At 40.2% G+C, this 56,585-nt stretch carries 63 protein-coding genes (2 of these 63 cut by a window edge); 43 read left to right on the forward strand and 20 right to left on the reverse strand.

Annotated features, from left to right (window positions below):
• The 8 genes from JN11_RS03670 to JN11_RS03705 form a co-directional block, all read left to right on the forward strand.
• A protein-coding gene (locus tag JN11_RS03670; RefSeq protein ID WP_144909754.1) for a potassium channel family protein crosses the window boundary here: on the forward strand, window positions 1-102 show its 3' end. 555 nt of this gene lie to the left of the window's left edge; 102 of the gene's 657 nt are visible here — the last part of the coding sequence; its start codon lies off the left edge, out of view; it ends in the stop codon at window positions 100-102.
• A gap of 138 nt (window positions 103-240) precedes the next feature.
• On the forward strand, window positions 241-1,128 hold the full coding sequence (locus JN11_RS03675) for a dienelactone hydrolase family protein (RefSeq protein ID WP_144909756.1): 888 nt from the start codon (window positions 241-243) through the stop codon (window positions 1,126-1,128).
• A 111-nt stretch (window positions 1,129-1,239) separates the two neighbouring features.
• Complete coding sequence (locus JN11_RS03680) at window positions 1,240-1,689, forward strand: SRPBCC family protein (protein ID WP_144909757.1); 450 nt, start codon at window positions 1,240-1,242, stop codon at window positions 1,687-1,689.
• Window positions 1,670-1,996 (forward strand): ArsR/SmtB family transcription factor, encoded by a 327-nt coding sequence (locus tag JN11_RS03685; protein ID WP_144909759.1) that lies wholly within the window; start codon window positions 1,670-1,672, stop codon window positions 1,994-1,996. The genes JN11_RS03680 and JN11_RS03685 overlap by 20 nt, the downstream gene beginning before the upstream one ends.
• A gap of 4 nt (window positions 1,997-2,000) precedes the next feature.
• Window positions 2,001-2,474, forward strand: a complete 474-nt coding sequence (locus tag JN11_RS03690) for an SRPBCC family protein (protein WP_144909761.1) — start codon at window positions 2,001-2,003, stop codon at window positions 2,472-2,474.
• An 18-nt stretch (window positions 2,475-2,492) separates the two neighbouring features.
• Window positions 2,493-2,984 carry an SRPBCC family protein gene (locus tag JN11_RS03695; RefSeq protein ID WP_144909763.1) on the forward strand — a complete coding sequence of 164 codons (492 nt, stop codon included), beginning with the start codon at window positions 2,493-2,495 and terminating at the stop codon, window positions 2,982-2,984.
• An 87-nt stretch (window positions 2,985-3,071) separates the two neighbouring features.
• Window positions 3,072-3,344, forward strand: coding sequence for a hypothetical protein (locus JN11_RS03700; protein WP_144909765.1), 273 nt, complete (start codon window positions 3,072-3,074; stop codon window positions 3,342-3,344).
• Window positions 3,345-3,467: 123 nt separating this feature from the next.
• Complete coding sequence (locus JN11_RS03705) at window positions 3,468-3,776, forward strand: hypothetical protein (protein ID WP_144909766.1); 309 nt, start codon at window positions 3,468-3,470, stop codon at window positions 3,774-3,776.
• 16 nt (window positions 3,777-3,792) lie between these two features.
• On the opposite strand, the gene JN11_RS03710 is transcribed toward JN11_RS03705, so the two are convergent.
• A complete protein-coding gene (locus JN11_RS03710; protein WP_144909768.1) occupies window positions 3,793-4,299 on the reverse strand; it encodes a DUF2165 family protein in 507 nt (168 codons plus the stop codon).
• Between the two features lie 129 nt (window positions 4,300-4,428).
• On the opposite strand from JN11_RS03710, the gene JN11_RS03715 reads away from it, so the two are divergent.
• Window positions 4,429-5,289: a methylated-DNA--[protein]-cysteine S-methyltransferase gene (locus JN11_RS03715; RefSeq protein ID WP_144909770.1), complete on the forward strand. Its 861-nt coding sequence runs from the start codon at window positions 4,429-4,431 to the stop codon at window positions 5,287-5,289.
• 174 nt (window positions 5,290-5,463) lie between these two features.
• Here the strand turns inward: JN11_RS03715 and JN11_RS03720 are convergent, their stop codons facing one another.
• Window positions 5,464-6,996: a pseudouridine synthase gene (locus JN11_RS03720; protein WP_144909772.1), complete on the reverse strand. Its 1,533-nt coding sequence runs from the start codon at window positions 6,994-6,996 to the stop codon at window positions 5,464-5,466.
• Between the two features lie 221 nt (window positions 6,997-7,217).
• Between JN11_RS03720 and JN11_RS03725 the strand changes: the two genes are divergently transcribed.
• The 3 genes from JN11_RS03725 to JN11_RS03735 all read left to right on the forward strand — a co-directional run bounded on the left by JN11_RS03725 (window position 7,218) and on the right by JN11_RS03735 (window position 12,091).
• Window positions 7,218-8,027, forward strand: coding sequence for a lytic transglycosylase domain-containing protein (locus JN11_RS03725; RefSeq protein WP_246138936.1), 810 nt, complete (start codon window positions 7,218-7,220; stop codon window positions 8,025-8,027).
• 210 nt (window positions 8,028-8,237) lie between these two features.
• A complete protein-coding gene (gene uvrA / locus JN11_RS03730; RefSeq protein ID WP_144909774.1) occupies window positions 8,238-11,096 on the forward strand; it encodes an excinuclease ABC subunit UvrA in 2,859 nt (952 codons plus the stop codon).
• Between the two features lie 53 nt (window positions 11,097-11,149).
• Window positions 11,150-12,091 (forward strand): DUF6624 domain-containing protein, encoded by a 942-nt coding sequence (locus JN11_RS03735; RefSeq protein ID WP_144909776.1) that lies wholly within the window; start codon window positions 11,150-11,152, stop codon window positions 12,089-12,091.
• 90 nt (window positions 12,092-12,181) lie between these two features.
• Here JN11_RS03735 and JN11_RS03740 read toward each other — a convergent pair whose 3' ends face one another.
• Complete coding sequence (locus JN11_RS03740) at window positions 12,182-13,210, reverse strand: hypothetical protein (protein ID WP_144909777.1); 1,029 nt, start codon at window positions 13,208-13,210, stop codon at window positions 12,182-12,184.
• Window positions 13,211-13,311: 101 nt separating this feature from the next.
• Window positions 13,312-13,470, reverse strand: coding sequence for a hypothetical protein (locus JN11_RS24360; RefSeq protein WP_170227683.1), 159 nt, complete (start codon window positions 13,468-13,470; stop codon window positions 13,312-13,314).
• A gap of 119 nt (window positions 13,471-13,589) precedes the next feature.
• Between JN11_RS24360 and JN11_RS03745 the strand changes: the two genes are divergently transcribed.
• Window positions 13,590-14,033, forward strand: a complete 444-nt coding sequence (locus tag JN11_RS03745; RefSeq protein WP_144909779.1) for a hypothetical protein — start codon at window positions 13,590-13,592, stop codon at window positions 14,031-14,033.
• Between the two features lie 136 nt (window positions 14,034-14,169).
• Here the strand turns inward: JN11_RS03745 and JN11_RS03750 are convergent, their stop codons facing one another.
• The 3 genes from JN11_RS03750 to JN11_RS03760 are packed head-to-tail and all read right to left on the reverse strand — an operon-like array spanning window position 14,170 to window position 16,590.
• Window positions 14,170-15,471, reverse strand: a complete 1,302-nt coding sequence (locus JN11_RS03750; protein WP_144909781.1) for a DUF4097 family beta strand repeat-containing protein — start codon at window positions 15,469-15,471, stop codon at window positions 14,170-14,172.
• Window positions 15,452-16,015, reverse strand: a complete 564-nt coding sequence (locus tag JN11_RS03755) for a hypothetical protein (RefSeq protein WP_144909783.1) — start codon at window positions 16,013-16,015, stop codon at window positions 15,452-15,454. Before JN11_RS03755 ends, JN11_RS03750 begins: the two co-directional genes overlap by 20 nt.
• On the reverse strand, window positions 16,012-16,590 hold the full coding sequence (locus JN11_RS03760; RefSeq protein ID WP_170227684.1) for an RNA polymerase sigma factor: 579 nt from the start codon (window positions 16,588-16,590) through the stop codon (window positions 16,012-16,014). The genes JN11_RS03755 and JN11_RS03760 overlap by 4 nt, the downstream gene beginning before the upstream one ends.
• 155 nt (window positions 16,591-16,745) lie before the next feature.
• Here JN11_RS03760 and JN11_RS03765 point away from each other — a divergent pair, with 155 nt between their 5' ends.
• Window positions 16,746-19,076, forward strand: coding sequence for a tetratricopeptide repeat protein (locus JN11_RS03765; RefSeq protein WP_144909785.1), 2,331 nt, complete (start codon window positions 16,746-16,748; stop codon window positions 19,074-19,076).
• On the opposite strand, the gene JN11_RS03770 is transcribed toward JN11_RS03765, so the two are convergent.
• The 4 genes from JN11_RS03770 to JN11_RS03785 form a co-directional block, all read right to left on the reverse strand.
• Entirely contained in the window at window positions 19,058-19,918 is an 861-nt protein-coding gene (locus JN11_RS03770) for a class I SAM-dependent methyltransferase (RefSeq protein ID WP_144909787.1), read from the reverse strand. The genes JN11_RS03765 and JN11_RS03770 overlap by 19 nt on opposite strands.
• Window positions 19,919-19,940: 22 nt before the next feature.
• Complete coding sequence (locus tag JN11_RS03775; RefSeq protein ID WP_144909788.1) at window positions 19,941-20,303, reverse strand: DUF2304 domain-containing protein; 363 nt, start codon at window positions 20,301-20,303, stop codon at window positions 19,941-19,943.
• A gap of 1 nt (window position 20,304) precedes the next feature.
• Window positions 20,305-21,018, reverse strand: a complete 714-nt coding sequence (locus tag JN11_RS03780) for a glycosyltransferase family 2 protein (RefSeq protein WP_144909790.1) — start codon at window positions 21,016-21,018, stop codon at window positions 20,305-20,307.
• Window positions 21,019-21,122: 104 nt separating this feature from the next.
• Entirely contained in the window at window positions 21,123-21,839 is a 717-nt protein-coding gene (locus JN11_RS03785) for a hypothetical protein (protein ID WP_144909792.1), read from the reverse strand.
• A gap of 55 nt (window positions 21,840-21,894) precedes the next feature.
• On the opposite strand from JN11_RS03785, the gene JN11_RS03790 reads away from it, so the two are divergent.
• On the forward strand, window positions 21,895-22,605 hold the full coding sequence (locus JN11_RS03790; RefSeq protein ID WP_144909794.1) for an SAM-dependent methyltransferase: 711 nt from the start codon (window positions 21,895-21,897) through the stop codon (window positions 22,603-22,605).
• 6 nt (window positions 22,606-22,611) lie between these two features.
• A complete protein-coding gene (locus tag JN11_RS03795; protein ID WP_144909795.1) occupies window positions 22,612-24,210 on the forward strand; it encodes an FAD-dependent monooxygenase in 1,599 nt (532 codons plus the stop codon).
• A 2-nt stretch (window positions 24,211-24,212) separates the two neighbouring features.
• Here the strand turns inward: JN11_RS03795 and JN11_RS03800 are convergent, their stop codons facing one another.
• The gene (locus tag JN11_RS03800) at window positions 24,213-26,135 is read right to left on the reverse strand and encodes a gliding motility-associated C-terminal domain-containing protein (protein WP_144909797.1); all 1,923 of its coding nucleotides are present in this window, start codon (window positions 26,133-26,135) and stop codon (window positions 24,213-24,215) included.
• Between the two features lie 439 nt (window positions 26,136-26,574).
• The gene (gene miaE, locus JN11_RS03805) at window positions 26,575-27,174 is read right to left on the reverse strand and encodes a tRNA-(ms[2]io[6]A)-hydroxylase (protein WP_211360639.1); all 600 of its coding nucleotides are present in this window, start codon (window positions 27,172-27,174) and stop codon (window positions 26,575-26,577) included.
• Between the two features lie 484 nt (window positions 27,175-27,658).
• Here miaE and JN11_RS03810 point away from each other — a divergent pair, with 484 nt between their 5' ends.
• From JN11_RS03810 to JN11_RS03820, 3 genes are all read left to right on the forward strand, one after another.
• Window positions 27,659-28,096, forward strand: coding sequence for a hypothetical protein (locus tag JN11_RS03810; protein WP_144909799.1), 438 nt, complete (start codon window positions 27,659-27,661; stop codon window positions 28,094-28,096).
• 68 nt (window positions 28,097-28,164) lie between these two features.
• On the forward strand, window positions 28,165-29,517 hold the full coding sequence (locus tag JN11_RS03815) for a Dyp-type peroxidase (protein ID WP_144909801.1): 1,353 nt from the start codon (window positions 28,165-28,167) through the stop codon (window positions 29,515-29,517).
• A gap of 257 nt (window positions 29,518-29,774) precedes the next feature.
• Window positions 29,775-32,492 carry a glycoside hydrolase family 78 protein gene (locus JN11_RS03820; RefSeq protein ID WP_144909803.1) on the forward strand — a complete coding sequence of 906 codons (2,718 nt, stop codon included), beginning with the start codon at window positions 29,775-29,777 and terminating at the stop codon, window positions 32,490-32,492.
• A 143-nt stretch (window positions 32,493-32,635) separates the two neighbouring features.
• Here JN11_RS03820 and JN11_RS24365 read toward each other — a convergent pair whose 3' ends face one another.
• Window positions 32,636-32,797 carry a hypothetical protein gene (locus JN11_RS24365; RefSeq protein WP_170227685.1) on the reverse strand — a complete coding sequence of 54 codons (162 nt, stop codon included), beginning with the start codon at window positions 32,795-32,797 and terminating at the stop codon, window positions 32,636-32,638.
• 144 nt (window positions 32,798-32,941) lie between these two features.
• Here JN11_RS24365 and JN11_RS03825 point away from each other — a divergent pair, with 144 nt between their 5' ends.
• From JN11_RS03825 to JN11_RS03890, 14 genes are all read left to right on the forward strand, one after another.
• A complete protein-coding gene (locus tag JN11_RS03825; RefSeq protein ID WP_144909805.1) occupies window positions 32,942-33,361 on the forward strand; it encodes a cobalamin B12-binding domain-containing protein in 420 nt (139 codons plus the stop codon).
• An 11-nt stretch (window positions 33,362-33,372) separates the two neighbouring features.
• Complete coding sequence (locus JN11_RS03830) at window positions 33,373-34,155, forward strand: enoyl-CoA hydratase/isomerase family protein (protein WP_144909807.1); 783 nt, start codon at window positions 33,373-33,375, stop codon at window positions 34,153-34,155.
• A gap of 170 nt (window positions 34,156-34,325) precedes the next feature.
• Window positions 34,326-34,925 (forward strand): hypothetical protein, encoded by a 600-nt coding sequence (locus JN11_RS03835; RefSeq protein WP_144909809.1) that lies wholly within the window; start codon window positions 34,326-34,328, stop codon window positions 34,923-34,925.
• 250 nt (window positions 34,926-35,175) lie between these two features.
• Window positions 35,176-36,585, forward strand: coding sequence for a sigma-54-dependent transcriptional regulator (locus JN11_RS03840; protein ID WP_144909810.1), 1,410 nt, complete (start codon window positions 35,176-35,178; stop codon window positions 36,583-36,585).
• Window positions 36,586-36,590: 5 nt separating this feature from the next.
• Window positions 36,591-36,815: a hypothetical protein gene (locus JN11_RS03845; protein WP_144909812.1), complete on the forward strand. Its 225-nt coding sequence runs from the start codon at window positions 36,591-36,593 to the stop codon at window positions 36,813-36,815.
• 118 nt (window positions 36,816-36,933) lie between these two features.
• A complete protein-coding gene (locus JN11_RS03850; RefSeq protein ID WP_144909814.1) occupies window positions 36,934-37,983 on the forward strand; it encodes an AI-2E family transporter in 1,050 nt (349 codons plus the stop codon).
• 144 nt (window positions 37,984-38,127) lie between these two features.
• Window positions 38,128-38,394, forward strand: a complete 267-nt coding sequence (locus JN11_RS03855; protein ID WP_144909816.1) for a YtxH domain-containing protein — start codon at window positions 38,128-38,130, stop codon at window positions 38,392-38,394.
• A gap of 79 nt (window positions 38,395-38,473) precedes the next feature.
• Window positions 38,474-38,809 (forward strand): phage holin family protein, encoded by a 336-nt coding sequence (locus tag JN11_RS03860; RefSeq protein WP_144909818.1) that lies wholly within the window; start codon window positions 38,474-38,476, stop codon window positions 38,807-38,809.
• A 5-nt stretch (window positions 38,810-38,814) separates the two neighbouring features.
• Window positions 38,815-39,246 carry a hypothetical protein gene (locus tag JN11_RS03865; protein WP_144909820.1) on the forward strand — a complete coding sequence of 144 codons (432 nt, stop codon included), beginning with the start codon at window positions 38,815-38,817 and terminating at the stop codon, window positions 39,244-39,246.
• Between the two features lie 115 nt (window positions 39,247-39,361).
• Window positions 39,362-39,805 carry a cytochrome B gene (locus tag JN11_RS03870; protein WP_144909822.1) on the forward strand — a complete coding sequence of 148 codons (444 nt, stop codon included), beginning with the start codon at window positions 39,362-39,364 and terminating at the stop codon, window positions 39,803-39,805.
• 216 nt (window positions 39,806-40,021) lie between these two features.
• Window positions 40,022-41,431 (forward strand): anthranilate synthase component I family protein, encoded by a 1,410-nt coding sequence (locus JN11_RS03875; RefSeq protein ID WP_144909823.1) that lies wholly within the window; start codon window positions 40,022-40,024, stop codon window positions 41,429-41,431.
• A 71-nt stretch (window positions 41,432-41,502) separates the two neighbouring features.
• Complete coding sequence (locus tag JN11_RS03880) at window positions 41,503-42,084, forward strand: anthranilate synthase component II (protein WP_144909825.1); 582 nt, start codon at window positions 41,503-41,505, stop codon at window positions 42,082-42,084.
• Window positions 42,085-42,175: 91 nt separating this feature from the next.
• Window positions 42,176-42,961, forward strand: coding sequence for an indole-3-glycerol phosphate synthase TrpC (gene trpC, locus JN11_RS03885; RefSeq protein WP_144909827.1), 786 nt, complete (start codon window positions 42,176-42,178; stop codon window positions 42,959-42,961).
• A 68-nt stretch (window positions 42,962-43,029) separates the two neighbouring features.
• A complete protein-coding gene (locus tag JN11_RS03890) occupies window positions 43,030-43,548 on the forward strand; it encodes a thioredoxin family protein (RefSeq protein ID WP_144909829.1) in 519 nt (172 codons plus the stop codon).
• 333 nt (window positions 43,549-43,881) lie between these two features.
• Here JN11_RS03890 and pyk read toward each other — a convergent pair whose 3' ends face one another.
• Complete coding sequence (gene pyk, locus JN11_RS03895; protein WP_144909831.1) at window positions 43,882-45,318, reverse strand: pyruvate kinase; 1,437 nt, start codon at window positions 45,316-45,318, stop codon at window positions 43,882-43,884.
• Between the two features lie 67 nt (window positions 45,319-45,385).
• A complete protein-coding gene (locus tag JN11_RS03900; RefSeq protein WP_246138937.1) occupies window positions 45,386-45,811 on the reverse strand; it encodes an IPExxxVDY family protein in 426 nt (141 codons plus the stop codon).
• Window positions 45,812-45,955: 144 nt separating this feature from the next.
• On the opposite strand from JN11_RS03900, the gene JN11_RS03905 reads away from it, so the two are divergent.
• From JN11_RS03905 to rnc, 3 genes are read left to right on the forward strand one after another with little or no spacing between them, the layout of a single operon-like run.
• Window positions 45,956-46,192 (forward strand): acyl carrier protein, encoded by a 237-nt coding sequence (locus JN11_RS03905; RefSeq protein ID WP_031266521.1) that lies wholly within the window; start codon window positions 45,956-45,958, stop codon window positions 46,190-46,192.
• A gap of 20 nt (window positions 46,193-46,212) precedes the next feature.
• Window positions 46,213-47,466, forward strand: coding sequence for a beta-ketoacyl-ACP synthase II (gene fabF, locus JN11_RS03910; protein WP_144909833.1), 1,254 nt, complete (start codon window positions 46,213-46,215; stop codon window positions 47,464-47,466).
• A gap of 8 nt (window positions 47,467-47,474) precedes the next feature.
• Window positions 47,475-48,200 (forward strand): ribonuclease III, encoded by a 726-nt coding sequence (gene rnc, locus JN11_RS03915; protein ID WP_144909835.1) that lies wholly within the window; start codon window positions 47,475-47,477, stop codon window positions 48,198-48,200.
• Here the strand turns inward: rnc and JN11_RS03920 are convergent, their stop codons facing one another.
• A complete protein-coding gene (locus tag JN11_RS03920; protein ID WP_144909837.1) occupies window positions 48,201-48,983 on the reverse strand; it encodes a hypothetical protein in 783 nt (260 codons plus the stop codon).
• A gap of 204 nt (window positions 48,984-49,187) precedes the next feature.
• Between JN11_RS03920 and JN11_RS03925 the strand changes: the two genes are divergently transcribed.
• From JN11_RS03925 to nadD, 3 genes are all read left to right on the forward strand, one after another.
• A complete protein-coding gene (locus JN11_RS03925; protein ID WP_246138938.1) occupies window positions 49,188-50,063 on the forward strand; it encodes a YicC/YloC family endoribonuclease in 876 nt (291 codons plus the stop codon).
• A 90-nt stretch (window positions 50,064-50,153) separates the two neighbouring features.
• Window positions 50,154-50,735, forward strand: coding sequence for a guanylate kinase (gene gmk, locus JN11_RS03930; protein WP_144909839.1), 582 nt, complete (start codon window positions 50,154-50,156; stop codon window positions 50,733-50,735).
• 56 nt (window positions 50,736-50,791) lie between these two features.
• Window positions 50,792-51,364 (forward strand): nicotinate (nicotinamide) nucleotide adenylyltransferase, encoded by a 573-nt coding sequence (gene nadD / locus JN11_RS03935; RefSeq protein ID WP_144909841.1) that lies wholly within the window; start codon window positions 50,792-50,794, stop codon window positions 51,362-51,364.
• 170 nt (window positions 51,365-51,534) lie between these two features.
• Here nadD and JN11_RS03940 read toward each other — a convergent pair whose 3' ends face one another.
• On the reverse strand, window positions 51,535-51,822 hold the full coding sequence (locus JN11_RS03940) for a hypothetical protein (protein ID WP_144909843.1): 288 nt from the start codon (window positions 51,820-51,822) through the stop codon (window positions 51,535-51,537).
• Between the two features lie 94 nt (window positions 51,823-51,916).
• Between JN11_RS03940 and JN11_RS24825 the strand changes: the two genes are divergently transcribed.
• The gene (locus JN11_RS24825; protein WP_262713255.1) at window positions 51,917-52,042 is read left to right on the forward strand and encodes a hypothetical protein; all 126 of its coding nucleotides are present in this window, start codon (window positions 51,917-51,919) and stop codon (window positions 52,040-52,042) included.
• A 114-nt stretch (window positions 52,043-52,156) separates the two neighbouring features.
• On the opposite strand, the gene gltX is transcribed toward JN11_RS24825, so the two are convergent.
• On the reverse strand, window positions 52,157-53,674 hold the full coding sequence (gene gltX, locus JN11_RS03950; protein ID WP_144909845.1) for a glutamate--tRNA ligase: 1,518 nt from the start codon (window positions 53,672-53,674) through the stop codon (window positions 52,157-52,159).
• A 264-nt stretch (window positions 53,675-53,938) separates the two neighbouring features.
• On the opposite strand from gltX, the gene JN11_RS03955 reads away from it, so the two are divergent.
• Both JN11_RS03955 and JN11_RS03960 read left to right on the forward strand, forming a co-directional pair.
• Window positions 53,939-55,156, forward strand: coding sequence for a sensor histidine kinase (locus JN11_RS03955; RefSeq protein WP_144909846.1), 1,218 nt, complete (start codon window positions 53,939-53,941; stop codon window positions 55,154-55,156).
• A complete protein-coding gene (locus JN11_RS03960; protein ID WP_144909848.1) occupies window positions 55,131-55,640 on the forward strand; it encodes a DinB family protein in 510 nt (169 codons plus the stop codon). Before JN11_RS03955 ends, JN11_RS03960 begins: the two co-directional genes overlap by 26 nt.
• A 60-nt stretch (window positions 55,641-55,700) precedes the next feature.
• Here JN11_RS03960 and JN11_RS03965 read toward each other — a convergent pair whose 3' ends face one another.
• Entirely contained in the window at window positions 55,701-56,075 is a 375-nt protein-coding gene (locus JN11_RS03965) for a DUF6249 domain-containing protein (protein ID WP_144909850.1), read from the reverse strand.
• A 316-nt stretch (window positions 56,076-56,391) separates the two neighbouring features.
• Here JN11_RS03965 and JN11_RS03970 point away from each other — a divergent pair, with 316 nt between their 5' ends.
• Window positions 56,392-56,585, forward strand: partial view of an RNA polymerase sigma factor gene (locus tag JN11_RS03970; protein WP_144909852.1) — the 5' end (the start) only. It continues 388 nt past the right edge of the window; 194 of the gene's 582 nt are visible here — the first part of the coding sequence; it begins with the start codon at window positions 56,392-56,394; the stop codon falls past the right edge of the window.

The raw sequence follows: 56,585 nt of genomic DNA on the forward strand, positions 1-56,585 counted from the left end.
GTAATACTGGCCGGTTTAACCGGTCATTTGTATACCGTATTAGTAACCGGAATAATTATTGGCAAATATCTGCAGGATAAAAGGGAGCGACCGGTTCCCTGATAAGAATATTAAAGACTTAGCATATGGAGGTTTGTGATATTCGGCCAGGTGCAAATGCATTTAAAACCATTGTGGTAACCAAACTGTTACAACGCTGATAACTGGCAATGATTAAATTTGATTTAAGCCTCAAACAATATGAAACCAATTAATAAAGAAGACATTAAGCAGGAAGTTTTTGATCTGTATGATGATTATGCCCATAGCCGTATTAACAGGCGTGCGTTTGTAGAAAAACTGTCTCTGTACGCAGTGGGTGGCTTAACAGTCCCCGCACTGATGAGCTTCCTGATGCCTGACTATAAAGGGAACATCCAGATTAAAGCGGACGATCCGCGCTTAAAATCGGTATATATCAATTACTCATCTCCAAAAGGCGGCGGAACAATAAAGGCATTGCTCTCCGAACCTGCCGACAATAAAGGGAAACTCGGCGGCATAGTAGTGGTTCATGAGAACCGTGGCCTGAACCCATATATTGAGGATGTTGCCAGAAGGACTGCCCTTGCCGGATTCATCACCCTTGCACCCGATGCACTAACGCCACTTGGCGGCTACCCCGGCAACGATGATCAAGGACGTGAAATGCAGGCCAAACGTGATAAGGGCGAAATGGAGCAGGATTTTATTGACGCATTTTGGCAACTGAAAAACCATCCGGATTGCAATGGCAAAGTTGGTGTTGTTGGATTTTGTTACGGCGGCGGTATTGCCAACATGATGGCCGTGAGGATACCGGAGCTTGCGGCAGCCGTACCTTTTTATGGAAGTCAGCCAGACGTTGCAGACGTACCTAAGATTAAAGCTCCCCTGCTGTTGCATTATGCCGGACTGGATACCAGGATCACATCTGGCTGGCCTGCGTATGAGGCGGCTTTAAAAGCTAATGGGAAAAAATACCAGGTTTACATTTATGAAAACGTAAATCATGGCTTTCATAATGATACCACGCCCCGCTACGACAAAGCCGCGGCAGATCTGGCCTGGAAACGCACTATTGACTTTTTTGATGAATATTTAAAATAATCAATAAAAGCCGCTTAAACCCACATCGAATACAGATCTAATAAAATTTGAAATAAATTTGCGTAACTCATAAGTTACATATATATTTGAGTAACTTAAAAGTTACTCATTATGGCAAAAATTATTCAACACCAATTATTTTACCCAAACCCGCCTCAGGATGTTTGGGATTATTTGACCAATGCCGAATTAATGGCTCAGTGGCTGATGCCAAACGATTTTATTCCTGTTTTGGGTCATGAGTTTCAATTCAAAACCAAAGCCATGCCTGATATTGATTTCGATGGCATTATTTATTGTAAAATTTTGGAAATAGACCCTCCCCAAACGCTTTCTTACTCCTGGAAATTCGGACCTGGCGATGGTACACTAACCGACTCTGTTGTAAGCTGGACATTAAATGAGAAAGATAATGGCACCGAGCTTCAGTTGATCCATCGCGGATTCGCCGGTTCAGAAACCATGACCATATTTACAATGATGGACGAAGGCTGGTTAAAGAACATACAGAAAATTTTAAAATTGCTAAACACAACAACCAATGGAACAACACAGGCTTGATGCCTTCCAGGTAATTGCCGACCCAAGCAGGAGGCAAATATTACACCTGCTTTCAAAAGACAGCTTGACCATTAATTCGCTGGCCGAAAATTTTGACATGAGCAGGCCTGCCGTTTCCAAGCATATTAAAGTGCTTTACAATGCCGGGTTTATATCTATTCAGGATATTGGCCGGGAACGACACTGTATACTTAAACAAGATGGCTTTAAAGAGCTGCAACAATGGCTGGAGTATTTTGATGCTTTCTGGGGCAGCAAACTGAAAAAGCTGGAAGTGTTACTAAACGAAAAATCAACCAAAAAATAAAACCATGGATAATCAGGATTTCACCACTACCATTTTGGTAGATCAAACACCAAAGGAAGCCTTCGATGCCATTAACAATGTTAAAGGATGGTGGACGGAAAATTTAGAAGGCAGTTCACAAAAGCTTAATGATGAATTTTCAGTCCGTTTTGGAACGGTACATTATTCCAAACAAAAACTGGTAGAAATAATTCCGGATACAAAAGTAGTTTGGCTCATTACAGACAGTAAACTCACTTTTATTAAAGATCAAAACGAATGGACAGGTACCAAAATCACTTTTGATATTACCGAACGGGGTAAGCAAACACAAATCCGCTTTACGCAAACGGGTTTAGTTCCGCAAATTGAATGCTTCCGCGATTGCTCAAACGCATGGACGGACTATATCCAAAATAGTTTATTTAGCCTGATAAGCACTGGTAAAGGGCATCCTACTAAAAAGGAAATGGAAACTAAAACAGATATCAATGTATAACCAATAAAAAATAAGATTATGAATAATCAGGATTTCACTACCACACTATTGGTAGATCAAACTCCGGAAGTGGCTTTTGATGCCATCAATAATGTTCGCGGATGGTGGTCAGAAAACATAGAAGGCAGCACAGACACCCTCCATGGCGAGTTTGCGTACCATTATGAAGATGTTCATCGCTGTACCATAAAAATTGTGGAGCTTGTTCCGGCACAACGAGTAGTTTGGCTCGTTACCGACAACTATTTCAATTTTATAGCAGATAAAAACGAATGGATAAACACAAAAATCATTTTTGAAATCAGTAAAAAGGGCGATAAAACAGAAATCCGTTTTACTCATCAGGGTTTGGTTCCGCAATACGAGTGCTACCAGGTTTGTAATGAAGCTTGGAGCCACTACATTAATGATAGTTTACAAAGCCTGATTGCCACAGGCAAAGGACAAGCTACTTCTAAAAGTAATGATCATTTTGACTCTCAAATGGTTGAAAAATGGGGGTTGAAATAGCCCAAGACTTAATTTTTTTGAAACTGGACGCAAGCAATACTAAAAATATTAGTATTTTATAAAAATATTTTTCACCTTTGCTTGTGTATGGTAAACAATATTCATCTAAATGGCGAGGCCAGGGCATGGCTAAAAAGAAAGAACAGCCCCGATGAGGTGGTGCAAATTGTTTTGGATACTGAAAATACGGCACCGGTAACCTGCTACCAACTGTATACTGCGTACGAAGCTAGTCCTGATTACCTGGGCCGTATTCTGTTTGATACTAATGGTTATTGGATTTACGACGGCAATACACTAACCGTTACCGAACAGGAACAACTGGCTAAATTTATCATTAACTATAAAGAGGTATTTTAATTACAATAAGGCTTTTCCGTAGTCTTCGATAATACTCTGAGGTTAAATCTTGTCGTAATTACCACCGCTTATTGGCATGTTTAGCACTTGCCTTACAGTGCCATTTAGTTTAATTTTATACTTATGAAAGTAGTACGTGTTCATTATACTGCCCGGCCGGAATTTGTGGCTACCAATCAGCAGAATATTGCTGCTATTGTTAAAGAATTAAAATCGCTGAATCATCCCGGCATAAAATACACCACCTGGTTACTTCCGGATGGAAAAACGTTTATGCATTTTGACCAGTTTGAAAGCGAAGAAGCGCATTTGGTATTACAGAATTTGGCTTCATTCAAAAAATTTGCCGAAGAGCTCAATTCAAGTCAATTAGAAGTTGAACCCAAGTTGGAATTATTGAATCTGGTAGCTTCAACGGAGGTTTATTTTTAGGGACGAAAATACTGTTTTAATAATCTTCTTCCTTTAAATGCAGCAGGATAAGCACCAGCACCAAAAAACTCAATATTCTTTCTGCAGCTCCTAAGCCGTTCCAGGTGTTGCTTTGCCACATGGCAAACCATTCGCCTCCTATTACTTCAAAGCCTAAAAACCAAATAACTATACCCACTATAATCCCCGCTACAGCCCAATCTTTGGCTGCATGAAAGCTTACTGCATTACTTTTTATATTTTTAAACAATACCCAACTTCCTTTTAAACAGCAAAAAGCCATTATGGCTTCCATAGTTATCAGCAGGATATACCCGGTATGAAAAATAAAAGTACTGTTAATACTTCTGTATAACAGATTGCTGTGAGGAAAAATGGTATCCATCTTTAATACATGCTCAACAAACAGATAGTTGGTAAAATAATCGGTAGTATTACCAATAACTATAAGCAATGCCATTAAACCTATTGCAGCCACTGCAATTGTTTTGGCAAACCGGAATAAAAACTGAACAGGAAACATGGTGTAAGGATTTGGTTATCAAATATGGCGATTATCTTTCAAAAAGAGATTATCCGCTAATAACTCAGCAAGAAACGGATTGCCTGTTCAGATTATGACAGGTAAATTTGTGTAATACAAAATCAGATCATGACCGCTCAACAGGAATTAGATTATAGCCGGATTGCTCAAGCAATCAGCTATTTTAAGGAAAACTTTAAAGCACAACCAAAGCTGGAAGATGTTGCCGAACATGTGCATTTGAGTCCGTTTCATTTTCAGCGCATGTTTAAGGAATGGGCAGGGGTTACGCCCAAGCAATTCCTCCAGTATTTAAGTGTGGAACATGCCAAGGATATTTTAAAACAAGCCGACACTAACCTGCTGGCTACTGCGTTTGAAACCGGCCTGTCAGGCACAGGTAGGCTGCATGATCTTTTTGTAAAGGTTGAAGGGATGACACCCGGCGAATACAAGAACGGTGGCGCTGCACTTCATATCAATTATTCTTTTGCAGATAGCCCTTTTGGAAAAGTGATTGTAGCATCAACTACAAAAGGTATTTGCCATATGGCCTTTGTTGATGAGGGCGAAGAAAAAGCCCTGAAGCTATTGAAAGCAAACTATCCTAATGCGGCTTACAGTCAGCTGGTAGATGTAATTCAGCAAAATGCCCTGTTTGTCTTTACACAGGATTGGAGTAAGCTACAAGAGATAAAGCTGCATCTTAAGGGTACAGATTTTCAAATAAAAGTATGGGAAACGCTTTTAAAAGTACCAGTCGGCATGCTTACCTCATATGCTGCTCTCGCTAAAAAGGCAGGCTCCGAAAATGCTCACCGGGCCGTTGGCACTGCGGTAGCCAGTAACCCGGTAGCGTTCCTGATTCCCTGCCACAGGGTAATTAAATCAACCGGCGAAGTTGGGCAATACCATTGGGGGCCAACACGTAAAAATGCAATTATAGGCTGGGAAGCCGCTTTGAAGGATAATGCGGTAATGACACACTAATGAAATAGGCCCCCTCTAAATCTCCCCCGGTAGGGGAGACTTCAGCTTCGCCCGCTCTTGTTTTTACAAGTCCTCCCTACCGGGGAGGATTTAGGTGGGGCTGACTAAAAAGAAAAGCCCTGCTTTTAGCAGAGCTTTCTCATTAAATTAAATATTTGATGATGTATTAGTAGCTTAAATTAAGTGCTTTAACTGTACCACTTCGCTTTCCTCCAAAAACCTCCATCTGCCGCGCGGAAGATCTTTTTTGGTAAGGTTAGCATAAACGGCTCTGTCAAGCTTTACCACTTCGTAGCCCAGGTGCTCAAATATACGGCGTACAATACGGTTTTTACCGCTGTGTATCTGTATACCAATTTCACGTTTTGAACCACCGGCAACGTATGATATAGAATCAGGCTTAATTAAACCATCTTCCAGCTCAAGTCCGAAAGAAATTTTGTTTAAATCACCCTGGGTTAAGCTTTTGTTCAGTTCAACCTGGTAAAGTTTAACAATGTTATTGCGTGGGTGTGAAAGTTTATCAGCAAGATCGCCATCATTGGTCATTAATAACAAACCGGTGGTGTTACGATCTAAACGGCCTATAGGGTAAATGCGTTCGCGGCTGGCTTTTTCAACCAGGTGCATTACGGTACGGCGTTCCTGCGGATCTTCGGTAGTAGTAATATAGTCTTTCGGTTTATTTAATAACACATAAACCATCTTTTCGCGTTTCAACGTTTCACCATTGTAGCGGATCTCATCTTTTTGCGGATCAACTTTATGACCCAGTTCAGAAATCACCACACCATTAACAGAAACTACTCCTGCAATAATCAACTCATCAGCTTTACGGCGTGAGCAGATCCCTGCATTGGAGATATAACGGTTTAAACGGATTAATCCGGTATCCTTTGCTTTAGGCTCTGCAGCTTTTTTACGGCCTCGTAAGGTTTTTACCGGAGCATCCAGGTCAGGTGTTATTTTATCGTATTTAGTTCTTGAACGTTGCGGTCTGTCGCTATCAGCGGGTTTATCGCCATAAGGCTTTTTAAATCCACCGGCTGATGGCTTGCCTGCAAATTTCTTATCGCCGGGACGATCACTTGCAAAGCTTCTTTTAGGTTTATCATCGGCATTAAATGAACCGGTCGATTTACCGCGTGAAGAAAAAGGTTTTTTATCGCCTGATGGTGCACCACCACTGAAACTTCTTTTTGGTCTGTCATCACCGCTATCGGCAGGCCTGCTACCGTATGGCTTGCTGCGCGGTGAAAATGATTTTCTGTCGCCAGATGATTCACCACCACCGAAACTTCTTTTTGGTCTATCATCACCGCTATCGGCGACTCTGCCACTATAAGGTTTACTGCGTGGTGAAAATGATTTTCTGTCGCCAGATGATTCACCACCACCAAAGCTTCTTTTTGGTCTGTCATCGCCAGCATCAGCAGGTCTGCCACTATATGGCTTGCTGCGGGGTGAACGTCTGTCGCTTCCAGAACTACTAAAGCTGCTGGCCGGTTTATCACCACCTTCGCGTTTTTGGTAAGGCTTGCTTCCACCTGCTTGCGCAGGGCGGTCACTACTGTATCTTTTTGATGAATTGTTTTCAGTACGATCTGTACCTGATGATCTTTTTGGCCTGTCACCGGCTTTTGAAGCCCTGTTTGATGATCTTCCGGATTGGTCGCCCTTTCCGTTACCTGGTCTGTTAAATGCCATAGTTTTTGAGTTAGCGCTTTCGCAGCGTGTAGGGGTCAAAGTTAGTGATTTTTTGAGGATAATTACAATTTTTTTTATCGGTTCAAATATTATGTTTAGCGCTTTTAAACGCAGTTTTTGAACCCAAAACTATAGTTTTCAAACGTCGCAAAAGCATAAGTGTTTGATAATCTGATTCGTATATCGTACCTTTGCAGCGCATTCTACCAAAATGTATATATATGGATAAAAAAGAAATGACTAAACGACACCCAATTACGTGCTCCGTAATCGTGCTGCTGGTTATCTTTTCAATGATTAATATCTTAGGTGCAAATGCTGTACCAAGGAGAAAAAAATCAGCAAAAAAACATGCACAGACCGAGGCTTACAAGCCCGAATTTATTTTCACCAACACAGAAGATGAGCCTGTGTACAGTTTCGCAAATGAAACTATACCTACAAATGATGAAGTTGTAAACCGCAAATTAAAGCGCTCTCTCGTTACACACAACTTCAGGCATGTTCAATCAAATATTCTGCAAAATAAAGCAGCAAGAATATTTCCTATTATTGAACCTATTTTACAGGCCTACGGTATTCCTGACGACTTTAAGTATATTCCTTTAGTGGAATCAGGCTTTGGCGAAGGATCATCATCAAAAGGCGCCCGCGGCCCATGGCAATTTATGGCAGGTACGGCACGTACCTATGGCCTTAAAGTTGGCCATGGCATTGACGAACGGATGAATATCCGCAAATCAACCAAAGCGGCATGTATTTACATTAAAGAGCTGTATGCCGAGTTTAACAGCTGGACCTTAACCGCCGCTGCTTATAACAATGGATCAATTAAGCTGGAAAAAGCTATTCGTCAGCAAAATGAGGACAATTACTACCGTATGAATTTAAACCGCGAAACCGGTGTATACGTGTATAACCTTATTGCTATGAAAGCTATTATTCAGCAGCCACAGAAATACGGCTTTAAAAAGCATTATCAATTAAAATACTTTAACCCAGGTTCGCCTGAATTGCTGGCTATCAATTAACCATCAAAAAGTAAAATTAATTACGGAGCACTCACAGGCCGGCCATCCTAACCCGATGACCGGCCTTTTTTTTGCGTATATTTGTGCTTTATAATTAGTTGATTGAGTTGGTAAAGAGGGTGGTTGATTGCGTTTTTTTAAATACAGCAAAACATAGTCAGCTTAGTCCAACCTGATCAGCCCGATCTACTCAAAGGATAATTGCATTACATGATTACAGATCACATTGACCTTGGCGAGCAAACTGAAGTTGAAGTTTACGGAGCCCGGGTACATAATTTAAAAAATATTGATGTTTCTTTTCCGCGCAACCAGCTAGTAGTAATTACCGGCCTAAGCGGCAGCGGGAAATCATCATTGGCATTTGATACCATTTATGCCGAGGGGCAGCGCCGTTACATGGAAACCTTTTCGGCCTATTCGCGCCAGTTTATGGGCGGAATGGAACGTCCAGACGTAGATAAGGTTTCGGGATTGAGTCCGGTTATTGCCATTGAGCAAAAAACAACCAGTAAAAACCCGCGTTCAACCGTGGGTACCATTACCGAGATCTATGATTTTATGCGTTTGCTTTTTGCCCGTACAGGCGAGGCATACTCGTATGTGAGTGGTGAAAAGATGGAGCGCATGTCTGAAGAGCAGATACTGCGTACCATATCCGAAAAATTTAACGGTCAGCCGGTAAACATCCTTGCCCCGGTAGTAAAGGCCCGTAAAGGCCACTACCGCGAACTGTTTGAGCAGATCCGCAAGCAGGGATATCTGAAAGTTTGGATTGATGGCGAAATTGCCGATGTAGAACCTAAAATGCAGGTGGATCGTTACAAAATCCATGATATTGATATTGTGGTTGATCGATTGGTGGTTGATCAGAATGAACCCAAGCGATTATATACCTCTATCCAGGCAGCATTAAAAATTGCCAAAGGCATTATCCGGATTGCCGATAAAGACAATAACGTTGCTTACTACAGCAAATACCTGATGGACCCGGTTTCGGGTATTTCGTATGATGAGCCTCAACCTAATACATTCTCATTTAACTCGCCTTATGGTGCCTGCGAGAAATGCAGCGGCCTGGGTTATATTTTTGAAATTGACGAGGCTTCTGTTATCCCCAATCCCAAACTGAGCATCCTTAATGGTGGATTGACTCCTATTGGTGAATACCGCGAAACCTGGATTTTCCAGGTGTTAAAGGCTTTGGCCAAAAAATATGAATTTTCATTATCAACCCCTATTGAAAAATTATCGAGAGATCACCTGGATATTATCCTGAACGGATCAACCGAGATGATCACCGTAGCGGTGGAGTATAACAAATGGAACGTACAGAGCTACCAGATCTCGTTTGATGGTATTATCCGCATGCTGGAAGAGCAGCAGGAACGCCGTGGCGATGAAGGGATGGACGATATGGAAAATTATCGTGTGCTCAGAACCTGCCCCGTTTGTGATGGCGCACGCTTAAAAAAGGAATCGCTGCATTTTAAGGTTGATAATAAAAACATTTTCGAACTGGCCTGCATGGACATTAATACCCTGCAAGAATGGTTTGCCGGACTGGAAGATCGTTTATCTGAACGCCAGAACGTTATCGCCAAAGAGATTCTGAAAGAGATCAGGGCGCGAATAGTTTTTCTGCTGGATGTTGGCTTAAGTTATTTAACGCTCGATCGTACGGCCAAAACGCTGTCGGGCGGTGAGGCACAGCGTATCAGGCTGGCCACACAAATAGGCTCACAGTTAATGAATGTGATGTACATTCTTGATGAACCGAGTATTGGCCTGCATCAGCGTGATAATGAGCGTTTAATAAATGCCCTCAAAAACCTGCGCGATTTAGGGAATACCGTATTGGTTGTGGAGCACGATAAAGACATGATATTGCACGCCGACCATGTAATTGACATGGGCCCGGCAGCCGGGGTACATGGCGGACAAATTGTTGCCCAGGGTACACCTGCTGAATTAATGAAGGCGCATACCCTTACCACCAGCTATATTAACGGTGAGCGTGAAATTGCCATACCCGAACATAGGCGCGAAGGCAATGGTAAAACATTAAGCCTTAAAAAAGCTACCGGTCACAACCTCAAAAAAGTATCGGTTGATTTTCCTTTGGGTAAACTTATCGGTATTACCGGGGTATCTGGCAGTGGTAAATCGAGCCTAATTACAGAAACACTATATCCTATTTTAAATCACCATTTTTTCAGAGCGAAGAAACATCCGCTGCCTTACGAAAAAATAGAAGGTCTGGAGCATATTGATAAGGTTATTGAAATTGACCAAACACCTATTGGTCGCACACCACGATCAAACCCGGCTACCTATACGGGCGTGTTCTCTGATATCCGTAACTTGTATGTAGCGCTTCCCGAATCAAGGATCAGGGGTTATAAACCCGGTCGTTTTTCATTTAACGTGAAGGGTGGCCGTTGTGAAACCTGCCAGGGCGCCGGCATGAAAGTTATTGAAATGAACTTTTTGCCTGATGTACAAGTACCTTGTGAAGAATGTAGTGGACGGAGATATAACCGTGAAACACTGGAAGTACGCTACCGTGGTAAATCCATAAGCGATGTGCTGGACATGAGTATTGAGGATGCTACGCCGTTTTTTGAGCATATCCCAGCCATTTACCGTAAGGTAAAAACCTTAAATGATGTGGGCCTGGGTTATATCACCCTTGGGCAATCATCAACCACCCTATCGGGTGGTGAGGCACAACGCGTAAAGCTCGCTACCGAACTATCCAAAAAAGATACCGGCAATACTTTTTATATTCTGGATGAACCAACTACAGGTTTGCATTTTGAGGATATCAATGTATTACTTGGCGTACTCAATCAGCTGGTTGATAAAGGCAATACCGTATTGGTAATTGAGCACAATTTGGATGTGATAAAAGTGGTTGACCATGTAATTGACCTCGGTCCCGAAGGTGGCTCCGGAGGCGGTAAAATATTGTTCAGCGGCACGCCCGAAGGATTATGCAAGGTAAAAGAAAGCTTTACAGGGCAATTCCTGAAAAAAGAAATGGAACCGAGCGGGAAAAAGAAATAAAGCTTTGATTTAACTAAGCAATTAGTTAAATTAGATTTTTAATCCTTTTCCCAATGAAAAACCTGGTTTTGCTAATGGGGTGCTTGTTTTTATTTAAAATAAGCACCGCTCAAGTGGTGTTTCCCCCACAATACATGCTATTGGTACAAAAGGCTGATTCTTTGTATAATGTTAAAGCGTACAAGCAATCGGCATTCACTTATTCAGAGGCTTTTAAGTCAAACGGCTGGAAAGCAAAAACCGACGACAGGTATAACGCGGCGTGTAGCTGGTCATTAGCTGGTTATCCTGATAGCGCATTTTCCAATTTAATGCTGATAGCCAACAATGGCACCTATACTAACTACGGGCATATTACAAAAGATGCAGACCTTATTCCTTTACACAACGACAGCAAGTGGCCAGCTTTAATAAAATTAGTTAAAGCAAACAAGGACAATGCCGAGGCCCACTATAATAAGCCTGTGTACGCCGAGCTGAAGCAGATTTATGAAGACGATCAATCGGGCAGGGTAAAGATGGACTCTGTAATCAAGAAATATGGTTACGATTCAAAAGAAATGAAATCCTTAAGCGCCGAAATCGGTAAAAAAGACTCTATCGACCTGATAAAAACAGAAAACATTTTGGACAAATATGGCTGGTTGGGACCCGATCAGGTAGGCGACATCGGCACGGTTGCTGAGTTTTTGGTTATTCAGCATGCCGAGCAACCCATTCATGAAAAATACCTGCCCATTATGCGCCAGGCAGTAAAAGAAGGCAAAGCACGCCCGGATGACCTGGCCCTGCTGGAAGACCGTACGGCCCTTGAAGAAGGCAAAAAACAGATTTACGGCAGCCAGGTTGGCCTTGATACCAAAACCAACAAATACTATTTAAGGCCCATTGAAGATGAACCAAACGTAAATAAACGCCGTGCTACCGTTGGTTTGATGCCGCTGGAAGAGTATGCCAAACTGTTTGGGATTGATTATAAACTGCCGAAGGAGTAAGGCTTTAGCCTAAACCTTATCAGCCCGAAAGTAGCAGCTATATCTCGACTACGTTCAGGCTGATAACCTGTCTATCTCTTAGATTTATAATCACCCGGTAGAAGATGCAGTTAAAAGCTGTAATTGCTTTAGAAATACTTCTTTTTCATCAACATTGATCAGTAACTGGTCGAAAGCTTTTTTCTTCCCATAAATTCCTTCGATGTAGTAGGCTTTGGTAAGATTCAAAATAATATCAGGCTCTTCTATCTTTTTAAATGGGGAAATACCTCTTAAATTTTCACCGGTTATACTTACTTTATTATAAATCTCCACACTTGCAATATCCGTTAAATCAAATGCTGTTTCTGCCAATATACCATATGGAACAACTAACTGGCTGTCATTAATTTGAATAGGTCTCTTAAGGATAGATCTTAATATCCCAAAGGCCTGTAGCACCGCGTAAAAACTCAATCCTGATACCACCCAGGCAACTTTTCCACTCCATTTTTGCAATAGCAAATGAAAAACAGATGCCTCAATTAAAATCATAAAAATAAAGACACCAATTAGCGATATTGTTCCGGTTTTTTTATGATAGCTAAAGGTTTTATTATCGTAAACAACTTTTCGCCAATTAAAAAACCCGTAATAAAAGGCAGATATTTCCGCAGTTATAATCGACGCTAATCTTGCTGGCAATACATCTTTCGAGATCTGTTTAAATACGGTATAGAAATCATCACTGTTTTTCTTGAGAGATGCGTGCTTTGATCGTATTTTTTTTGTTTGTATAACGAAAAATACAATGCCACAAAACTCAATAACCGGAACAACCCATACCTTCACTTCATGCAACAAAAACTGATTGTTTTTAGGAATTATAAAACTTGCCACAATTAAACCAGCTGTGAAAAACAAGGCAGTTGAGTATTTTAAATTACTACTCCGTGTGCTAAGTACAACATGAATTAAGGGAATGGAAAATATCAGATCCAGGGTAATGGCTATTGATAAATTATGATTATGAGTAATAAAAAACTGCGTAAAACTTAAAAGGATCAGCAAAAAAACCAACGTTACCGGCAATATTAAGGCAACCACCTGACGATTGGTTTTAAGGTTGAGAATCAACATTCTTTTCTGAATTGAATTTTAACGAATGCCTATTGGAGCACCCGTACTTGTCCTATGAGAACGCAGAGGAAACTGTCAATAAAAACTGATGGTTCGATAAATCAAGTTATCAGCACCAAAATAACCGCCCAAACAGCTATAAAGAAAAAGCCAGCAAAAACTTCATTCTTATTCTTTTTTATGGTTTTAGTTATAAAAGTTATATAAAACACCCATGCTAAAAAAATAACAGCCATTATTGGCGCCATTAACGCTTTCATAGTTTTTCAATTTAATAAGTAAAAGTAGCTGTTTTTATTTTCATTGTGGTATTGAAGCTCCTAAAACTCTTTCGTTACATATACATTTGTAACTTCGGGTAAACTTTAATATTACAAAAATGTACCCAAAATGTATTTTGCTTTTGGTTTTAATAATTGTTGGGTTAAAATCCAAATCTCAAACCTTATTAAATCACAATCTATCTGAAATAAATAAAGTCATCGTTTTGCATCAAGGAAAGCTTGTAAATAAATCTCTAAAAAAAGCTAACTTTTCATATTCAATCCCTCCGGAAGGAAATGACTGTATTTTTCGAACTACTTGTTATTTTACTTCCAACCATAAATGTTTTAAATACATTAATGAATATTGGGGTGATCAATTACCAAATCAGGAAATAAATAAATTTAAGATGTACTACCCATCATTGAAAAAGATTAACGATCAGCAGCTATGGGTCGACCATAAAAAGGGATTTCAGATTACTTTAATAAATGACAAAAAGTTAAGCACAGCATACTCATTAAAAATAGAAATCATTAATGGCAAAAGTGAATTATAAATTTTTCTGTGTTTAAATGATAGACGACAAGGTGGATACTTTTAGCCTAAACCCAATCAGCCCGAATTAATGGAAACCTTCTCCACAAATTCGGGCTGACTCTTATCTATTATAGATTCTTTTCTGAATATCTCTCTCAATCAAAATTAACACCACCGTAGGTAGAGCGGATACTCACCTGCGATTCTGATCCTTCTTTACCAAAATGGCCCTTAAAGTTTTTGGTTGGACCGGGATGTTTGCTGCCATCGGCAGGGGTTTTGCTGGTGATGGTCACTTTATCATCGCTAAAATTAAAACCACCATAGGTAGTGGTAATATCAAAATCAAAGTTGTTAGTGCCTGGTACTCCTAAAGATACGGTAGAGTAAGATGAGCTGATGTTTAGTTTTTTAAAGGAATTAGCCAACTGATCAATCTTGAAACCACCAACATATGACAGATCCATGTCGGCTCCGCCCTTCAACCTGCCCAATTTAAATGAGCCATAGCTTAAATCAGCTTTAAGGTTGTTGCATTCTTCAATATTAACGCTGCCGTATGAAAAATCAAGGCGGGCACCATTAATAGAATTAATATTCAAACTGCCATAACTTCCATCAATTTCATTAGCCGGATTGGTCAGATTTTGTGCAGATACACTACCATAAGATGAGCTGATCTTTACTTTTCCACTCAAAGTAGGCAATTCCATCGATCCATAACTTTCTTCAACATCCAGATCCGTTCTGGATGGCATGTATACTGTGTAATTGATAGTTAGCTTCCTTACTTTATTTTTGCCCATATTAAACAGGCTCCACGAGCTGTTGTTGCGTCCAATTTCTGTCTTGAAAGAAACTATATCCCCATTTTTACCATCGCTTATCTGCACGCCATCCAATAATTTCTGGGCGTCATCATCAGAGGCTGCTTCGGCCTTAATCTCCACATCAACTTTTACCTCGTGTTTGTCCCAGGTGCTAACGGTAATTTTTCCATATTGGTTGCTGAGCCTTATTTTATCATTCCCATCAATAGGATAGCTTTTAGAATAAGTTTTTACTTTCTCCCTGCCACTTTGTTCATCCGTAGTATTATCACTATTGCTGCCTGAAGAGCTATAACTCCAACTGCTCCCGCTTGAGCTGATATTTACATCAGGGTTTACATCAATACTGATATTGTTGGCCAGGTTATTTAGCTGTAAACTTAATTTAGGGGCAACGTCATTTAAACTTATAGACAGATTTTTACCCAAATCCTTTAAACCTTCATTCAACGTTTTTTCCAATCCATCCAATTGCAGCTGCAAATCTTTTTCATTAACCGTTGCTTTTACCGATACAGATGGTTGTGTACTTACCGAAACGGAAACATTTTGTGCAAAACAAACCGTGTTTATGGCCATACAAGCTATAATAGCCGGCAATAACGTTTTATATGCTCTTGGTTTCATCTTTTTGCTCATTTTTCATTTTGTTAAACTGCTCAATTACATTCAATTGCTGGTTAAGCACTTCAGTTTGTATTTGCAGGTTGCGGATCATTGCATGTAGCACCCGTTCCTGGTTAGGACTGGTACTCAGCTCACTGTTTAATTTTTTATAAGTTGAATCCATTTTTGCTATTTGAGTGCTAAACTCTTCATACAATTGCGGATCGGATTTGGCTATCGATTTTAATTCAGAACGCTTACTCTCAATCATAGAGGTATATTCTACCTGTTGTTGAGCATAAATGGGATTAATTGCTGCCAGGTCAATGTGCGGCTTTTTTTCTGAGCGCAGATATGCTGCAAAGCCAACACCCATTACCACTATTACCGCCGCTGCAACACGCAATACAAAGCCCAATGAAAATGTTTTTGCCTCGGGCTTTTTTACTTCATTATATTGTGGGGGCAGGTGCATTTCAATTTTTGACCACAGATCTGCTGATGGTTCTAAATCATCAAATTCGCCCCGGCTCATCTCTATAAATTCTTCTAATCGCTTGCTCATGATGTTATCCCTTTATACTTTAAAATATCAATCAATTTTCTTTTTGCTCTCAAAAACTGGGTTCTTGAGGTATTTTCTGAAATATTCAGTACTTGTCCTATTTCTTCATGGTCATATCCTTCCAGCAGGTATAATGATATTACTAACCTGTATCCTTCCGGTAATTCCTTTATGGCCTCTTTAACCCGGGCCGCCTGGTATTGTATATCTTCATCATCCTCGGCCTCCTCATCGGCTATGTTTTCCAGCATGTCTCCCTCCATTTCAATAAGCTCCAGCTTGCGTTTACGCAGCATATTGATGGATCGGTTTACTACTATTTGTTTAAGCCAAAGCCCAAAAGTAGTATCCTGCCGGAAATCTTTTACCTTGTTAAATGCATCCAGGAATGCTTCCTGTAAAACATCCTCTGCTTCGGCAATATTTCCCACTATCCTAAAGGCAACGTTTAACATCGCTTTAGAATATAATTTATACAACTCATAACAGGCTTTTTTACTGCCTTGTTTACACTCAACCACCAGGTCGTAGTGCTTGTCAACATATACTGCTTCCAAATTTTGATCAGCTTGCATGTTATATGACGCCGTGTTTTTCAGAACGTTGCATGGGGCCGGGAAATTTCGGCATCAGGATTTAAGATTCCCGATTTATTTTAATTTTCAGAAACACCACATCTGTATTATATTTATCAGTTAAGTATTATTGCAAAACAAAATACTGGTTTTAAATGATTAAAAGACCCTTTTATACCGGCATTGGAATAATGATGCTGGTTACACTGCTAATTTATTCAAACCATTTCACCAATACTTTTCAGTTCGATGATTTTCATACCATAGTTAACAATGCTAATATACGATCGTTAAAAAATATTCCACGCTTTTTTAAGGATGGTAGCACCATGAGTGTATTGCCCCAAAACCAGGCTTATCGCCCGGTAACTGTAAGTTCCCTCGCTATTGATTACTGGCTCGCCGGCGATTATTATCCTTCCTATTTTCAGGCATCTACCTTTATCCTGTTTCTTTTACAAGGGCTACTGATGGTTTTGCTGTTTAAAAAGCTGTTTGATAAATCACTCAGCAATAACCATAATACTTACCCGGCTATTATTGCCGCTACCTGGTATATGCTGCACCCGGCCAATGCCGAAACAGTAAATTATATTATCGCCCGTGCCGATGTACAATCAACCCTGATGGTTTTGCTGGCATTTGTGCTGTACATTTATTCGCCTTTTTGCCGTAAAACATTTTTATACCTGCTACCGGTGGGAATAGGCGCCCTATGTAAGCCGCCAGCAGTGATGTTTGCTCCCTTGTTATTTTGCTACCTGCTGCTGTTTGAACAGGAGTTAGGTTTTACAGATCTGTTTAAAAAAACAGCATTAAAGCAAGTTTGGACTGTGTTTTTAAAAACAGTGCCCTCTTTTATTTTTTGCGCCCTGCTGTATGTTTGGATTGATAAAATGACACCCAACACCTGGGAGCCGGGTGGTACATCGCCCATGCAATATTTCATTACGCAGCCTTTTGTGATACTGCATTATTTCTGTGAGTTCTTTTTGCCAACATCCCTAAGTGCCGATACCGATTGGACGCTATTACCCTCTATTGGGGATGTGCGCTTTTTTGCAGGTTCACTATTTATTGTGTTAATGATTGTTGCCGCTTTTTATACAGCTAAAAACAAAAGCACCAAGCCCATCAGCTTTGGTATTATCTGGTTTTTTTTAGCACTGCTGCCAACCTCCAGCATTATACCCTTGGGCGAAGTGTTGAACGATCACCGTATGTATTTCCCCTTTGTGGGTTTAGTGATCAGCGTAAGTTGGACGGTGGTATTATTGCTTCGCGAATATGGCAAGCAGATTAATAAACGATTAATAATTGCCTCCGTTATACTGCTGTTTGCGGCTTATGGTTATGGCACCTATCAACGTAATAAAGTGTGGCATACTCAGGAAAGCCTTTGGCGGGATGTTTCTATAAAAAGCCCTTTAAACGGGCGCGGTTTAATGAATTATGGGGTTGCCTTAGTGACCGCGGAAAAATACGCTGAAGCGGAAAAATATTTTCAAAAAGCCATGCGTATTACTCCCGACTACGCACTTTTATACACCAATATGGGCTATGTTAAAGAAAAAGAAGGACAGCTTCAGCTTGCCGAAAACTATTACAAAGCTGGTATCCAGCTGGGCAATAAAGTTCCTGATACATACTATTTTTACGGGCTTTTTTTAATACATCAACTGCGTTACAGCGAGGCAGAACCTATACTATTACAGGCTGTTAAGCTATCGCCATTGTATTTGGCTCCGCAAATTCAGCTAATGAATATTTACAGCAAAATGATTCGCTGGAATGACGTAGTAGATATGGCTAACCAAACCCTGCACATTGCACCCGGAAATGCAGGTGCCCTAAGCTATTTACGTTTGGCCATTCAAAAACGCAACGAACTGGATTTGGAAGGGGAAAAAATCAAAAATGCCCAATCCTTTGAAAAATACCTGGATCTGAGTCTTAAAAATTATCAGTCGGCCCGCTATGTGCAAAGCATCGGTATGGCACAGCAAGCCTTAAAAATCAGCCCATCATCGGCCGAAGCTTATAATAATATAGGTGCGGCATACATCAAACTAAAACAGTATCAACAGGCAGATACCGTACTCCGAGCCGCATTACAATTAAGGCCCAACTTTAAGCTTGCCAAAAATAACTTGTTGCAGGCGCAGCAAGGCTTAGAGGATGCAGGAATAAAACCAACAGGACTTACCGCAGCAGATTTTATTGATATTAGCTTGATCTGTTTTAACCAGGGGCTGTTTAAGCAGTGTATTATCAATTGCAATTATGCTTTGGAGTTACAGCCCAACTATCCGTTGGCCTATAACAATATCTGCGCAGCTAATAATCAGCTTCATCATTGGGATGAGGCTATTGCAGCAGCAAAAAAGGGCTTGCAATTAAAGCCAGACTACGAAGTTTTGAAAAATAACTTAGCAGTGGCAGAAAAAGGCAAAAGCGGGAGGGTGTCTCAATCCATTTTGAAGTAAAACACGCCAATATCAGACTTAGCGCTCGTTATTACCGGTTTTAACAATTGCAACCCGGTAGTTAACATAGCGGCTTTTATTTTACTGATCTCTTTATCGGCTCTGATTCGTTGCTTTGCTGTTGAAAAATCGATAGAGTTAAGGTTATATTCAACTGTTTTTGATAAGCCGTGTTTTTTTAACAGCAGGAAAAGGTTTTCGGCATTAAAATAGTTCATGTGCGGGCTGTGGAAGTTAAATTGCCACAACCTGTTCAAGTAAGAATTTACACCCAGTTTATGTAACAGCATTGCAGTTTGGTAAAAGAAACCATCACTCATAGGCAGGTTGATAATTAGCAGACCATCATCTTTTAAGTCGGCTTTTAGTGAGATAATTAGCTCATCCAAATCGCGGATATGCTCAAAAACATCATTAAAAATAATAAAGTCGTAGCCCTCTTCGCGCTTAATATTGATATCGGGGTAAAACCCATAAAATACATTCAGGTTGTTTTCTATATGATATTCCTGATGTGATTTTTCGGGTTCAATGCCAATACAGTCTATCCCGTGTTCCTGGCAAACCTTTAGCCACCAGCCATTACCAGTACCAATTTCAAGGCCCTTAATATTTTTACCTTTTAAATCGATAAGCGATTTTATGATCACCTCAAAGTTTTCAAAACGGAGCTTTTTTAAACCAACCTCACGGCTGCCCAGTTCCAGGCTCGATTGAAAAGAGAAATCAAAGCTGGCATTAGAAGTATACAAGCCACACTCCGGGCATTTATATACTTGATGCTTTAGCTCAAATTTTAGTTTTGATAGGTTGCCGCAGGCCGGGCAGGTAATAGTATCCATATACAAACAAGTGGTTAAACTATTAATTGCCTATATGCTTTTCTTCTTCGGCTTTTTCCATTTTTTCTTTCAATATAGCCAGCTCCTGTGTAAGGCGGGTAATGCTGTGCTGCGCTTTAGAACTCACTACCGACAGGTGCAACAAATAAACCAGGATAATGAAGATAAAGCCGGTAAATACCAGGTTAGGCGGTTCAAACACGCCAAACAGTTTCGACATTACATCCAGTCCACCGCGCCAAAAGGAAAACAGGATGAGCACAAAGGTGCAGATGCACCAAACAATGGCGTATTCCTCGCGCAGTTTACCTTTAATAATGAGTCTTGAAATGTAGGCTATAAATAAAATATTAATAGCGATGGTAATGAGTTGTATCCGGGCCATATTAATAAGGTTTACGAATAAATATAAATAACATGCTGATAGTTACTTTAACACAATAATACAACGATGCAAAGTTACGGATGGATGATTGGCCCGCCAGTCTTTCTTTCATGGTTACCGGTACTTCCTGTACCGATAATCCGGCTTTGGAAAAAATCACTAAGGATGCCGGTTCAGGGTATTCGTCCGGGTATTTGGTGCAGGCCAATTCTATCGCCTTTTTATCAAATAACCTAAAGCCTGAAGTAGTATCATAAATGCTTTTACCGGTCAGGATTCTGTTTAACCAGTGAAAATACCTGATGCCTATTCTGCGTGCAAATGATGATTTAAAGCCACCTTCATCCAAAAAACGCGAGCCTATAACTACATTTACTTTTGTTTTTTCGTGAAGTTCAATCAGCTTATGCAACTCGGCTGGCGGATGCTGACCATCGCCATCCATCTGTACGGCTATATCAAAACCATTGTCTTTTGCATACAAAAAGCCTGTTTGCACCGCACCGCCAATGCCCAGGTTAACCAGCAGATCTAACAAAACAACAGGATATAGGCCGGCAACCAATTTGGTATCGTCTTTTGAGCAATCATTTACAACGGCAATTTCCATTTTGTAGTGATACGGCAACTTCAGTAGTAATAACTGCTCCAATAGTAATGGGAGTGAGTTGCCCTCGTTATAACATGGAATAATGATCAGAATTTTTTTACTCATTGCCCTGCAACCCGCTTCATCAGGTTTCTAATGCTAATATATCAGGTGATTCTCTTTTTACGATGGAAAAATATTTTTTGCAGTAAAATTAGCACAATAACAGTTTATGCAGCATTTGAAATATACTTCACCAAACTTCTTTTAGCCACCGGCAATAAAGTTTGCTCCAGCGGGAAAGCAATATCGCTATGCACATAATAAACTGCCGGATTGGGCAGGTATTGGTTGCGGCGGATCAGGTCGAGTTTTATAGTTTCGGGAGTAAGGGTGATGCTTTCTTCGTAGGTATCAATAAAAATAATATTAATACCGCGGTATTTATCGTCCTTGTTTTCAAACAGGGTTATTTGAAATTCATAAACCTGGTTCGTTCGGATATTGCCATTACGCAGTGAGAAATAACCATGATAAGGCAGCAGCGGAACAATACCAACAGGGTCAATGTTGAGCCTGCTTTCTACAAAATCATAAATCTCTTTACCGGTTTGTATAGCCGGATCCATTTTTTGAAGGGCAAAATTGATAATGGATTCTATTTCACGCATAGAGCTATCATCATCCACAATTTTTTGGTAGGTGAGCTTAACGGCATCAATATCAGCCTTGGTTAAACGCTGCGGAAAGGCCTGTTGCAACATGGTTTTATTCTTTTTAAAATACAGCAGGTTGTTATAATGAAAGATGAGATCAGTAAGGTTTGGATATAGCTTGCTTTTGTCAAAATGGCGGTTAATTTCCTGCAGATAATCGAGCAGGATGTATTTTTTATACTCAAAATCAATTGAACCTTCAATAAACCAGTTTTTACTTAACTCTTTCATTTTTTCAATTATCCTTTCAGTGCTTAAATTAAACAAAAAACAGCAATTTTGCAATATGCCCTTAGGAACCCTTTATTTAATCCCCGTACCGCTTGCTGAAGAAGCCGCGGTCAAATCTTTTACGCCGTATTTGGTTGATACCATTAACAGCATTAAAGAATACATTGTTGAAAATGAGAAAACCGCCCGCCGGTTTTTGAAAGAAGCCGGATTAAAAACCCCGCAAAGCGAACTGATTGTTCATGATTATGGCAAACATAATCGCGAAACCGGCACCGCTGAATTTTTTAAAGGTTTACAAGCCGGTAATAGTGTGGGCCTAATGAGTGAAGCTGGCTGTCCCGGCATTGCTGATCCGGGTGCCGAAATTGTTGAAAAGGCACATAAAATGGGTATAAAAGTAGTTCCATTGGTTGGCCCAAGCTCTATCCTGCTGGCGCTAATGGCATCAGGCTTTAATGGGCAAAGCTTTACTTTTTATGGCTACCTGCCTATTGATAAAGTTTTACGCACCAAAAAAATAAAAGAGCTGGAAAGTATTGCCGAGCGACAGGATCAAACACAAATATTCATCGAAACCCCATTCCGCAATAATTCATTGCTGGATGATATTTTGAAAACCGCCAATCCCAAAACACGTTTATGCATAGCTTGCGACTTAACCGCTGCTACCGAACTGGTGCAAACCAAAACCATTGCCGACTGGCAAAAAAAGGTGCCCGAGCTGCATAAAAGACCATGTATTTTTCTACTCTTCCATCGTTAATACTGAATGAATATTTCTGAAACGCATACCAAAGTACTCATTGTTGGCGCGGGCCCTTCAGGCCTCATGATGGCTGCACAATTGCTGAGGTATGGCGTTCAGCCTATTATTATTGATACCAAACTTGGACCTACCGATGAATCGAAGGCATTGGCAGTACAGGCCCGGTCATTAGAAATTTACCGCCAGATGGGGGTAATTGATCGCATTCTGGAAGGTGGTAAACAAGCGGAAGCCGTTTCTTTTAATCGTGCCGGAAAACAGTTGGCCAAACTACAGTTCAGCCACGTTGGCGAGGGGCAAACCATGTTTCCGTTTATTCACCTGTATCAGCAAAGCAAAAACGAAAGGCTGCTGCTTGAATTTTTAACGCTTAATTGCTGCCCTGTGTATTGGCAAACCCATTTAATCTCACTAAAACAAACTACAAACTTTGTAGCAGCAGAATTGCAAAATGGTAACAGTACACTGTCCCTGCAATGTGATTATGTGGTTGGGGCCGACGGCGCACATAGTACCGTGCGCAAACAATCAGGCATCCCCTTTAGTGGCGATACCTATCAACATGAATTTTACCTGGCGGATGTTGAGTTAGATAATGACGAACTAAACGGTAACGAAGTGCAGCTATACCTGGAGAAAAAAGGATTCTCTGCCTTTTTTCCCATGCCGGAAGCTAATCGTTACCGGGTAATCGGCAACCTGCCTGATGGCCTTGAAAAAAAAGGAGATCTGGCGATTGAAGATATTTTACCTTGTTTAAAAGAGATCAGTGGTTTAGCTATAAATATTACCCGCAATTATTGGTTTACTACTTACCGGCTGCATCACCGCATGGCAGATAAATTCAGGGAGCAGCGTTGTTTTTTAGTGGGCGATGCGGCCCATATCCACTCGCCGGTTGGTGGGCAGGGCATGAATACCGGTTTGCAGGATGCCTATAATTTAGCCTGGAAACTGGCAGGTGTGGTAAATAACCAGTTGAAAACAGCTGTATTGGATAGTTATGCTGCGGAGAGGATGCCTGTTGCAAAAGATTTGCTAGGCACTACCGACAGGGTGTTTAGTTTCATTATGTCGGGTAGTGTTTTATCCAATATATTTAAAAAATGGCTGCTGCCCGTAGTGCTTAAATGGATTTGGAGCAAGGAAAACATCAGAGAAGAATTTTTTAAACGGGTATCGCAAATTGGAATCAGTTACCGGGATAGCGCTATAAATTTAAATATAAGTCAAGCCACCCAAATAAAAGCGGGCGACAGGCTACCTTACCTGAAAGTATTTGACGAAAAGAAACAACTCGAAACTGATCTGCACGAATGGTGCAGCAAGCCCGGTTTCACCCTGATTGTTTTGGGTAAATTTGCAGAACTCGATCTGTTTACCCTGGCTAAATGGATCACCCAAAATTATCAATCGGCACTTAATTTCTTTTACCTGCCGCCATCAGCAAAAAACCAGCATGTATTTGATGCTTTTGAACTAAAACCCAATCAGGCCAAATCATTAATTGTACGCCCCGATATGTACATAGGCTTTATGAATGATAAGGTGGATATGGTTTTGATGGATAACTATCTGAAAAATGTGGTAGGGCTGAATTAGTACTACCTCACTACCAATACCCAACCCGAATATTTGTGCCCGTTTTTAAGATCAATTAAATAATAATAGGTGCCAACTGGTACGTTTTTGTTATTATAAGTTCCGTTCCATGCTTTGGAGTAACCGGTGCTGGCAAATACCAAACTCCCGTAACGGTCAAAAATCTGTGTAACTGATTCCGGGTAAGTATCAAGCGCTGTAATATCCCAGGTATCATTTATCCCATCGCCGTTTGGTGTAAAGGTGTTTGGAATCGTGATTTCTTTGTAAACCCTTATAAACACATCAGCCGTGGCATCATCGCCGCAACCCACTGTTGACGTTACATGCAAAGTATACGTTATATCAGCGGGTGGCGTAGCGACTGGATTAAGTACCGTGGTACTGCTTAAATAAGTATCCGGTGTCCAGTAATAAGTTACGTCTGTTCCTTTTGCCGTTCCGTTAAGCGTTACGGATTGCCCCTGGGTTATTTCTTTATTTGCCCCGGCATTAGCTACTGGTTTTTTAAGCACATTTATCATTACCGTGTCCGTAGCGGTACAGGCGTTGGTATTGCTAACCGTAACCACATAAGCCGTTGTATCTGTTGGGCTCGCTACGGGATCGGCTATAGTCGGGTCTGATAAACCCTTGGTTGGCGACCAACTATAACTCGTTCCTCCGCTGGCATTCAGGGTGGTGTTATCCCCCTGGCAAATCGTTACATCAGTTCCGGCATTGGCTACAGGTTGGGCATATACATTAACGGTTACTGCTGCGCTTGAAGAGCAATTGCCCGAGGTAACAATTACCGTATAATCTCCGGCAGCGGCCGCAGTTATATTATCTATTGATGGATTTTGTATAGATGATGTAAATCCGTTGGGCCCGGTCCAACTATAACCTGTTCCGGTTGATGCTGTAAGGCTTAAAGTATTGCCAACACATAAAGGTGTATTTGCCGTGGCGGTTGAGGATGGGGTATCATCAATAACGATGGTAAGTACATTAGAAACAACCCGGCAACTGGCCGAACCAATATTGCTGGCTTCGGCGCTGGCCAGCCGGTATTCATAAGTCCCCACAGTTGTAGGATCAGCAGTATAAGATAAAGAGGTTGCTCCCGGAATATCTGTCCAGCTGGTACCATTATTAATTTGCCATTGGTAAGCCGGGCTTGTATAACCACTTACCGGTGCAACAGTTAAGGTATATGGTGTTGTTTGACCTGCACATGAAGTTATGGAGCTTAATGACGATGAACTAAAACCGGCAACAAGCGATGGGCCATATGGCCTGAAGGTAATATCATCCAGCGCCAGGTCATTAGCAGGCGCCCCACCATTGCTGTTATTGGTCATTTTTATAATAATGTTAGATGTATTTGCCGGAAGGGTAAAGTCAAATACAAACTGTATCCATTTAAAGGCATCTTTTCGTTGGGCAATGGGCCCGGTATCATAACTTTGTATAACCGTACCGTCTGTGGTTTCAATGGAAAAAATAATATCCGGCGGACTCAAATCACTATATCTTAACAGATTCCCCATCCAGGCGCCAAACTGGTAGGTTGTTCCACCGCATAAACCATCCACTTCCCTTTTATAAAAATAATCTGTTTTTGAAACGCTGGCATTCACCACCATCATATAACCACCTGTATTTCCGGTATGATCAGTAGTTGTCCACCAAACATTAGGGCTATTGGTTGTACTTTCAATGGTATAATAACCATCACTAGGGAAATCAGCAGAAGTATAAGTGTAACTGGTTGAACCTGAATCGGCAGGTAAAGCCCCAGAGTGTGTGGCAGTACCCGAACCAAATGTAATATCAACAACCGGATCACCCAGGCTTTGTGCAAAGCTGTTGTTTATATTTAAACAGAGCATTAATACAATAGTTAATAATAAGGCTTTGGCTATGTTTTTACTTTTTTCCATTTAGTTATATGGGGAGCAATAGTTTAATGCAATTCATAAAATAGGTGCCTGCACTTACATACAGACACCCGGGCTGATAAACGAAATCCATTAATTGGATAAACTATAATTTGTAATTAAGGGGCATAAGGTATAGCTATTAATAACTGAGGTTGCTTAGAGGTGATAAAAACCAAACACCAGGCAGCATCCTGATTACATAAATTAATTTGAATGAGTGTAAAGCTATTGCGGACGGGTGGTTTTAAATAAACAGTATCGATAAACAACGGTCTTGTATCGATGAGTGCGCTATTTTCATCCATTTAAAGCTGCGTTGGATGCGTTGAAATTTATTGGCACCTTTAAATGCTCTTAACATGCTCAAAGCAACTTATTCAAAAGCAGGAATAAAAAATGAATAAACAGGGCGGGGTTTATGTAGATGAAGGGGTATTAATTATCCGTGTATCGTTTCTGCTTTGCCGTAGTTTTGGATAACCTGAGCTTCGTAGGCTAAATATTGTTTCCAGCGGGCATCCACATCAACATCACCACAGTATTTTTTTGCCAGGCGAATAAACATAGCGTAGTGTGTAGCCTCGCTAATCATCAGTTCATGATAAAAGGTTGACAACTCCTCATCATTAATATTTTCGGATAATACTTTAAAACGTTCGCAACTGCGAGCCTCAATCATTGCTGAAAAAAGTAAGCGGTCAACCAATTGTACAGTTCTTCCGCCGCCAACCACGATGAATTTGCGCAGTTCGTTTACATAGTTGTCCTTGCGTTCGCGGCCCATTACAAAGCCACGCGCCTGTATAATATCATGCACCCGTTTAAAATGGTCCATTTCTTCCTGCACCAATGCTATCATTTCCTGCACCAGGTCAGGCAAGTTTGGATTTTGCACGATAAGAGTGATGCCATTACTGGCAGCCTTCTGTTCGCAAAAAGCATGATCTGTAAGCAGCTCTTCAATATTGCTTTCCACCACGTTCTTAACCCATAGCGGGTCGGTTGGTAATTGCAGCTTAAGGATAGTTTTATCGCTCACAATGCAAAGATAGTTTTTTGATAATTAATGGGGAAGCGCAGATGACTTGAAATGTTTGGATCGATTAAGTAAAGACAAATTATTTTTCCAATGGCTTTTTTTACCTTCTTTCCGCCAAAGGCGAAGAGAGGGTCGACCATCCGCCTAAAGGCGGAGAAGGTCGGGATGAGTCAATACGCCAGTGCATTTACGTTAACGCTGCTTGCAGGGCTTACTCTCCCGATCTACGCTAAGCTGGATCTGCCCTCTCTATTGCGAGCAAAAAAGAGGGCGGGGAAGTCTTTCTTGCCTAAATGACAGTAGATCAATACCGTATTTTTACCCTAAAAATACCGTTAAAGTACGGTTTCCATTGGCTTGGCTATAGCTACCTTAGCATTGATTTATAATCGCACCTAAACCTTATCGCAGTAATATGAAGGCGTTTTGCTGAAAAGCCTGAAACAGAGTAAGCACCTAAACCTTTTTTTAAATCTTAAATCTCATGACCAATCCATTAACCCTGTATGTACCTATAAAGCAAGATGCAAAAACACAGGAAACAGCCCAGGGAATACATGACAATTTTGTAGCCGCCGTTACAGCAGGTCTTGATGCATCAGCCATTGTGCATTATGCCCGTATTTCACTGATTCCTAATGCATCAGGCGAAGGTTTTCATGCCATTATGCTGATGACCGAATTTGATGGCCCGATGAATCCGTACCTGAAATTTTTCTGGGATAATCCGGGAACAAAGCTGGCTTTTTCGGCTATAGCAGCCATTGCTTTAACGCCGCCAAATCCACCGGTAACAGATCTTACAGGTTTTGAGAATTTCATTAACAACAATAACCTTAATGATGCTGGCGATATGTATGCTGCATATCCGCAAACAGTAAAGGAAATTGAGAAGGCTTTTAGCACCGCTAAGGCTCACTAAGGCTTTTGAACTTATCTATCAGCCGGATTCTCCGGCTGATAATTTTTACTTCTTATAATTTTCGAGCCATGCCCGTAAGTAATTCTCAACCAGATAGAAACAATGTACAGGGCATGATTATGCGGGGCTATACGCACCCATGGTCGTGTCATCTGATATTTAAATTTGCCACTCAACCCGGCGCCAAAGGCTTTATTAAAGCCATACTTCCCTACGTTCAATCTGCCGCCGACTGGGGTGATGACAAACCCGAAATGATGCTGAACATCGGCCTTACTTTTACCGGTCTTAAAGTAGTAAGCAAACTTACCACAAGTGATTTGGCAGGCTTTCCACCAACCTTTAAACAGGGGCCTGCTTCGGCGGGTTCGCAGCAATCACTCAATGATGGAAAAAGCAATATCGATACCTGGGTATTTGGGCAAACAGGTAAACAAGTTGATTGTGTTGTACACGTTTATGGCATGGATGAGCCCGCGCTTAATAAGCTGGTTAAAATAGTGGCCGATGCTGCTGTTGCAGGTGGTCTAACCGAATATCTGCCTATTGCCAATGGAACAAAAAGATTGGAGGAGTATGCTACAGTGCCACGTAACAGTATTCATTTTGGCTATTTGGATGGTATTGATCAACCCGCACTTAACTGGGGCAATCCGGATGATCCTGCTGATTTAAGTGCATTCCTGATCGGTTACCCCAATAATACTTCACAACCCGGCCCCTCACAGGGAAATGCGGGGGTCTTTGCTAAAGATGGCTGTTATAATGCCTTTAGGATGTTATACCAGGATGTAGATACCTTCGACAATTTTTTAGATACAAATGCAAAGGAAATAGCGCCTAAACTTGGCCTGTCAATTGCTGATGCTACAGAATGGATGGCGGCGAAACTAAACGGACGCTGGAGAGACGGATCGCCTCTTGAATTAACCCCTGATAAGCCTAATCCGGAACTCAGCCATGCTACCGCTTTTGGATATTCGGGCGATACCACTGGTATGAAGTGCCCATTTTCCGCACATAACCGGGTTGCTAACCCGCGCGACGAGGTGTTATCAGAGCCCGGCTTACCACCAAGACTGATAAGAAGAGGCATGGCTTATGGCCAGCCCTTTAATTCAAAAACAGCAAGTGAGGACAGGGGATTGATAGGCCTATTTTTATGTGGTTCCTTATCAAACCAGTTTGAGCTGCTTTACTCCTGGATCAACACCACAAATTTTAGTAATATATTTCCGAACCAACAGGGACAGGACGCCTTAATTGCCAACAGAAGCATGCCCGGTGCTGATACCTCTTTTACCATCCCTACTTCAAAAGGCCCGGTAGAAATAGAAAGTCTGCCTCAATTTGTAGTTACTCGCGGAACGGCATACTGTTTATTACCCAGTATAAGTACTTTAAAAAGTATTGTGGAATAAGCCCCCTCTAAACGACGAAGCCCTCATGAATGCCATAAAGAACAAATGATAGCTATGAATAATCTCCCCCGGGTGGGGAGACTTTAGCTTAGATCATGTTTATTTTTAAGTCCTTCCGCCTATAGGCGGAGAGGATTTAGGTGGGGCTGTCCTCTACTTGTAATATATCAATGATAAATGCCCCTGCATAAGGGTATAGTTTGCTTTACTAAAATCATTTTATTTAACTTGCCTGTCTAATAGACAATTTAAACAAAATGAAAAAGATCCTCTTCTTATTTCTTGCCTTACACCTGTCGGGATTAGGTTTTGCACAGGTAAAAGTGGAACACTTGCTTACCGAAAATCAAACTGATCCACTTTCTATTGATGCTTTAACCCCACGATTCAGCTGGCAAATAACCGAAGCGAATAAGAGGAGCGTAATGCAATCGGCATATGAAATTAAAGTAAAAAAAGGCAATCATGCATTATGGAGCAGCGGTAAAGTAATATCCGATCAATCCATATATGTGCCTTATAAAGGTGAAACACTGGTATCGGGCCAGAAATATACCTGGCAGGTAAGGGTTTGGGATAATTCAGGGAATGCTTCTGGATGGAGTGCTCCGGCTAGCTGGCAAATGGGCCTGCTTTCGCCAGCCGATTGGAAAGCACAATGGATAACCCCTGGTTTTGCTGAAGATTCGGTAACAAGGCCTAGCCCCTTGTTCCGTAAGGCCTTTTCTTTATCTAAAAAAGTGGCATCAGCTACCGCTTATATTACCTCTCATGGCTTGTACGAGGCACAAATAAATGGTCACCGTGTAGGCACCGCCTTCTTAACCCCCGGCTGGACCAGCTATAACAAACGCCTGCAATACCAGGCCTATGATGTTACCGCTTTATTACAACAGGGCAAAAATGCCGTAGGCGCCACCTTGGGCAGTGGCTGGTATCGCGGCCATTTTGGTTATAATCCAACACCTAACCTGTACGGCAAAGATATTGCCTTGCTTTTGCAAATTGATATTACTTATACCGATGGCACAAAAGCTACTATAATATCTGACGATAGCTGGAAATCATCAACAGGGCCCGTTCGTTTTGCTGAAATTTATTACGGGGCCACCATTGATGACCGCATGCAGCAAAAAAATTGGTCGACCACTAATTTTGATGATAAGGGCTGGTATGGGGTAACTGTAAAAGACTTTACCAAAAACACACTGATAGCTACCTATAATGAGCCGGTGCGCAAGCATGAAACGTTTAAACCCGTAAAAATATTTACAACCCCTAAAGGCGAAAAGGTAATTGACTTTGGCCAAAACCTGGTAGGATGGGTACAAATGAAAGTAACCGGGAAATCCGGAGATAAAATAACACTGTCACATGCTGAGGTAATTGACAAAGCAGGCAATTTTTATACCGACAACTTAAGAACAGCCCGCTCACAGAATGTATACATCCTTAACGGAGAAGGAGAGGAAACTTTTGAGCCTCAATTTACCTGGCAGGGTTTCAGATACATTAAGGTAGAGGGATACCCCGGCGATTTAAAGCCTGAAGATTTTACCGCAATCGCTTTATATTCTGACATGGCCCCTACTGGAACTTTCAACTGTTCCAATACACTTATTAACCAGTTGCAGCATAATATTCAGTGGGGACAAAAGGGGAACTTCCTGGATGTGCCCACAGATTGCCCGCAGCGGGATGAACGCCTGGGCTGGACAGGCGATGCACAGGTTTTTTCGCGCACGGCAACTTACAATATGAACGTGCACAACTTTTTTGCCAAATGGCTTAAGGATGTTGCAGCAGATCAATACGAAAGTGGGAGCGTGCCATTTGTTATCCCCAATGTAATTGCACAGGGACTTAAGTCAGGTCCTGGGGCAAGCACCGGCTGGGCTGATGTATCCACCATTATTCCATGGAACATGTATCTGGCTTATGGCGATAAAAGGATACTGGAAGACCAGTACAGCAGTATGAAGGCCTGGGTTGATTATATGCAACATCAAAGTAAAAATGACCTTTGGAACACTGGCAATCACTTTGGCGATTGGCTTTTTTATAGCGAAAATGACGATAATGATGGGCATTCGGCCATTACCAGTAAATATTTAATAGCCCAGTGTTTTTACGCTTATTCAACCCAACTGCTTATTAATGCCGCAGAAGTTTTGGGTAAAACAGAAGATGTGGCCTACTATAATAACCTTTTAGCGCAAGTAAAAGCTGCTTACTTAAAGGAATATGTAACACCAAACGGCTTAATCTCATCTGATACCCAAACGGCTTATGTACTTGCCCTGCAGTTTGATATGCTGCCCGAAGGTTTAAGGCAACAAGCTGCCGACAGGCTGGTGGCAAACATTCATCGTTATAACAATCACTTAACTACTGGCTTTTTGGGTACCCCATATCTTTGCCATGTGTTGAGTCGTTTTGGTTATGCTGATGTTGCTTACCGGCTATTATTGCAGGATACTTATCCGTCTTGGCTTTACCCTGTAAAAATGGGTGCCACCACTATTTGGGAAAGATGGGATGGCATAAAACCTGATGGTACCTTCGAAACACCAACCATGAACTCATATAACCACTATGCCTATGGTGCCATTGGCGATTGGATGTATCGTGTAATTGCAGGTATTGATACCAAAACTGATGGTCCGGGATATAAACAAATCACCATAAAGCCAACCATTGGTGGTAAATTACAATTTGCTGCAGCTGATTATGAAACCAATTATGGAAAAGTAAGCTCGCACTGGAAACTGGATAATGGGAATTTAATACTGGATGTAGAAATCCCCGCAAATACAACAGCAACCATTTATATACCCGTAAGTAATAATGGCACCGTAACAGAAAGCGGTAAGCCCGTTAATACCGATGCTGCTATCAAATTAGCCGAACCGATAAGCGGATATCTGGTAGTAAGTGTAGGTTCAGGCAGTTACCATTTTATTTCAACCCTGTAAAAATTAGCTTTACCGTTCCTATGTACATTATCTGAATTTTAGCCCCCTTTAAATCTCCCCCGGTAGGGGAGACTTTAGCTTCGCTCGCGTTTATTTTCTGAAGTCCTTCCGCCTATAGGCGTAGAGGATTTAGGAGGGGCTTCTTATTTTCTGAATAAGGAAATAACCCAAATGATAATAGCAATAACAACAATAACCGAAATTATGCCCACTACTGCACCGGCTTTAAAAATCCCGGCAATTACCGAGCAGCTACTCAGGCACAAAAGCAGCAGGATAACTGATAAATAACTTAACTTTTTCATGGTAAGTGTTTTAATTTGAATAGTATAATAACAAAAAGACCAAATAAGTTTTATACTGTTTAAAAAGGTTCATTAAGGTGGTTGGTCAAAATAACACCAGCTCATATTTTCTTACTACTTTTACCTTTCGCAATCCAATTATTAATGAGCAATTCTTTTAACCGCCCTATACGTGTATTAGTTGCCAAAGTGGGCCTTGACGGTCACGACCGCGGAGCCCGCATTATTGCTACCTCGCTACGCGATGCCGGCATGGAAGTAATTTATACCGGACTGCGACAAACACCCGAAATGGTAGTAAATACCGCTTTACAAGAAGATGTGGACGCCATTGGTATTTCTATACTATCAGGTGCCCACATGACAGTTTTCCCCAAGATCATCAACCTAATAAAAGAAAAAAAAATGGACGATGTTTTGGTAACGGGTGGAGGTATTATCCCGCAGGATGATATGAATGAGTTAAAAAAATTAGGCGTAGGTGAACTTTTTCCACCGGGTACCCATACACAAGATATTGTTACTTATATAACCAATTGGGTGCACAAGCACCGCAATTTCTAAAACATTAAACTATGTCATTCCAAAATTTACTGATAGAACATAAAGGGCGCATCCAGTATATTATTATTAATCGCGAAAGCAAACTGAATGCATTAAATAAAGCTACCATTGCCGAATTGCATACCGCATTTTACGAAGCTTTTCATAATCCGGCAGTTGGAGGAATTATATTAACAGGGGCCGGAGCAAAAGCTTTTGTGGCTGGTGCCGATATTTCAGAATTTGCCGGTCTTGATGTCAATGCCGGGCGCGAACTGGCAAGACTTGGCCAATCATTGGTTTTTAATGCGATAGAAAATGGCAATAAGCCTGTTATAGCAGCTATTAATGGTTTTGCCTTAGGTGGAGGATTGGAATTGGCTATGGCCTGTCATATCAGGGTTGCTGCCGATTCTGCCAAAATGGGCCTGCCGGAAGTTACTTTGGGATTGATGCCTGGCTATGGCGGTACACAGCGTTTAACCCAACTAGTGGGTAAAGGCAAGGCCCTTGAAATGATTATGACGGCCGATATGATCACTGCTACTGAAGCCCATCAGTACAGATTAGTTAACCACGTAACAAGCGCCGAAGAACTGCTGCCTAAAGCAGAAGAAATACTAAATAAGATTCTATTACGTGCCCCATTGGCTATTTCGGCTGCTATAACTGCTGTAAATGCAGCGGCGAAAGATGGTATAAACGGTTTCGAAATTGAGATGGATGAATTCGGGAAATGCTTTAAAACGAAGGATCTTCAGGAAGGAATTTCGGCATTTTTACAAAAGCGAAAACCAGAATTTAAGGGCGAGTAAGTGTGATTTTTACACTACCCTGACCAAAGAACCCATATGGTCAAAAATTATCTTGTTATCAATCAAGCGATTGAATAATCGTGACATTTGAATGAAAAAAGATAAATGATTTGTGCTGTTACTTTGTTCCGTGTTTTAACAAACACATAATAATTTAATAACATACAATCATGAAAAGTTCATTTAAAATTTCAGCTTTAATCTTAGCATTTGCAGGTTTAAGCTTCGGTGCAAAAGCACAAACAGCCACTACTAAATCTTCAACTTCGTCAAACGGAATAATTTTAAGCATAGGTGTTGACGCGGGTTTACCTACAGGTAGCAGTTTTAAAAATGCCTATGACTGGAACTTAGGTGGTTCAGTTCAAGCTGACATCCCGGTTATTTCAAACTCACTTTATGTTACTGTAAACGCAGGTTATGATAACATATTTGGTAAAAATAACGTTGACGGTTTAGGCGTTGATGCTACTAACATCCAGTTATTACCGGTAAAAGCAGGTTTAAAGTATTTTATCGTTCCTCACTTTTATGTACAAGGTGAAGCAGGTGCATCTTTCTTATTAAATAAATCAAGTCTTGCTGCCGACAAAACTGCCGCTTTTGTTTACGCTCCTCAACTAGGTTATCAGTTCCCATTGGGTGGCAAAAGCTATCTTGATGCAGGTGTAAGATATGAAGGTAACAGCAGCTTTTACAATGGCTCTGGTAACGATGTTAAATTTAACTTCGTTGGCTTACGTGTAGCTTACGCATTTTCTACAAAGTAAAATTTTTACGCACTACTATTAACAAAAGGGGGCCATAAGCCTCCTTTTGTTGTTTATACAACTTTTTGTTGCTTAAAAACGTATGATAGGATTAAATTCATAAATTAGCAGATTAGTATGATAATTACCGCATAAAACCTTTATTTGTAACTATAAATAGCTAAATTGAAATATTATTGGGCAGCTGGTTCACATATAAAAATGGCTTAAAATAGCTTCATATTGCTTAAAAATATATAATTTAATACTAATGAAAAAAATACTCATCATTGATGATGAAGTTAATGTTGCGTTATTACTCTCAAAATTTTTAACGCGAAACGGATTTGATGTTACTACCGCATCAACCGGTACTATTGGGATGGAGTACCTGAAAACCGGGGACTTTAACCTTGTTTTGTGCGATTTCAGGCTGGAGGATACAGATGGGCGAGAGATGCTTAAAAATATTAAAACGCAATATCCAAAAACCGGTGTTATTATTATTACCGGTTACTCGGATATAAAAATGGCCGTTGAGCTTATAAAAATGGGTGCATATGATTATATCACCAAACCATTATACCCCGATGAAATATTAAATACTATTACCAAGGCTATTGAAACACACTATGCCCTGGTTGAAAACGTTGTAGAAAACGTAACCCCGGATAAATCAAGCCGGGAAATAAAAAAACAAGCTTTTGCCGGTGAGTTTGTTGTTGGTACCAGTAAGGCATCAAAAGAATTACTCAGGCAAATTGAATTGGTAGCCCCTACCAATTACAGCGTAATTATTTTAGGTGAAAGTGGTACCGGTAAAGAATCGGTAGCAAAAAGTATTCATTTAAATAGCCCACGTTATAACCAGCCATTTATAGCGATGGATTGCGGGTCATTAACCAAAGAGCTTGCAGCAAGTGAGTTTTTCGGTCACGAAAAGGGATCTTTTACAGGCGCACTGTATACCAAAATAGGCCATTTTGAAATGTCCAATGGCGGAACTTTATTTTTAGATGAGGTAGGAAACCTGTCATACGAAATACAGGCAGCATTACTAAGAACGGTGCAGGAACGTAAGGTAAAGCGAATCGGCAGCACCAAAGAGATCAACCTGGATGTACGCATCATCATAGCTACCAATGAAAACCTGCAGGAAGGCATCCAAAAAGGAAAATTCAGGGAAGATTTGTATCATCGCTTCAACGAGTTCAGTATTTATATACCGCCACTGCGAGACCGTGGTAATGATATTATGCTGCTGGCCGATCATTTTTTGAGGCTGGCTAACCATGAACTGGGTAGAAACGTTACTGCCTTTTCGCCAGAGGTGATAGAGTGTTTTATGAACTATCGCTGGCAGGGAAATATACGGGAATTAAAAAATGTTGTACGCCGGGCAGCATTGCTTACCGAAGGCAATGAGATTTTAATGAAAGCGTTACCGCTCGAAATATCAAACTTTAAAATACCCGTATATGATTACTCGAATAACCACACCGAACAGGTAGAGGTTAAAGAACCAAGGCACGACTTAAAAAATGCGGCACTTGAAGCGGAGTATGAAACCATTTTAAAAGTGCTGCGCGAAGTAAACTTCAATAAAACAAAAGCAGCCGAAATATTAAACATTGATAGAAAAACGCTCTATAATAAAATGAAAGCCATTAACATAAAATAAAGAAGATGGAAGGATTCGCAGACGATAACGAAACACACGGGAACTTTGTTGATACAGAAACCTTGCGAAGCCTGAGGCATGATATTAATAACCAGCTCTCCAACGTATTGCTGGCGCTCGAACAACTTCGCTACGAAATACCTGATGCATCAGAAGATTGTACCTTTTACATGGATTCTATATCTATCAGTGCAGCTAAAATAAATGCTTTGTTAAAAGCAACAGAATAGTTCTGTATATCTCCGGTTATTTTTGTTAAATTCAATATCTGGTCATTAAATTTATTACAGTTTAAGGCCAAACCTTTTATTGCTTTTTCGCTTTATAAGGTAAAATAATTTAGCTTTAATGTCAATTTTCAACTATAAACAGCGTAATAATATTATTCTGGCAAGCATTGTAATACTTGGTTGCTTCATTTTGTATTCATTAAGCGGTTTATTTAGTTCTATTTTAGGCGCCATTGTGCTCTTCACTATATTCAGGCCTGTTTATAAGCACTTCGTTGATAATAAACATTGGAATAAGACCCTGGTTACCCTATTAATAATTTTTACCTCATTAGTTGTAGTTATTATTCCGTTAATGTCATTGAGTATACTGGTAGTTAATAAAATTGGCTCCATTAATCACAGTACATTTAATTTACAGGAGTGGGTAACCAAAATTGATGCCTATGCCGGCCACAATTTTAATCAGCCACATATTGCCGAAAATACCATCCAAAAATTAGGCGTTTACGCTACCGATCTGTTCCCTTCTATTGTGGGTAGTGCTGCCAGTATTTTTATCACCTTACTGGTAATGTATTTTTTGCTCTATTTTATGTTTACCCAGATAAAAGAATTTGAAGCAGGATTGCTCAGATATGCCCCTTTTCGCGAGCAACATGCTTTAAAATTTGCCAATGCCCTTCGCAATGCCACCTACTCAAACGTGTTGGGCCAGGGCATAATAGCTATTGTACAGGGAACCTTGCTGGCAAACGGGTTTTGGATATTTGGCTTACCCGATCCGATCTTCTGGGGAGTAATAGGCGCCTTTATTTCATTTTTACCGGTTGTTGGTGCCCCAACACTTACCATACCAGCCGGTATTATTTTAATAGCCGAGGGCCATTCTTTAAAAGGAATATTGTTACTTGCATATGGGTTGCTGTTTATTGGCAATATTGACAATGTGTTAAGGATGATTATCAATAAACGGATTGCCAATACGCACCCCATTATATCCATTATCGGGGTTTTTATAGGTATACCGCTTTTTGGAATTTTAGGCCTGGTTTTTGGGCCTTTATTATTATCTTACTTTCTGTTGCTGCTGGAAATTTATGAAACAAACCGCATGGCAGCTGACAGACTTGAACGAATACGCACTGGACCTGATAACATAAACTGACAGATGATTATATTTGTGACACGTTTAGATTTCATGTTTTAAACGTACAGATGTAACAAAATAGACAATTAGTCCGTTTTGTATCAATTGGCAGGATATTTAATTAAAATAAAAACAATTAATCAACTTTAAAATTTATAGTATATGAACGATAACTCAAAAGTATTTGTCGCATTGCTGGTAGGGCTGGCGGCAGGAGCAGCATTGGGCGTATTATTTGCACCAGACAAAGGAAATGAAACACGTGACAAACTTGCTGAATCATTAAAAAACCTTGGTGATTCAATAAAAGAAACAGCCACGGCTGAAATTGATAACCTGCTTAATTTAAAAGACAAGGTTGTTGGCAATATCAAAACAAAAATTAACGGCGCTGAACAAGAATACCAGGACGATCTGGAACACGCATAAACATAAAATCAATAGTTTTTAGTCCATAGTTATCATAAAACTTGGACTAAAAGCTGAAGATTAAACACTACAAACACCTATGGAAAACCAAACTCCTCCACCTATTATTGATCAGCTGAAGGACTATGCTGAAACGCGTATTAAGCTGGCAAAATACCAGGCCATTGAAGGCGGTACGTCCATCGCAGCCGGTTTAATAGCTGATGTTGTTGTGTTTTTGTTCAGCTTGCTGGCATTTATATTTGCAAGTTTTACAGTAGCCTATTTATTAGGCAGCTTGTTAGGGGCAACATGGATTGGCTTTGGCTGTGTTTCTTTTATTTATTTACTAATTGCACTTATTGTAAAGGCTAAAAAACAAAGTCTGGAATTGCCAATTGTTAATGCCATTATCCGAAAGATCTTTAAAAACTAACAACAATGGATTTACCTATCAAAAACATCGAAGATCTTAGGCAAGAAATATATCGCTTAAAAGGCCTTGAAGAACAAAAAAGCGTTGCATTGGCACAGCGTTTCAGAAGCCCATCTGCCTTGTTTTCAACTTTAATGACTTTGTTTCCTAAATCACCTAATGCCGATGGAACTAAAAACGCAGGTTTTTTTGAGCAGGATATAGTAGGTATCATATCTCGTTTTATTTTACCTTTTACACTTAACCGCACCTTATTCAGAAACTCAAACATTATTATTAAAACACTGGTAGGCCTGGTTTCTCAAAAAGCATCACATTTTATTAGTGAAGAATCATTAGTTGGCCTCTGGGATAAGGTAAAAACGCTTTTCAAAAGTAAGCCAAAGGCCGAAGATGCGCTGCATAAAGGTGTACCCCCATTAAGTGAAACATATTAATACTTGCCTCTGATTCTGTCAGCACAAATCAACTTATAAGTCATTTTTCATGACTTAATGCTCCGTGTTATTTACTTCGGGCTTAGAATTGTATATTCGGGAAATCTTTTGAGCAATGAACGCATACGAATTTTTTAAAGACCTGCACTCAGGTTTCAGGTACGTGGTATTTATAATGGTATTATTGGCCATCATTCAGTCTTTATTCGGCTGGCTGGGTAAAAAACCATATACCGAAGTTAACCGCCGTGTTAATTTATTTGCGCTGATATCAGCCCATACCCAATTACTTATTGGCATTGTACTGTACATTTTGAGCCCTAATGTTCAATTTAACAGCAGTACCATGAAAACAGAAACTACCCGTTACTTTACTGTTGAGCATTGGTTGATGATGGTTATTGCTATTGTTTTAATCACCATTGGACATAGCAAATCAAAAAAAATCATTCTTCCGGAAGGCAAACACAAAACCATTGCAATTTTCTATATCATAGCCTTTTTAATAATTATTGGGGCAATTGTAGCCGGACATTTACCGGTAATTGGATCCAATTAATAAAAAAATGAAGAAAAAATTTGCTAATTCAATTTTCTTTATAAATTTGTGACCACAATGATCAAAATCAATCATAATAACAGCTGGTGGCACCAATTAAATTTGGCAGCCGGAGATATATTTGATCTGAAAGACTAATCAATTGTAAACCTAGATAGGAAACCCGGCGAACCTCATTCGTCGGGTTTTTTTGTTTTAAAGATGTTTTTAAAGGATATGAAAAAATATAAAATTGTAACCACCCATAAAAAGCTGCTGGCTGACACCACCACACCGGTTAGCATTTATCTTAGGCTAAGGGATGTATTCCCAAATTCGCTGTTGCTGGAGAGCTCAGACTACCATAGCCGCGAAAACAGCATGAGCTATGTTTGCTGTGAGCCAATAGCCGGTTTACTGCTTAATGATGGCATTTTTAAATTAAGCTACCCGGATGGGGCCGAAGAAAGCTATGCAGCCGGGGAGTTTGATCTCATTACCCAGATCAATAACTTTATTGGCAGCTTTGATACAACCGCCAATCCTTCAAAAATAATATCGAACGGATTATTTGGTTATTTTACACATGAAGCAGTTGAACATTTCGAAACCATCCGCCTTAAAAAAAGTGATGACCAGAGCCGCAAGATCCCGGTAATGCAGTATAATATTTACCGCTACATTATTGCGATAGATCACTTTAAAAATGAGCTTTATATTTTCCATAACCAGCCCGAAGGCGAAACGGAGAAACACGGCTTAGACAGACTGGCCGACCTGATTAAGAATAAAAACTTCCCCGAATATAGTTTTGAGAGCCAGGGCGAAGAACAATCCAACCTAACCAATGAAGAATTTATTGCTGTAGTTGAAAAAATGAAGCAGCATATTTACAGGGGTGATGTATTTCAGATTGTTCCTTCAAGGGGCTTTTCGCGCAAGTTTTTGGGCGATGAGTTTAATGTTTACCGGGCGTTGCGTTCTATCAACCCATCCCCTTATCTGTTTTATTTTGACTATGGCGATTTCAGAATTTTCGGTTCATCGCCAGAGGCGCAGATCACCGTTAAAAATGAAGTTGCCAATATTTTCCCGATAGCGGGTACCTTTAAACGCAGCGGCGACGATGTAAAAGACGCAGAAATAGCCCGCGAGCTGGAAAATGATCCCAAAGAATCAGCAGAGCATGTAATGCTGGTTGATTTGGCCCGTAATGACTTGAGCAGGCACTGTGGCCAGGTACAGGTAAAAGCATTTAAAGAAGTGCAGTATTACTCTCACCTTATCCATCTGGTATCGCACGTAAGCGGCAAATTACTTCCGGGAGTTTCATCCTTTAAGGTTGTAGCGGATACTTATCCGGCAGGCACATTGAGTGGTGCTCCCAAATACCGCGCTATGGAAATCATCGACCAAAATGAAAAAACAAAACGCAGCTTTTACAGCGGAGCTATCGGCTTTTTAGGTTTCAATGGCGATTTTAACCATGCCATAATGATCCGCTCATTTTTAAGTAAAAACAATACGCTGCATTACCAGGCCGGGGCCGGAATTGTAGCCGGATCGGTACCTGAAAGCGAATTAAAAGAAGTTGACAATAAAATAGCGGCACTAAGAAAAGCAATTGAACTGGCAGAGGAACTGTAATTCAGTTGGCTGTTTTTAGTGGGCAGTTGGCAGCGGACATATCCGTTTGATAAACTATTAATTTTGACACAATGAGCAAGAACGATAAAATATTAATTATAGACAATTACGATTCCTTTACTTATAACCTGGTGCACCTGGTTAACGAAATAGGGATGCAATGCGAGGTATGGCGCAATGATAAGTTTTCAATAGGCGATATTGACGCTTTTGACCGCATTATTCTTTCACCAGGACCAGGGATACCTTCAGAGGCCGGCTTATTGCTGGAGGTAATTGAAAAATATTCGCCAACAAAAAGTATTTTTGGTGTTTGTTTGGGCCAACAGGCTATTGCCGAGGTTTTTGGTGGCAAACTATATAATTTAAATCAGCCTATGCATGGCATAGCTACGCCGATAAAGGTTACCGACAAAAGCGAAAGACTTTTTGCAGGTTTACCTGAAAGCTTTAAGGTTGGGCGCTATCACTCATGGGTAGTTGATGAAAAAGCAATACCCAATGTACTGGAAGTTACGGCTATTGACGAAGCAGATAACTCTGCCATGGCATTAAAACATAAACAGTTTGATGTAAGAGGGGTGCAGTTTCACCCTGAGTCGGTATTGACCGAGTTTGGAAAAGAAATGATGCAGAACTGGTTAAACAGTTAAATACTGCTCATTTATAAATAATGTATTTAATTTAGATTTATGGTAAAAGTCCGGCTATGGACTATTGACCATGGACCATGGACTTAAAAAAATGAACATACTTGATAAAATAGTTATCAATAAAAAAAAGGAAGTACATAGCGCCAAAAGCCGTACCTCATATACCAAGCTGGAAGAATCTGATTTTTTCAACAGGGAATGCTATTCATTTAAAGATTTTTTGCTTGATCCGGCCAGAACAGGCATCATTGCAGAATTTAAGCGTAAATCGCCGTCAAAGGGTATCATTAATGATAAGGTAAGCGTTAAAACCGTAACCAATGCCTATGCTGATGCCGGGGCTTCGGCACTATCTGTACTAACGGATAAAGACTTTTTTATGGGTAAAAAAGCCGACCTCATAGCTGCACGCCTGGCCAATACTATCCCGGTTTTGCGCAAAGATTTTATGATTGATGAATACCAGATTATTGAGGCAAAATCATTAGGTGCTGATATTATTTTATTGATTGCGGCTATCCTTACTCCTGCTGAAATACAAACACTGGCTTCACTTGCAAAAAGTTTGGGCCTCAATGTATTGCTGGAAGTGCACAATCTGGAAGAACTGCAAAGAAGTATTAATCCCAATCTTGATGCAATAGGCGTAAACAACCGCAACCTGGCCGATTTTACGGTCTCAGTGGAGACATCATACCAGTTGGCGCCACATATCCCCACAGAATTTTTAAAGATCTCAGAGAGCGCCATCAGCCATCCTGAAACCATTAAACAATTAAAAACAGCTGGTTTCCAAGGATTTTTAATTGGTGAAAACTTTATGAAACAGGAAGATCCCGGCAAAGCAATAAGGGATTTTGTTAATGAGCTAAAATAATTTTTTTATATTTATAGATGCAGGAATTAACCTGCGTATGTATAAAACAAACTCATAATTATTTATAAATGAAAAAAATCATTTTTATAGCCGCCCTTTTAGTTATTGGTATTGGTGCAAAAGCTCAAAATGCTGTAGCCATTAAGCCTACCGATACGGCTAAATTATATAACCCTGCTGCCGATGCAAAGACTGAAATTGCTGATGCAGTAAAAAAAGCATCTGCCGAACATAAAAACGTATTACTTCAAATTGGAGGTAATTGGTGCATTTGGTGCATCAGGTTTAATGATTTGGTTACCAAAGATCCTGACTTAAATAAATACCTGCGTGATAATTTTGTAGTGTTACATGTTAACTACAGTAAAGAAAACACGAACGAAAAATTGCTGGCCGAACTGGGATACCCGCAACGTTTTGGATTCCCGGTATTTATTGTACTTGACGATAAAGGCAATCGTATCCATACCCAAAATTCGGGCTATCTGGAAGAAGGCAAAGGGCATAGTAAAGACAAAGTAATGGAGTTTTTTAAAGATTGGTCGCCTGCGGCTATTGATCCAAAATCGTATCAGGCTTCCAAATAATCTGGTAAGAATATTCTAAATCCGGAATTATAATATTGCCTTATAGGTAAAAAATAAAATAGCGTGAGGCGCTATCAGCGTCAAAAAACAATAATTAAACTATTGGGTCGTTTTTATAGTCTTATTAAGAAAGAGATTGACAAAATTTACGGCTATGAGGATTTTAAGAATTTATTGGGATTATTATTTTGCCAACCTGGATAAACTATTTATGAAGGTTTGTGTGGCGGGAGTATATTAGGTTTGGTTGATTTAGTTTATTAGGTTGATTAAGTGAGTAGCTGGAGATTTTAAAACCTAATCAACCACTCTCTTAATCAACCCAACCAACCATTATTCAATAACAGTAACCTTCAACATGTTGGTTTTGCCTTGTTTTGAAATTGGCACTGAAGCAGTATTGATTACTACATCGCCAGTCTGAATTAAATTTTCAGCTTTTAATATGTTATTTACATCGCTGATGGTTTGATCAGTACTTTCCAGTTGATCATAATAGAAAGTTTTTACTCCCCAAAGCAGGCTCAATGCATTTAACAAGTGCTTGTTTGATGTAAAGATATAAGTATGTGCCTTTGGCCTGTAGCTTGATATTTCAAAAGCAGTATAACCGGTTCTGGTCATAGAAACAATACCTGATGCATTGGTGTGTTCAGCCAAATACACTGCTGATCCGCAAACCGCATCAATCAAATAATCAGGAGAAGCTGTATCTGTATTGCTTTCTTTATTTGCATTATATGGATAACCTAATTCTTCTACGTTACGAACAATTTTAGCCATTGTTTCAATAACAATTACCGGAAACTCACCAACTGAAGTTTCGCCGCTAAGCATTACTGCGTCAGCACCGTCTAATACCGAGTTAGCAACGTCATTTACCTCAGCACGGGTTGGGCGCGGGGTAGTGATCATTGATTCCAGCATCTGAGTAGCTACAATTACCGGTTTTGAAGCCTCGCGACATTTGCGGGCAATCATTTTTTGTAAAAGAGGAACTTCTTCCAATGGCATTTCAACACCCAGGTCACCACGGGCAACCATTACACCATCAGTAGCAGCAATAATGGCATCAATGTTATCAATTGCTTCAGGTTTCTCCACTTTAGCAATTACTTTGGCAGCTTTACCGCTTTCAGCTATAATACGCTTTAAATCTAAAATATCTTCGCCGGTACGTACAAATGAAAGACCGATCCAATCTACATCCCACTCCAATGCATATTGCAGGTTCACTAAATCTTCTTCAGTTAAACTAGGGATAGAAACTTTAGTGTTTGGCAGGTTAACGCCTTTACGTGATGTTAAGATACCACCGTGCATTACTTCACAAACTACAGTATCAACACGGTTTGTTTCAATAACTTTCATTTGAATTTTTCCATCATCCAGCAAAATAATTTCATTTGGCTGTACATCCTGAGGGAAAGTTTCATAAGTAATGTAAATCTGATTGTCATCACCAATTAACTCATGAGTAGTTATATTAATGCGGGTTCCGTTAACCAGGTGAATGCCTCCGTCTTTTACCAGGCCGATACGAATTTTAGGGCCCTGTAAGTCGGCAAGTATGCCAACATTGGTTTTGTACTCTGCATTAATCTCGCGGATGGTGTCAATAACAGCTTTGTGGTCCTGAGCTTTTCCATGCGAAAAATTAAGACGGCAAATGTTAACGCCGGCTCTGATCATCTCTAATAAAACTTCTTTTTTAGCTGATGCAGGCCCCATTGTGGCAACAATCTTGGTTCGATTATAATATAATTTCATATTTTTTTTGTTAAAACAGGCTTATCTGGCTACAATAGTGTAACGATAACACTCAAAAAATTTTGCGCTAAAATAATAGATTTTCGCGTGATTTAATTTTTTTTGGATCAATCTTTACAGCTGTTACAATTTCAGGTATTTTATTGAGGCTTGTTATCAGATTATCAAGGTCATTTTCGTCTATATAATTTTTTATCATTAAAAAATAATCAGCTTTTTTCATTTCGGGCACTAAATAGCCCTCAGAGCCTTTATTACTGATAAAATAAAAATCGGTTTCTGTAGTTTCCCAATTATAATGGTATAATGAGAACAAAACATGATTGCCGCCGGGGTAAATATCAACAGAAAGATCGGAAATTTTAACAAAATTAAAGTTTAAACCTTTGTTAATAAGATAGCAAATGCGGTAATCTTTTAAAGAAGTTGTCACCGCGATCAAAACAAAATCAAGATCGATCTCAAACTTTAAGAATTTCCTGTTCAAAATCATTACTTTTGCGGCGGTAAAAATACAAATCGAAACTCTTGCAATAAAATATTGTTGCACATTATACAAAAGTTTTTAGATTTGATATTTAACAGAATTTATTTTTCTTTGCACAGAATTTTTATTAATCATTAAAACTATACAGTTATGTCTGATATCGCTTCAAGAGTAAAAGCTATTATCGTAGAAAAATTAGGTGTTGACGAAAGTGAAGTTACACCCGAAGCTAGCTTCACCAACGATCTTGGTGCTGACTCGTTAGACACCGTGGAATTAATCATGGAGTTTGAAAAAGAATTTAACGTAGCTATTCCTGATGACCAGGCCGAAACTATTGGCACTGTAGGTCAAGCAGTTGCTTACCTTGAAAAAAACGTTAAATAAGAACTCCCCAACGCTATTAAATGGAGTTTAGAAGAGTTGTTGTAACCGGGCTTGGAGCACTCACCCCAATTGGCAATACCGTTCCTGAATATTGGAACTCGTTGATAAATGGTGTGAGTGGCGCTGCCTTAATTAAAAGTTTTGATACCGAAAAGTTCAAAACTAAGTTTGCATGCGAAGTAAAGAACTTCGATGCTGATGCCTTTTTGGGCCGAAAAGATGCCAGAAAACTTGACCCCTTTGTTCAATACGCCTTATTCTCAACAGAAGAAGCTGTAAAAGACGCAGGATTAAATTTCGACTTACTGGATACCAGCCGTATTGGTGTTATCTGGGGTTCAGGAATCGGAGGGTTAAAAACATTTTTAGATGAGGTGGTTAACTTTGCCAAAGGCGATGGTACCCCGCGTTTTAATCCGTTTTTTATCCCTAAAATGATTGCTGATATTGCCCCTGGTCATATCTCTATTAAATACGGATTGCGTGGACCAAACTTTTCAACCGTGTCTGCCTGTGCTTCATCAAACAATTCGCTTATTGATTCATTTAACTATATCCGTTTGGGTAAGGCTAATATGTTTATAAGCGGCGGTTCTGAAGCTATTATTAATGAGGCAGGTATTGGCGGCTTTAATGCTATGCACGCCCTGTCAACCCGCAATGATGATCCGGCAACGGCATCACGCCCGTTTGATCTGGATCGTGATGGTTTTGTGGCTGGTGAAGGTGCTGGTACCATTATTCTGGAAGAACTGGAGCACGCAAAGGCCCGTGGTGCAAAAATTTATGCTGAAATGATTGGCGGCGGCATGAGTGCCGATGCTTACCACATGACAGCTCCGCATCCTGATGGTCTTGGTGCAGCACTGGTAATGAAAGCGGCCCTTGAGGATGCCGGAATTTCAGCTTCAGACATTGATTATGTAAATGTTCACGGAACATCAACCCCAATTGGTGACCCTCAGGAAATTAAAGCTATTCAAGATGTTTTTGGCGATGATATTTATCGTATAAATATCAGCTCAACCAAATCAATGACCGGACACTTATTAGGTGCCGCAGGTGCAGTTGAAGCCATTGCAGCCATATTAGCTTTAAAAAATGACATTGTTCCACCAACAATTAATCACTTTACTGATGATCCGGCTTTTGATCCGAAAATAAATTTCACCTTTAACAAGGCTCAAAAACGTGTGGTAAACATTGCTCAAAGTAATGGCTTTGGATTTGGCGGACACAATGCTTCTGTAATATTTAAAAAGTACGAAGAATAAACAACTGGATGCCCATAAGTCGTTTTTACAAGCTATACATATCGCCTAATAGAAAATATGTCAAGGTTTTAAAGAATTTGCTCGGTTTCGTACCGGGCAATTTGTCTTTATACCGGATGGCTTTTCGCCATAAATCTGTTGCCCAAAATGTAAAAAAAGGGGTAAAAAACAGTAATGAGCGATTGGAGTTTTTAGGTGATGCTGTATTAGGCAGTGTAGTTGCTGAAGTGCTTTTTAAGCTTTATCCGTATGAGGATGAGGGGTTTTTAACGGAATTGCGATCAAAAATTGTAAGCCGTGTAAACCTTAATCAGCTTGCCCGTAAGCTTGGCTTTGATAAACTGATTGAGTACGATAGCCGCATGCTTAATTCATCCCGCCAGGGATCATTATTGGGCGATGCATTTGAAGCACTTGTTGGTGCCGTTTACCTGGATAAAGGTTATGATTTTACGCGTAATTTTTTGGTGAACCATATTATCAAATCGCATGTTGATATTCATACCCTTGAGCAAACAGAAACCAATTTTAAAAGCAAATTAATTGAATGGTGCCAGCGCCATAGCAAAGATGTAGCTTTTGATTTGGTGAGCAACGAAGAGGGTGAGAACATTAAATTATTTACCGTACAAGCCATTATTGATGGCGAAGTAATGGGGCTTGGAAAAGAATTCAGCAAAAAGAATGCTGAAAAACTAGCTGCCGAAAAGGCCTGTGAATCTTTAGGAATATAATTATTGATCTTTTGACAGATCAACCGGATCCTGCTTGCTACCCGGTTTAACCAATGGCGGCAGTACGCTCTTCCGTAAATTATCCTTATCTTTTGTTTTATCGTAAAAATCGTAATTCAAATGAATATGCTTAATAAGCTCGTAATCATTCCATTCCTTTAGATCTTCATACGATGGTGTGTAATACTCCATAAACTTTTTCGCCACGGTATCGGTCGTATTGGTTACCCTTTTTACCAGTCCAATATTGTATCTTCTTTGTACTTCAGCATATTCCAGCTCAGATTTTGAATTGGCTGCAAAACGACGTGCCCTACCGGGCGTTGCTCCAAAAAGCTCATATAATCCGGTTATGGGCGATGAAAGAAACGATAAAGCGGTTGGCTTTCCGTCATAAAAAGTTCCCTGCTTTCTATAATCAGCCATTACGTCACTCAATTCCTGCTTTTTGGTTTGCCCTTTTACCGTTACCTGGTCAAGTGTGATCAGTGGCTCCATAAAAACAGGAATATCACCGGTATTAACAATGGCAATTTTTTGGGTCACAAAGTTCAGTTTGGTAAACTGCAAAGTATCGCCAATAGATGCCTTTATAGAAAACCAGCCCAGTTCATCACTTTCCATTATATCCTTTGTTTTTAAATTAGTGATGATAACCTGGGCTATCCTCACACCACTTAAATTTCTGGATGTTACACCTCTTACAGTAAAAACCTGCTGCGCCGATAGCCTTAATGTAAAGCAAAATATGGTTAATATGACTAAAATATACCTATGGCGCATGGAAATTATACAAAACGTAAACTTAAAAATACTATTTGACAGCAAGTGTAAAAAAATGTTAAAGTTGGTAGAGTCAGGGGAAGTACGGAAGTCAGTGAATTTCCGGAATCGCTTTTTTTAGAATTAAACGTTTAATAAAATGTCATATTGCCCCGCCGGCTTGTGTACTTTACCGACTTTCGGACTAAAAACCTATCTTTGCACATGATAAAATCCATGACCGGCTATGGGATCGCCAGCTTTGACTCGGGCAGTACAAAATATACTGTTGAGTTAAAATCACTTAACAGCAAATTTTTGGAGTTGTCGTTACGTTTGCCTAAAGCTTTTTCGGAAAAAGAGTTTCAGTTACGTAATGATTGCAGCAAGCAGATTGAGCGCGGCAAGGTAAATCTTTCTATAAATGTTGAAAAAGCCAGTTCTACCGTAAATGCTGCCGGAATAGATAAAGAGCTGCTTAAACACTATTTTGAACAACTAAAATCTGTTAGCGCAGATCTAAACGAGCCTACCAGTAATCTATTGCAACTGGCTTTGGGCTTACCTGAAGTAGTGAAATACGATGAAGAAACGGTATCGGAAGAAGAATGGAAAGTTGTTGAAAACACTTTTAAACAGGCAATGGCCGCTTTCCAGAAATTCAGAAGTGATGAAGGCAATGTACTGGAACAGGATGTAAAATATCGCATAGGCATCATCCTTAAAAACCTGGAACTGGTTGAAATAGAAGAGCCAAAACGTGTTCCGGTAATAAAGGAAAGATTAAATCAATTTTTAAGCGACGCTGTTGGCAGGGAAGTAATAGATCAGAACCGTTTTGAGCAGGAATTAATTTACTATATCGACAAGCTTGATATTACTGAAGAAAAAATCCGCTTAAAGGCCCATTGCAACTATTTTATTGAAACATTGGGTAATGATGATGCAAACGGTAAAAAGCTTGGTTTTATTTCGCAGGAAATAGGCCGGGAAATAAACACCCTGGGATCAAAAGCAAATGATGCCAATATCCAGAAACTGGTGGTAGGGATGAAGGAAGAGCTGGAGAAAATAAAAGAACAACTATTAAATGTATTATAGTTTATTGGTTCATTTGTTCACTAGTTCATTAGTAACATGCTGAAGAACTATCCCGCAAATGCACCAATGAACTAGTGACTTAATGAACGAATGACCAAAGAAGGCAAACTCATTATATTTTCGGCCCCATCAGGAGCAGGTAAAACAACCATAGTACATCATTTACTTGGTAAAATACCTGATCTGGAATTTTCTATTTCGGCTACTACCAGGCCCGCGCGCGGTGATGAACAAAATGGTAAAGACTATTATTTTATAAGTAAGGAAGAATTTTTGCACCGCATTGCTAAAAAGCAATTTGTTGAATTTGAAGAGGTTTATACCGGTACCTTTTACGGAACCCTCCGTACCGAAATTGAACGGATATGGCAAAAGGGCAAAACAGTGATATTTGATATTGATGTGGAAGGTGGCATGCACCTGAAACGTAAATATGACGGACAAGCATTGGCCATCTTTGTTCAGCCACCATCATTAGAGGTGCTTATTGAACGATTAACCGGCAGGGGCACCGATAGCGAAGAGAAACTAAAGGAACGCTTTATAAAAGCTGAAAAAGAGTTGAACTATGCCCCGCAGTTTGATATTATCCTAAAAAATTACGATCTTCAAACGGCATGCAAAGAAGCAGAAGATTTGGTAAATAATTTTCTTAACCCCCAAACCCCCTAAAGGGGGATAATTAAAACGCTCCCCCTTTAGGGGGCTGGGGGGCAAACCGTAAACTAATGAAAATAGGACTATTATTCGGTTCATTTAATCCTATACACGTTGGCCATTTAATTATTGCTAATTACATGGCCAATTACACCACCCTCGATAAAGTTTGGTTGGTAGTATCACCCCAAAATCCGTTAAAAAAATACGGAGACTTAATTAACACTTATGATCGCCTGGAAATGGCTAAGCTGGCTACCGATAATTCAATTAAGCTGGAAGTAAGTGATGTTGAACTAAAACTGCCACAGCCTTCCTACACCATTGATACCCTGACCCACTTAAAGGAAAAATATCCGCAGCATGAATTTTCGCTGATTATGGGCTCTGATAACCTGGTATCATTACCCAAATGGAAAAACTATAAATTGATATTGCGTGACTACCAGATATTTGTTTACCCCCGCCCCGGATATGAAAATACAGAGCTGGCAACCCATCCATCAGTAACCATTACTATGACGCCTATGATGGAGCTTTCTGCTACTTTTATACGGCAGTCTATCGCCAAAAAGAAAAACGTGCAGTATTTTGTTCCTGACGCGGTACTTGAATTTATCGAGAATAAGAATCTTTATAGGTAAGGTTTTGTGGATGAGTTGATATAATCTACGTCCCGTTAATGTTGTCACCAACGGGTAACGTAGAGCGTGTATGACGTATAAGCCCCACGGTTTATTAGTGACAATACCAACAATGGCGCTTTAAGGTAACACTTCGGAATTTCTGTTCCTTACAAGCTAATGTTTATTCATCATAAAAACTTCAATACCAACTGTTCCCACTCCTCTCCCAAAGATAGGTTTGGGCGTATTTGCCGTGCTTTGCTATACCAATAATCAGCATTCCCAATATCGCCTTCTTTACGATGCAAATAGGCGTGAACCAATGCCGACTCCTGATCTCCCAGATGATCAACTTGGGCGTGCGCTTGATGCCAGTCACCTTTACCATCATACCAAAGGCTTTTTAACTGCACAGAGAATTCGCTAAGGGGCTGGTCTAAATTCAATGATTTTTTAAATTCGGCTAAAGTTTTCATTAGGTATTTATTTTTTTGACAGTATGCATAAACGTTATAAATATAAGTAGTACTCCCTAATAATACGTAAACCCATCCATCGTTAACCATTACCATGACGCCTATGATGGAGCTTTCTGCCACTTTTATACGACAGTCTATCGCCAAAAAGAAAAATGTGCAGTATTTTGTTCCTGACGTGGTGCTTGAATTTATTGAGAATAAAAATCTTTACCGGTAGGTAATCAACTGCCCTTGAAATTCATATAAATAAAAGAGCAAGACAATCTCTTTCAAAATACAAAAGGCTACCGAAATGGTAGCCTTTTGTATTTTATCTATATAATAAAATTCATTAAGCAGTAAATACGGTCAATGCTGTTTTTATACGTTTAATGGTTTCTTCTTTACCTAGTAATTGGGCAATATCAAAAACATGGGGTCCAAACTTACCGCCTACCAGCATAATGCGAAAAGGTAACATCAACTCACCAACTTTAATAGCTTTTTCTTCTGCAAGCGCCTTAAAAGTAGCTTCCAGATCATGTGCCTGCCAGGCAACAGCATCCAATCCGATGACCAGCTCATTAAAAAATGCCGTTTTGGCATCGGTCCATTTAGGTTTAACAGCATTTATATCATATTCTTTAGGCAGTTCAAAAAAGTATGCGGACTGCTGGTAAAAATCGGGCATTAAAACACAGCGGTCCTTTATCTGGTCAATTACTTGCAGCAAATAATCTTCATCAGCTACAACTACTCCCTTATCCTCCAAAACCTTTTTTACTTCGGCCTTCAAGCTTCCGGCTTCAGATCTCTTTATCCATTCGGCATTAAACCACTTGGCTTTTTCAAAATCAAATTTAGCACCCGCTTTACTCACACGATCGAGGGAGAACTTTTCTATCAGTTCATCCAGCGTAAAAATTTCCTGATCGGTACCATCGTTCCAGCCCAGGGTAGCCAGCAGGTTTAAAAATGCTTCGGGTAAAAAACCAAGCTCGCGGAAACCGGGAGTTAACTCGCCTGTTTTGGCATCAAACCAGTTCATGGCATAAACCGGAAAACCCAGGCGTGCGCCATCGCGTTTGCTTAGTTTACCATGACCATCAGGTTTTAATATCAACGGTAAATGTGCCCATTGAGGCATATCAGCTTTCCAACCCAAATATTCCCACAACAACAAATGCACCGGGGCTGATGGCAACCACTCTTCACCTCTGAAAGCATGTGTAATTTTCATCAGGTAGTCATCTACCACTACGGCTAAATGATAAGTAGGCATACCATCTGCCTTCAATAAAACTTTATCGTCTACCTGGTTGGTTTCAAAACTTACATGGCCGCGAATCAGGTCATTAAAGCTCACCTTTTCATCCTCCGGCATTTTAATGCGGATAACATGCGGCGTTCCGGCATCTAATAGTTCAGCAACCTGGTGCGTACTTAATGATAACGAGTTACGTAAGCCATCGCGGTAAGCCAGCCCATATTGAAAATTAGGGATTTCTTTACGGTTCTTGTCCAGTTCTTCCGGGGTATCAAAGGCATAATAAGCATGTCCTTGCCCTACCAATTGCTCAGCATATTTGCGGTACATAGATTTACGCTCGCTCTGGCGGTATGGCGCATAAGGCCCTCCGGCAACAGGGCTTTCATCAGGTGTAAGTCCGCACCATTTTAAACAGTCTAAAATATATTCTTCGGCACCTTCAACGTACCGGGTTTGGTCGGTATCTTCTATCCTTAAAACAAAATCGCCGTGATGTTTTTTGGCAAACAGGTAATTAAACAATACAGTACGTACACCACCCAGGTGTAAACCACCTGTAGGACTCGGTGCAAATCTTACTCTAACTTTTTTATCAGACATAATGGGGCAAAGATAGGGTTTGTTTTTTAGTCCGAAAGCGGACAAAGACAGTAAAGACCAATTGCGAGCCTGTTTTCTATAGCAATGGGTTTAAAACCCATTGCTACGAATGGTAATATTTGATTCCCAAACTTTCATAACTTTTTCCGTATTTTGGGCAAATTATTAGCAGTTCATTTGTCAAAGAATCAAATTAACATACGGACTTCTGGCGGCCGGTTTCAGAAACTTCTTACTTTCCCTGCTTTCGGCTCTCTAAAAAGCATGAATCCATATCAACAGAAGAAGCGCTGGAAATACTCGCTGCTTACTTTTGCATTGGTTATTGCCAGTGGCTCTTTATTGTACACCAATTACCTGGTACGCAATATAGCCCGCTCTGAACGTACGCGTGCCCAGGTTTGGGCCATGAGTATGAAACAGGTGCTGGCTTCGGACGATAACGATTTTTTAAATTATGTTTTTGCTGTTCGCGATAGCTCAACCGTACCGGCTATAGTTACGGATGACAGGGGCGATATCTTGCTATCCCGTGGATTGGATGTAGGCAAAACCTTTATTAAACTGGCTGCCGAAGGCAATAAAAAGCTAAAGTACGAGCCCGCTTACTTCGAGTCGGAACTGGCTTATATGAAAAAGCAGCACGAACCTATAAAGCTTACCGTTTTAGGCACACCCTGGTTTGTATATTATAAAGATTCGCCCCTGCTTACGCAGCTTAAATTTTTTCCGTACATACAACTTTCGGTAATTGCTATATTTTTATTGATGGCCTATACGGCGTTCAGCTCATCGCGTAAGTCTGAACAGAACCAGGTTTGGGTAGGTTTGGCTAAAGAAACCGCCCATCAATTGGGTACTCCTATATCTTCGCTAATGGCATGGATTGAGTTGATGAAGGAGAAATATGATGCAGAAGATGATACCCTGATAGCTGAAATGGAAAATGATGTTAAGCGACTGGAAATAGTTGCTGATCGTTTTTCAAAAATCGGCTCAAAACCGCAGCTGGAAGATCATAAAGTGTACGAAGTAGTAAAAGATTTTGTTGACTACTTTAGGGTAAGGGTGAGTAAAAACATCAGCTTTGAAATGAGAGGTAACCCTTATATGCAAGCCGGATTAAATGTCCCGCTGTTTGACTGGGTGTTGGAAAATCTGTTAAAAAATGCCGTTAACGCCATTGAAGGCAAGGGACTAATTACGGTAGAAATATCTGGCAACAAAATAAAAAAACAGGTATTTATCGACGTATCTGATACTGGAAAAGGCATTCCACGATCAAAATTTGATACCGTATTTCAACCCGGGTATACCACCCGCAAGCGTGGCTGGGGCTTGGGACTCTCCTTAACCAAGCGGATGGTAGAGAATTACCATAACGGGCAGATTTTTGTACGCGACTCGGAAGTGGGAAAGGGAACTACCTTCAGGATTGTATTAAAAAACACCAAATATGATAAGCAGACCCCAAACCGATGAATACTCAGCCTATGCCTCCAGGTACGTTGATCTGGTAGGAAATGAATCCATTCTGGAAATACTAAAACGGGAGAAAGATACTACTTATAATCTTTTTAAAGAGATAGGCCCTGACAAGGCGATGTATAGCTATGCCGAAGGCAAATGGACCATTAAACAGGTTTTGGGTCATATGATAGATACCGAACGTGTACATTCATACAGGGCATTGGCATTTTCGCATGAATCTATTGAGTTGCCGGGTTTTGATCAGGATGTTTATATGGCAAATGCTACTTTTAACTTACGCACGCTGGAAGATATTGCTAATGAATATAAAACAGTACGTGAGTCAACCCTATATCTTTTCGGGTCCATGAGTGAAGAGCAATCAATGCGGAAAGGGATTGCCAGCGGCAGTCCCGTCTCTGTAAGAGCTTTTGCTTATATGATAGCAGGTCATGAGATGTACCATATAAAAATTTTAAAGGAAAGATATTTGTAAATTGTAAGGTTGATGAAGCTGGTTTTGTTTTTAAACCGATCTGACTTGAGCAACCTTCAATTACTCCGCTTTATTGTCATCGCCCTCTTTCTTTTCCATCTTGTAAGATAAAAACAGGCCGGCTCCGCCAAATACTGCAATCAGTGCAAAGTAGATAGCTACGTTGCCATCGTCATCGGTTCCTGCCATTTTGCTGAATAGTGTGTGATCCAAAACATAAGCTAAAAACAAACCTGTGCCTGCACCTATTAATAATAAACCCCATTTTAAGGTTTGAAAAGGAGCTGATTGTGGTTTATATCTGCGGGGGTCCATGCCACGTTCAATCATTGCCATTCTTTCGCGTTTTGTAAGGTAAACTATACCAAAAATCATTGCAAACATTCCAATCGGAACTAAAATTGGAATCAAAACGCCTAATTCTTCTGCGCCCATAATATTTATTTTTTATTGTTAATTAATTAGTTAAAACCAGCACCCTAATGGTGCATTTGTAAACTATGACCACATGGTTTTAAAACAGGTTACACTTTGGGTGAAAAAAGTTTGTGATTCAGTAGTAGTAGGCGGTTTGCATGTTCGAAAGATAGGTTTTTTACAAAAATCGAATATGGCTGTCACTCTTTTTTATCTTTCGAACACTCGGAATTGCTTACTGCAAACTGCACATTGAAATCTGCCCATTAAAAATATTATCTTTATAAAAAGGTGTAACCTTAATTGGTGAGACATCGTCAGAGAGCTATAACAAATGCAAAGCAAGCTTTCAGATATAGAATTGATAGAACAAACCCTGGCGGGCAATCAGCAGGCTTATGCCGACCTGGTTAAACGGCATCAGCGTTTTGTGTTTACTCTGGCTATGCGTTTTGCAAAAACCAGGGAAGACGCCGAAGAAATTGCTCAGGATTGCTTTATAAAGGCATACCGCTCTTTACAGTCGTT

Origin of the sequence: Mucilaginibacter frigoritolerans (assembly GCF_007830615.1) — a bacterium.
Taxonomy (GTDB): domain Bacteria; phylum Bacteroidota; class Bacteroidia; order Sphingobacteriales; family Sphingobacteriaceae; genus Mucilaginibacter; species Mucilaginibacter frigoritolerans.

Bases quoted from the DNA above. Each gene is read 5' to 3' on its own strand.
- JN11_RS03675 (WP_144909756.1), top strand. From the start codon at position 241: ATGAAACCAATTAATAAAGAAGACATTAAGCAGGAAGTTTTTGATCTG.
- JN11_RS03680 (WP_144909757.1), top strand. From the start codon at position 1,240: ATGGCAAAAATTATTCAACACCAATTATTTTACCCAAACCCGCCTCAG.
- JN11_RS03685 (WP_144909759.1), top strand. From the start codon at position 1,670: ATGGAACAACACAGGCTTGATGCCTTCCAGGTAATTGCCGACCCAAGC.
- JN11_RS03690 (WP_144909761.1), top strand. From the start codon at position 2,001: ATGGATAATCAGGATTTCACCACTACCATTTTGGTAGATCAAACACCA.
- JN11_RS03695 (WP_144909763.1), top strand. From the start codon at position 2,493: ATGAATAATCAGGATTTCACTACCACACTATTGGTAGATCAAACTCCG.
- JN11_RS03700 (WP_144909765.1), top strand. From the start codon at position 3,072: ATGGTAAACAATATTCATCTAAATGGCGAGGCCAGGGCATGGCTAAAA.
- JN11_RS03705 (WP_144909766.1), top strand. From the start codon at position 3,468: ATGAAAGTAGTACGTGTTCATTATACTGCCCGGCCGGAATTTGTGGCT.
- JN11_RS03710 (WP_144909768.1), bottom strand. From the start codon at position 4,299: ATGTTTCCTGTTCAGTTTTTATTCCGGTTTGCCAAAACAATTGCAGTG.
- JN11_RS03715 (WP_144909770.1), top strand. From the start codon at position 4,429: ATGACCGCTCAACAGGAATTAGATTATAGCCGGATTGCTCAAGCAATC.
- JN11_RS03720 (WP_144909772.1), bottom strand. From the start codon at position 6,996: ATGGCATTTAACAGACCAGGTAACGGAAAGGGCGACCAATCCGGAAGA.
- JN11_RS03725 (WP_246138936.1), top strand. From the start codon at position 7,218: ATGGATAAAAAAGAAATGACTAAACGACACCCAATTACGTGCTCCGTA.
- uvrA (WP_144909774.1), top strand. From the start codon at position 8,238: ATGATTACAGATCACATTGACCTTGGCGAGCAAACTGAAGTTGAAGTT.
- JN11_RS03735 (WP_144909776.1), top strand. From the start codon at position 11,150: ATGAAAAACCTGGTTTTGCTAATGGGGTGCTTGTTTTTATTTAAAATA.
- JN11_RS03740 (WP_144909777.1), bottom strand. From the start codon at position 13,210: ATGTTGATTCTCAACCTTAAAACCAATCGTCAGGTGGTTGCCTTAATA.
- JN11_RS24360 (WP_170227683.1), bottom strand. From the start codon at position 13,470: ATGAAAGCGTTAATGGCGCCAATAATGGCTGTTATTTTTTTAGCATGG.
- JN11_RS03745 (WP_144909779.1), top strand. From the start codon at position 13,590: ATGTACCCAAAATGTATTTTGCTTTTGGTTTTAATAATTGTTGGGTTA.
- JN11_RS03750 (WP_144909781.1), bottom strand. From the start codon at position 15,471: ATGAAACCAAGAGCATATAAAACGTTATTGCCGGCTATTATAGCTTGT.
- JN11_RS03755 (WP_144909783.1), bottom strand. From the start codon at position 16,015: ATGAGCAAGCGATTAGAAGAATTTATAGAGATGAGCCGGGGCGAATTT.
- JN11_RS03760 (WP_170227684.1), bottom strand. From the start codon at position 16,590: ATGCAAGCTGATCAAAATTTGGAAGCAGTATATGTTGACAAGCACTAC.
- JN11_RS03765 (WP_144909785.1), top strand. From the start codon at position 16,746: ATGATTAAAAGACCCTTTTATACCGGCATTGGAATAATGATGCTGGTT.
- JN11_RS03770 (WP_144909787.1), bottom strand. From the start codon at position 19,918: ATGGATACTATTACCTGCCCGGCCTGCGGCAACCTATCAAAACTAAAA.
- JN11_RS03775 (WP_144909788.1), bottom strand. From the start codon at position 20,303: ATGGCCCGGATACAACTCATTACCATCGCTATTAATATTTTATTTATA.
- JN11_RS03780 (WP_144909790.1), bottom strand. From the start codon at position 21,018: ATGAGTAAAAAAATTCTGATCATTATTCCATGTTATAACGAGGGCAAC.
- JN11_RS03785 (WP_144909792.1), bottom strand. From the start codon at position 21,839: ATGAAAGAGTTAAGTAAAAACTGGTTTATTGAAGGTTCAATTGATTTT.
- JN11_RS03790 (WP_144909794.1), top strand. From the start codon at position 21,895: ATGCCCTTAGGAACCCTTTATTTAATCCCCGTACCGCTTGCTGAAGAA.
- JN11_RS03795 (WP_144909795.1), top strand. From the start codon at position 22,612: ATGAATATTTCTGAAACGCATACCAAAGTACTCATTGTTGGCGCGGGC.
- JN11_RS03800 (WP_144909797.1), bottom strand. From the start codon at position 26,135: ATGGAAAAAAGTAAAAACATAGCCAAAGCCTTATTATTAACTATTGTA.
- JN11_RS03810 (WP_144909799.1), top strand. From the start codon at position 27,659: ATGACCAATCCATTAACCCTGTATGTACCTATAAAGCAAGATGCAAAA.
- JN11_RS03815 (WP_144909801.1), top strand. From the start codon at position 28,165: ATGCCCGTAAGTAATTCTCAACCAGATAGAAACAATGTACAGGGCATG.
- JN11_RS03820 (WP_144909803.1), top strand. From the start codon at position 29,775: ATGAAAAAGATCCTCTTCTTATTTCTTGCCTTACACCTGTCGGGATTA.
- JN11_RS24365 (WP_170227685.1), bottom strand. From the start codon at position 32,797: ATGAAAAAGTTAAGTTATTTATCAGTTATCCTGCTGCTTTTGTGCCTG.
- JN11_RS03825 (WP_144909805.1), top strand. From the start codon at position 32,942: ATGAGCAATTCTTTTAACCGCCCTATACGTGTATTAGTTGCCAAAGTG.
- JN11_RS03830 (WP_144909807.1), top strand. From the start codon at position 33,373: ATGTCATTCCAAAATTTACTGATAGAACATAAAGGGCGCATCCAGTAT.
- JN11_RS03835 (WP_144909809.1), top strand. From the start codon at position 34,326: ATGAAAAGTTCATTTAAAATTTCAGCTTTAATCTTAGCATTTGCAGGT.
- JN11_RS03840 (WP_144909810.1), top strand. From the start codon at position 35,176: ATGAAAAAAATACTCATCATTGATGATGAAGTTAATGTTGCGTTATTA.
- JN11_RS03845 (WP_144909812.1), top strand. From the start codon at position 36,591: ATGGAAGGATTCGCAGACGATAACGAAACACACGGGAACTTTGTTGAT.
- JN11_RS03850 (WP_144909814.1), top strand. From the start codon at position 36,934: ATGTCAATTTTCAACTATAAACAGCGTAATAATATTATTCTGGCAAGC.
- JN11_RS03855 (WP_144909816.1), top strand. From the start codon at position 38,128: ATGAACGATAACTCAAAAGTATTTGTCGCATTGCTGGTAGGGCTGGCG.
- JN11_RS03860 (WP_144909818.1), top strand. From the start codon at position 38,474: ATGGAAAACCAAACTCCTCCACCTATTATTGATCAGCTGAAGGACTAT.
- JN11_RS03865 (WP_144909820.1), top strand. From the start codon at position 38,815: ATGGATTTACCTATCAAAAACATCGAAGATCTTAGGCAAGAAATATAT.
- JN11_RS03870 (WP_144909822.1), top strand. From the start codon at position 39,362: ATGAACGCATACGAATTTTTTAAAGACCTGCACTCAGGTTTCAGGTAC.
- JN11_RS03875 (WP_144909823.1), top strand. From the start codon at position 40,022: ATGAAAAAATATAAAATTGTAACCACCCATAAAAAGCTGCTGGCTGAC.
- JN11_RS03880 (WP_144909825.1), top strand. From the start codon at position 41,503: ATGAGCAAGAACGATAAAATATTAATTATAGACAATTACGATTCCTTT.
- trpC (WP_144909827.1), top strand. From the start codon at position 42,176: ATGAACATACTTGATAAAATAGTTATCAATAAAAAAAAGGAAGTACAT.
- JN11_RS03890 (WP_144909829.1), top strand. From the start codon at position 43,030: ATGAAAAAAATCATTTTTATAGCCGCCCTTTTAGTTATTGGTATTGGT.
- pyk (WP_144909831.1), bottom strand. From the start codon at position 45,318: ATGAAATTATATTATAATCGAACCAAGATTGTTGCCACAATGGGGCCT.
- JN11_RS03900 (WP_246138937.1), bottom strand. From the start codon at position 45,811: ATGATTTTGAACAGGAAATTCTTAAAGTTTGAGATCGATCTTGATTTT.
- JN11_RS03905 (WP_031266521.1), top strand. From the start codon at position 45,956: ATGTCTGATATCGCTTCAAGAGTAAAAGCTATTATCGTAGAAAAATTA.
- fabF (WP_144909833.1), top strand. From the start codon at position 46,213: ATGGAGTTTAGAAGAGTTGTTGTAACCGGGCTTGGAGCACTCACCCCA.
- rnc (WP_144909835.1), top strand. From the start codon at position 47,475: ATGCCCATAAGTCGTTTTTACAAGCTATACATATCGCCTAATAGAAAA.
- JN11_RS03920 (WP_144909837.1), bottom strand. From the start codon at position 48,983: ATGCGCCATAGGTATATTTTAGTCATATTAACCATATTTTGCTTTACA.
- JN11_RS03925 (WP_246138938.1), top strand. From the start codon at position 49,188: ATGATAAAATCCATGACCGGCTATGGGATCGCCAGCTTTGACTCGGGC.
- gmk (WP_144909839.1), top strand. From the start codon at position 50,154: ATGACCAAAGAAGGCAAACTCATTATATTTTCGGCCCCATCAGGAGCA.
- nadD (WP_144909841.1), top strand. From the start codon at position 50,792: ATGAAAATAGGACTATTATTCGGTTCATTTAATCCTATACACGTTGGC.
- JN11_RS03940 (WP_144909843.1), bottom strand. From the start codon at position 51,822: ATGAAAACTTTAGCCGAATTTAAAAAATCATTGAATTTAGACCAGCCC.
- JN11_RS24825 (WP_262713255.1), top strand. From the start codon at position 51,917: ATGACGCCTATGATGGAGCTTTCTGCCACTTTTATACGACAGTCTATC.
- gltX (WP_144909845.1), bottom strand. From the start codon at position 53,674: ATGTCTGATAAAAAAGTTAGAGTAAGATTTGCACCGAGTCCTACAGGT.
- JN11_RS03955 (WP_144909846.1), top strand. From the start codon at position 53,939: ATGAATCCATATCAACAGAAGAAGCGCTGGAAATACTCGCTGCTTACT.
- JN11_RS03960 (WP_144909848.1), top strand. From the start codon at position 55,131: ATGATAAGCAGACCCCAAACCGATGAATACTCAGCCTATGCCTCCAGG.
- JN11_RS03965 (WP_144909850.1), bottom strand. From the start codon at position 56,075: ATGGGCGCAGAAGAATTAGGCGTTTTGATTCCAATTTTAGTTCCGATT.